The 57,302-nt window shown below is 66.2% G+C and carries 44 protein-coding genes and 4 tRNA genes (1 of these 48 cut by a window edge); 30 read left to right on the plus strand and 18 right to left on the minus strand.

All coding sequences use genetic code 11. The features are described 5' to 3' along the window. The first annotated feature begins 29 nt into the window (after nt 1–29). The 4 genes from ARTSIC4J27_RS07870 to ARTSIC4J27_RS07885 all read left to right on the plus strand — a co-directional run bounded on the left by ARTSIC4J27_RS07870 (nt 30) and on the right by ARTSIC4J27_RS07885 (nt 6,818). The gene (locus ARTSIC4J27_RS07870) at nt 30–962 is read left to right on the plus strand and encodes an aquaporin (RefSeq protein WP_050054658.1); all 933 of its coding nucleotides are present in this window, start codon (nt 30–32) and stop codon (nt 960–962) included. Nucleotides 963–1,029: 67 nt separating this feature from the next. Beyond that, complete coding sequence (locus ARTSIC4J27_RS07875; RefSeq protein ID WP_050054659.1) at nt 1,030–2,226, plus strand: exonuclease SbcCD subunit D; 1,197 nt, start codon at nt 1,030–1,032, stop codon at nt 2,224–2,226. Next, complete coding sequence (locus tag ARTSIC4J27_RS07880) at nt 2,223–5,324, plus strand: AAA family ATPase (protein WP_050054660.1); 3,102 nt, start codon at nt 2,223–2,225, stop codon at nt 5,322–5,324. The genes ARTSIC4J27_RS07875 and ARTSIC4J27_RS07880 overlap by 4 nt, the downstream gene beginning before the upstream one ends. A 126-nt stretch (nt 5,325–5,450) precedes the next feature. Next, entirely contained in the window at nt 5,451–6,818 is a 1,368-nt protein-coding gene (locus ARTSIC4J27_RS07885; protein ID WP_050054661.1) for an MFS transporter, read from the plus strand. A 44-nt stretch (nt 6,819–6,862) separates the two neighbouring features. Here ARTSIC4J27_RS07885 and ARTSIC4J27_RS07890 read toward each other — a convergent pair whose 3' ends face one another. After that, entirely contained in the window at nt 6,863–7,585 is a 723-nt protein-coding gene (locus tag ARTSIC4J27_RS07890; RefSeq protein ID WP_050054662.1) for an IclR family transcriptional regulator, read from the minus strand. A 246-nt stretch (nt 7,586–7,831) separates the two neighbouring features. On the opposite strand from ARTSIC4J27_RS07890, the gene ARTSIC4J27_RS07895 reads away from it, so the two are divergent. Next, complete coding sequence (locus ARTSIC4J27_RS07895) at nt 7,832–9,166, plus strand: MFS transporter (protein ID WP_050054663.1); 1,335 nt, start codon at nt 7,832–7,834, stop codon at nt 9,164–9,166. A 64-nt stretch (nt 9,167–9,230) separates the two neighbouring features. Here ARTSIC4J27_RS07895 and ARTSIC4J27_RS07900 read toward each other — a convergent pair whose 3' ends face one another. The 3 genes from ARTSIC4J27_RS07900 to ARTSIC4J27_RS07910 all read right to left on the minus strand — a co-directional run bounded on the left by ARTSIC4J27_RS07900 (nt 9,231) and on the right by ARTSIC4J27_RS07910 (nt 12,287). Further along, nucleotides 9,231–9,878 carry a phosphoribosyltransferase gene (locus ARTSIC4J27_RS07900; RefSeq protein WP_050054664.1) on the minus strand — a complete coding sequence of 216 codons (648 nt, stop codon included), beginning with the start codon at nt 9,876–9,878 and terminating at the stop codon, nt 9,231–9,233. A 114-nt stretch (nt 9,879–9,992) separates the two neighbouring features. Then, complete coding sequence (locus ARTSIC4J27_RS07905; RefSeq protein ID WP_050054665.1) at nt 9,993–10,820, minus strand: alpha/beta fold hydrolase; 828 nt, start codon at nt 10,818–10,820, stop codon at nt 9,993–9,995. A gap of 63 nt (nt 10,821–10,883) precedes the next feature. Next, nucleotides 10,884–12,287 (minus strand): amino acid permease, encoded by a 1,404-nt coding sequence (locus ARTSIC4J27_RS07910; protein ID WP_050054666.1) that lies wholly within the window; start codon nt 12,285–12,287, stop codon nt 10,884–10,886. Between the two features lie 254 nt (nt 12,288–12,541). Here ARTSIC4J27_RS07910 and ARTSIC4J27_RS07915 point away from each other — a divergent pair, with 254 nt between their 5' ends. From ARTSIC4J27_RS07915 to ARTSIC4J27_RS07935, 5 genes are read left to right on the plus strand one after another with little or no spacing between them, the layout of a single operon-like run. After that, nucleotides 12,542–13,252 carry an NUDIX hydrolase gene (locus tag ARTSIC4J27_RS07915; RefSeq protein ID WP_050054667.1) on the plus strand — a complete coding sequence of 237 codons (711 nt, stop codon included), beginning with the start codon at nt 12,542–12,544 and terminating at the stop codon, nt 13,250–13,252. Next, complete coding sequence (nadA, locus tag ARTSIC4J27_RS07920; protein ID WP_050054668.1) at nt 13,249–14,553, plus strand: quinolinate synthase NadA; 1,305 nt, start codon at nt 13,249–13,251, stop codon at nt 14,551–14,553. Before ARTSIC4J27_RS07915 ends, nadA begins: the two co-directional genes overlap by 4 nt. A gap of 17 nt (nt 14,554–14,570) precedes the next feature. Beyond that, a complete protein-coding gene (locus tag ARTSIC4J27_RS07925; protein WP_050054729.1) occupies nt 14,571–16,427 on the plus strand; it encodes an L-aspartate oxidase in 1,857 nt (618 codons plus the stop codon). Beyond that, nucleotides 16,420–17,340, plus strand: coding sequence for a carboxylating nicotinate-nucleotide diphosphorylase (nadC, locus tag ARTSIC4J27_RS07930; protein ID WP_050054669.1), 921 nt, complete (start codon nt 16,420–16,422; stop codon nt 17,338–17,340). The genes ARTSIC4J27_RS07925 and nadC overlap by 8 nt, the downstream gene beginning before the upstream one ends. 4 nt (nt 17,341–17,344) lie before the next feature. After that, nucleotides 17,345–18,499, plus strand: coding sequence for a cysteine desulfurase family protein (locus ARTSIC4J27_RS07935; protein ID WP_050054670.1), 1,155 nt, complete (start codon nt 17,345–17,347; stop codon nt 18,497–18,499). Between the two features lie 49 nt (nt 18,500–18,548). Here the strand turns inward: ARTSIC4J27_RS07935 and ARTSIC4J27_RS07940 are convergent, their stop codons facing one another. Both ARTSIC4J27_RS07940 and ARTSIC4J27_RS07945 read right to left on the minus strand, forming a co-directional pair. Further along, a complete protein-coding gene (locus tag ARTSIC4J27_RS07940; protein WP_050054671.1) occupies nt 18,549–19,394 on the minus strand; it encodes a fumarylacetoacetate hydrolase family protein in 846 nt (281 codons plus the stop codon). Nucleotides 19,395–19,438: 44 nt separating this feature from the next. Beyond that, on the minus strand, nt 19,439–20,125 hold the full coding sequence (locus ARTSIC4J27_RS07945; RefSeq protein ID WP_050054672.1) for a DUF1684 domain-containing protein: 687 nt from the start codon (nt 20,123–20,125) through the stop codon (nt 19,439–19,441). Nucleotides 20,126–20,261: 136 nt separating this feature from the next. On the opposite strand from ARTSIC4J27_RS07945, the gene ARTSIC4J27_RS07950 reads away from it, so the two are divergent. Further along, a complete protein-coding gene (locus tag ARTSIC4J27_RS07950) occupies nt 20,262–21,080 on the plus strand; it encodes a hypothetical protein (RefSeq protein ID WP_050054673.1) in 819 nt (272 codons plus the stop codon). Between the two features lie 74 nt (nt 21,081–21,154). Further along, entirely contained in the window at nt 21,155–21,961 is an 807-nt protein-coding gene (locus tag ARTSIC4J27_RS07955) for a transglutaminase-like domain-containing protein (protein ID WP_050054674.1), read from the plus strand. 59 nt (nt 21,962–22,020) lie between these two features. On the opposite strand, the gene ARTSIC4J27_RS07960 is transcribed toward ARTSIC4J27_RS07955, so the two are convergent. The 8 genes from ARTSIC4J27_RS07960 to bcp all read right to left on the minus strand — a co-directional run bounded on the left by ARTSIC4J27_RS07960 (nt 22,021) and on the right by bcp (nt 32,059). Then, a complete protein-coding gene (locus ARTSIC4J27_RS07960; RefSeq protein WP_050054675.1) occupies nt 22,021–22,491 on the minus strand; it encodes a MarR family winged helix-turn-helix transcriptional regulator in 471 nt (156 codons plus the stop codon). Further along, a complete protein-coding gene (locus ARTSIC4J27_RS07965; RefSeq protein WP_050054676.1) occupies nt 22,491–23,615 on the minus strand; it encodes an LLM class flavin-dependent oxidoreductase in 1,125 nt (374 codons plus the stop codon). The genes ARTSIC4J27_RS07960 and ARTSIC4J27_RS07965 overlap by 1 nt, the downstream gene beginning before the upstream one ends. Nucleotides 23,616–23,730: 115 nt before the next feature. Next, on the minus strand, nt 23,731–26,949 hold the full coding sequence (locus ARTSIC4J27_RS07970; protein WP_050054677.1) for an efflux RND transporter permease subunit: 3,219 nt from the start codon (nt 26,947–26,949) through the stop codon (nt 23,731–23,733). Nucleotides 26,950–27,021: 72 nt separating this feature from the next. Beyond that, a complete protein-coding gene (locus tag ARTSIC4J27_RS07975; protein WP_050054678.1) occupies nt 27,022–28,524 on the minus strand; it encodes a malate:quinone oxidoreductase in 1,503 nt (500 codons plus the stop codon). 79 nt (nt 28,525–28,603) lie between these two features. Continuing rightward, the gene (locus ARTSIC4J27_RS07980) at nt 28,604–30,274 is read right to left on the minus strand and encodes an ABC transporter substrate-binding protein (protein WP_083435368.1); all 1,671 of its coding nucleotides are present in this window, start codon (nt 30,272–30,274) and stop codon (nt 28,604–28,606) included. Between the two features lie 191 nt (nt 30,275–30,465). After that, the gene (locus ARTSIC4J27_RS07985; protein ID WP_050054679.1) at nt 30,466–31,140 is read right to left on the minus strand and encodes a fasciclin domain-containing protein; all 675 of its coding nucleotides are present in this window, start codon (nt 31,138–31,140) and stop codon (nt 30,466–30,468) included. Between the two features lie 247 nt (nt 31,141–31,387). Next, nucleotides 31,388–31,469, minus strand: a tRNA-Leu gene (locus ARTSIC4J27_RS07990). A gap of 116 nt (nt 31,470–31,585) precedes the next feature. Then, nucleotides 31,586–32,059: a thioredoxin-dependent thiol peroxidase gene (bcp, locus tag ARTSIC4J27_RS07995; RefSeq protein WP_050054680.1), complete on the minus strand. Its 474-nt coding sequence runs from the start codon at nt 32,057–32,059 to the stop codon at nt 31,586–31,588. Nucleotides 32,060–32,155: 96 nt separating this feature from the next. On the opposite strand from bcp, the gene ARTSIC4J27_RS08000 reads away from it, so the two are divergent. Then, on the plus strand, nt 32,156–32,614 hold the full coding sequence (locus ARTSIC4J27_RS08000) for a MarR family winged helix-turn-helix transcriptional regulator (protein ID WP_050054731.1): 459 nt from the start codon (nt 32,156–32,158) through the stop codon (nt 32,612–32,614). A gap of 247 nt (nt 32,615–32,861) precedes the next feature. Here ARTSIC4J27_RS08000 and ARTSIC4J27_RS08005 read toward each other — a convergent pair. The 3 genes from ARTSIC4J27_RS08005 to ARTSIC4J27_RS08015 form a co-directional block, all read right to left on the minus strand. Next, nucleotides 32,862–32,937 (minus strand) — tRNA-Lys (locus ARTSIC4J27_RS08005). Nucleotides 32,938–33,052: 115 nt separating this feature from the next. Further along, entirely contained in the window at nt 33,053–34,045 is a 993-nt protein-coding gene (locus ARTSIC4J27_RS08010; protein ID WP_152683810.1) for a PQQ-dependent sugar dehydrogenase, read from the minus strand. A gap of 130 nt (nt 34,046–34,175) precedes the next feature. Next, complete coding sequence (locus tag ARTSIC4J27_RS08015) at nt 34,176–35,354, minus strand: sunset domain-containing protein (protein WP_050054682.1); 1,179 nt, start codon at nt 35,352–35,354, stop codon at nt 34,176–34,178. A 323-nt stretch (nt 35,355–35,677) separates the two neighbouring features. Between ARTSIC4J27_RS08015 and ilvD the strand changes: the two genes are divergently transcribed. From ilvD to ARTSIC4J27_RS08065, 10 genes are all read left to right on the plus strand, one after another. Next, nucleotides 35,678–37,399: a dihydroxy-acid dehydratase gene (gene ilvD / locus ARTSIC4J27_RS08020; RefSeq protein ID WP_050054683.1), complete on the plus strand. Its 1,722-nt coding sequence runs from the start codon at nt 35,678–35,680 to the stop codon at nt 37,397–37,399. Between the two features lie 388 nt (nt 37,400–37,787). Next, nucleotides 37,788–39,695, plus strand: coding sequence for an acetolactate synthase large subunit (locus ARTSIC4J27_RS08025; RefSeq protein WP_050054684.1), 1,908 nt, complete (start codon nt 37,788–37,790; stop codon nt 39,693–39,695). Nucleotides 39,696–39,697: 2 nt separating this feature from the next. Continuing rightward, nucleotides 39,698–40,210, plus strand: a complete 513-nt coding sequence (gene ilvN, locus ARTSIC4J27_RS08030) for an acetolactate synthase small subunit (protein ID WP_050054685.1) — start codon at nt 39,698–39,700, stop codon at nt 40,208–40,210. Nucleotides 40,211–40,301: 91 nt separating this feature from the next. Then, nucleotides 40,302–41,327, plus strand: coding sequence for a ketol-acid reductoisomerase (gene ilvC / locus ARTSIC4J27_RS08035; RefSeq protein ID WP_050054686.1), 1,026 nt, complete (start codon nt 40,302–40,304; stop codon nt 41,325–41,327). A 120-nt stretch (nt 41,328–41,447) separates the two neighbouring features. Beyond that, nucleotides 41,448–43,037, plus strand: coding sequence for a phosphoglycerate dehydrogenase (gene serA / locus ARTSIC4J27_RS08040; protein WP_050054687.1), 1,590 nt, complete (start codon nt 41,448–41,450; stop codon nt 43,035–43,037). A 206-nt stretch (nt 43,038–43,243) separates the two neighbouring features. Next, nucleotides 43,244–46,042, plus strand: a complete 2,799-nt coding sequence (locus tag ARTSIC4J27_RS08045) for an ABC transporter permease (RefSeq protein ID WP_050054688.1) — start codon at nt 43,244–43,246, stop codon at nt 46,040–46,042. After that, the gene (locus ARTSIC4J27_RS08050) at nt 46,039–46,794 is read left to right on the plus strand and encodes an ABC transporter ATP-binding protein (protein ID WP_050054689.1); all 756 of its coding nucleotides are present in this window, start codon (nt 46,039–46,041) and stop codon (nt 46,792–46,794) included. Before ARTSIC4J27_RS08045 ends, ARTSIC4J27_RS08050 begins: the two co-directional genes overlap by 4 nt. A gap of 33 nt (nt 46,795–46,827) precedes the next feature. Continuing rightward, on the plus strand, nt 46,828–48,387 hold the full coding sequence (gene metG, locus ARTSIC4J27_RS08055) for a methionine--tRNA ligase (protein WP_050054690.1): 1,560 nt from the start codon (nt 46,828–46,830) through the stop codon (nt 48,385–48,387). A gap of 157 nt (nt 48,388–48,544) precedes the next feature. Then, a complete protein-coding gene (locus tag ARTSIC4J27_RS08060) occupies nt 48,545–49,597 on the plus strand; it encodes a 3-isopropylmalate dehydrogenase (RefSeq protein WP_050054691.1) in 1,053 nt (350 codons plus the stop codon). 101 nt (nt 49,598–49,698) lie between these two features. After that, nucleotides 49,699–50,811, plus strand: a complete 1,113-nt coding sequence (locus ARTSIC4J27_RS08065) for a branched-chain amino acid aminotransferase (RefSeq protein WP_050054692.1) — start codon at nt 49,699–49,701, stop codon at nt 50,809–50,811. A gap of 85 nt (nt 50,812–50,896) precedes the next feature. Here the strand turns inward: ARTSIC4J27_RS08065 and ARTSIC4J27_RS08070 are convergent, their stop codons facing one another. Continuing rightward, a complete protein-coding gene (locus ARTSIC4J27_RS08070) occupies nt 50,897–51,505 on the minus strand; it encodes a hypothetical protein (RefSeq protein ID WP_050054732.1) in 609 nt (202 codons plus the stop codon). 88 nt (nt 51,506–51,593) lie between these two features. Between ARTSIC4J27_RS08070 and ARTSIC4J27_RS08075 the strand changes: the two genes are divergently transcribed. The 7 genes from ARTSIC4J27_RS08075 to ARTSIC4J27_RS08105 all read left to right on the plus strand — a co-directional run. Beyond that, the gene (locus ARTSIC4J27_RS08075; protein WP_050054693.1) at nt 51,594–52,397 is read left to right on the plus strand and encodes an MBL fold metallo-hydrolase; all 804 of its coding nucleotides are present in this window, start codon (nt 51,594–51,596) and stop codon (nt 52,395–52,397) included. Nucleotides 52,398–52,439: 42 nt separating this feature from the next. Next, complete coding sequence (locus ARTSIC4J27_RS08080; protein WP_050054694.1) at nt 52,440–53,216, plus strand: fumarylacetoacetate hydrolase family protein; 777 nt, start codon at nt 52,440–52,442, stop codon at nt 53,214–53,216. A gap of 49 nt (nt 53,217–53,265) precedes the next feature. Next, on the plus strand, nt 53,266–54,780 hold the full coding sequence (gltX, locus tag ARTSIC4J27_RS08085) for a glutamate--tRNA ligase (RefSeq protein ID WP_050054695.1): 1,515 nt from the start codon (nt 53,266–53,268) through the stop codon (nt 54,778–54,780). Then, nucleotides 54,780–55,517, plus strand: a complete 738-nt coding sequence (locus tag ARTSIC4J27_RS08090) for an HAD family hydrolase (RefSeq protein WP_050054696.1) — start codon at nt 54,780–54,782, stop codon at nt 55,515–55,517. The genes gltX and ARTSIC4J27_RS08090 overlap by 1 nt, the downstream gene beginning before the upstream one ends. 159 nt (nt 55,518–55,676) lie before the next feature. Further along, nucleotides 55,677–55,748, plus strand: a tRNA-Gln gene (locus ARTSIC4J27_RS08095). Between the two features lie 138 nt (nt 55,749–55,886). Next, nucleotides 55,887–55,962 (plus strand) — tRNA-Glu (locus ARTSIC4J27_RS08100). A 452-nt stretch (nt 55,963–56,414) separates the two neighbouring features. Next, on the plus strand, nt 56,415–57,302 hold the 5' portion of the coding sequence (locus ARTSIC4J27_RS08105) for a dynamin family protein (RefSeq protein ID WP_050054733.1). Its footprint extends 837 nt past the window's final position; only the first 888 of its 1,725 coding nucleotides appear in the window; its start codon is at nt 56,415–56,417; the stop codon falls past the right edge of the window.

Raw genomic sequence — 57,302 nt, forward strand, 5'->3', positions numbered from 1 at the left:
CACGCCCGCCTACCTCAAAGGTCACCACCATGAGCACGCCCGTCCCGGCCCGCCACGATCCAGTTCAACCAGCCGGAAGTGAAGTCCCGCCGCGGCTTCTGCCGCGCCTGGCCGCGGAGGCATTTGGCAGCTTTTTCCTCGCACTCGCCGGGCTGGGCGTTCCGCTGTTCACCATCCCGCAGTCCAGCCCGATGCCCGCCGCCCTTGCTGCAGGGCTCGCCGTGACGGCGGCCATGCTTGCCTTCGGCCACGTTTCCGGCGGTCATTTCAACCCCGCCATCACGGCCGGCCACCTTATGGCCGGCCGGATCCGCGTGGGGGCAGCCGGCGCCTATGCCGCAGCCCAGCTGGCCGGGGGGCTGCTGGCCGCCCTGGCCCTCTTCGGAATCCTGCGCACGTTGCCTGGGATCGCGGACAGCCGGACCGCTTTCGACACCGTCACGGCCGGTTTCGGCGAACACTCCATCATCCAGGCGCCGCTGGCGGCCGTCCTGCTGCTCGAGATGATCGGGGCCGCAATCATCACCGCGGTTTTCCTGGCAACAGCCCGCCGGGACAGCAGCAGCCCTTCCGCCGCGCCGGTTGCCGTTGGCTTGTCCTTCGCTGTCCTCCTGCAGCTGGGCCTGTCTGTGGGCAACCTGCCCTTCAACCCGGCCAGGGCGGCTGCGTCCGCAGTGTTCAGCTCAGGCTGGGCTCTTGAACAGCTCTGGGTTTTTGTTGCGGCCCCCTTGATCGGCGCCGTTATCGCCGGGCTCGCGTTCCGTAGCTTCAATGCCGCTGCTTCCACGACCGGCGAAGCCCTGGCGGGCCGTGACAGCAGTGAAGCAGCGGCAGTTGAAAGGGCCGACGAGGACCCGATTGACGAGTCCGTCGCAACCGGTGAGACCGCCCCAAAACCGGCCGGCAAGGATTCACAGACCGCAGCCAGCGAAGCGCAGGAGTTCTTTGAGGGCAAGCGCTGATCCTGGCAGGAGGCCGGCGGCTGCGGCGGTTACCGGAACTGTCAGTGGCAGCCGATAGCGTAGAAACATGAGGTTACTTCACACATCTGACTGGCATCTGGGCCGGTCCTTCCACGGCGTCGGCATGCTGGATGCGCAGCGGGCCTTTGTGGACCAGCTGGTGGATGCCGTTGCCCGGCATGCGGTGGATGTTGTGCTCATCGCCGGCGACGTCTACGACCGTGCACTCCCTGGTGTGGATGTGGTCCACCTCCTCGATGACGCCCTGGTCCGGCTGACGTCGGCAGGAGCGCAGGTGATGCTGACCAGCGGCAACCACGATTCCGCCATCCGCCTGGGCTTTGCCTCGCGCCTCCTGGAGCGCGGCGGGGTGCACCTGCGGACCAGGCTGGACAGCCTGGACCAGCCCTTGCTGCTCCCTGTCGGAGGAGCATCCGGCGGCGCAGCTGAGGGTGCCGTTGACGGTGCCGTGGTGGCGATTTACGGCATTCCCTGGCTGGAACCCCGGCTTGTGGCGGATCAACTTGGTGTCGAGACCGCCAGCCACTTCGAGGTGACCCGGGCGGCAACGGACTTGATCCGGCAGGACGTCGAACGGCGCTCGGCAACAGCTGCAGTCCATTCAGTGGTGCTGGCGCATACCTTTGCCAGCGGCGGGATCAGCTCGGACAGCGAACGCGACCTCAGCATTGGCGGCGTTGGGGCAGTTCCGCTGGACCTCTTTGACGGCTTCAGCTACACGGCTTTGGGCCACCTGCACGGGCGGCAATCCCTGTCGCCCCAGGTCCGGTACTCTGGATCGCCGTTAGCGTATTCCTTCTCTGAAGCGTCGCACCAGAAGGGAGCGTGGCTCATCGACATCGATGCCGGCGGCGTGACCGCGGTCCAGGAAGTCCTGTGGGACGCCCCGCGCACCTTGGCAGTGCTCCGGGGTCCCTTGGCCGAACTGCTTGAGTCCTCCGAATACTCGTGGGCCGAAACCGCCTACTGCCAGGTGACCCTCACCGACGCCCAGCGCCCCGCCCGGGCCATGGACCAGCTCCGCTCCCGTTTCCCGGACACGCTGGTCCTCAGCTTCGAACCCGAGGGCGGTCCGGCCGGCACCGCGTCCACCTACAGCAGCAGGCTGGCTGAAGCCCCCGATGACCTCGCTGTTTGCTGCGGCTTCCTCGAGCACGTACGCGGCCGCGTTCCGGATGACGCCGAGAAAGCCGCGCTCGCCGCCGCCCTGGAAAACGTCCGGCTGCAGGAGGCCTCGCTGTGAGGATCCACCGCCTCCGCATCTCCGGTTTTGGTCCCTTTGCAGGCACCGAGGAGATTGACTTTGACGCCTTGAGCGCGCATGGCCTGTTCCTGCTCAACGGGCCCACCGGCGCGGGTAAAACCAGCGTGCTCGACGCCATCTGCTTTGCGCTGTACGGCTCGGTGCCCGGAGCACGCCAGGACGGCAAACGGCTCCGCAGCGACCATGCGGAACCCGGCCAGGAACCAGCGGTAAGCTGTGAATTCTCCGCGCAGGGGCGGCGTTTTGACGTCACCCGGTCGCCCGCCTGGGACAAGCCCAGCGCCAGGGGCAAGAACGGATTCACTACCCAGCAGGCCAAAACCCTCCTGCGTGAACGCGTTGACGGAACGTGGGTGGAGAAGTCCACGCGCAACGATGAGGCCGGGGCGGAGATACTCGCCCTGCTGGGAATGGACCGGGAGCAGTTCACCCGGGTGGTGATGCTGCCGCAGGGTGATTTTGCCGCCTTCCTGCGCTCCAAGGCCACGGACCGGCTGGAGCTGCTGCAGAAACTTTTCGGCACGGAGCGGTTTGAAGCCGTGGAGCAGGAACTCTCACAGCAGGCGCAGGCAGCAAAGGAGGGAGTGGCCGTCCTCAACGGCCAACTTGAACTCCTGGCGGCGCGGGCGGAATCCGAAGCAGGAACGCTGCAGCTCCACGACACTGACGGGCTGCCGGAGGACAGTCCGGCGGCAAATGTTTCGGCGGACATCCGGGCTGCGCGGCTCGACTGGTTGAAAGAGCGGGCGGCGGAACGAAAATGCCAACTCTCGGAGCTGGCGCTGGCTGCTGAGTCGGAACACCAGGAGCGGAAAAGGGCCGTTGCGGCGGAGACTGCACTGCGTGAACGCCATCGCAGGCTGGAGGAGGCAACAACCAGGCAGGCTGCCGTGGAGGAAGCCCTCCCGCGGCTGGAGGACCTGAACCGCCGGCTGGGCCGCCACCGCAAGGCAGAGGTTCTTGCCGGGCAGCTGCGCGGAGTTGATGCTGCTGCTGCCAAGGTGCGGCGGGCGGCAGACGCCATGGAATCGGCGTTCACACTGCTCCGGCTGGCCGCGGACGAAGACCCTGAACTCGGCCAGCTGGACCTGGGCTCCGCCTACCGTGTCCAGCAGGACATCGGGGAACCGGCAATGTTTTCCGGCGCCGCGGATGAATTGAACCGGCTCCGGTCCCTCCTGGCTGTTGTGGAGGCAAGGCTTCCGGATGAAGAGCGCCTGAAGATGCTCCGGTCAAAGCACCAGCAGTTGCTGGGAAGGCAGCAGGAACTCACCGCATCCAATGCCGCCCTGGACCGCCGCGTGGAGGAACTGCTCGCCGAGCGGGCGCGCCTCATGTCAGGCCTGGAATCACTCGAAGGACGGGCAGGGGCGGCAGCACTCCGGGCGAAGGAAGCGACCGCCGCCGGAGAACTGCTGGATGTGGTGCGGCGGTACGGCGCTGCCGTTAGGGCGCGGAATGCGGCCAAGCTGGAGCATGACCAGTCACGCGGGCATCAGCTGGAAACCAAACGCCGCTGGCTCGATGTACGCGAGCAGCGGCTCGCCAACGCCGCCGCCGAGCTGGCCGCCAAACTGGTGGCGGGGGAAAACTGCCCGGTGTGCGGCAGCGCAGAGCATCCCTCTCCTGCGGCCGGAGACGGGGCCGGTCCCGGACTTGAACAGGAAGAGGAAGCAGCCCATCAGCTGTCTGAGGCAGCTGAAGCAGGATTCGCCCGTGCCGGCCAGCGGCTGGCCGACGCAGATCAACTGGTGGCAGTTCTGGCTGGCCAAGGCGGCGGGACCGCTATGGAAGAGGCCGTCGCCGGGGCTGAGGAAGCGCGCCTGGCCGCGGCCGACGCCGAACAGGCCGTAAGCGAACTCGCGTCCGCACGGTCTCGGCTGGAAGCGCTCGAAGCGGGTGTCACCGCAGCCCGGGCGTCCCGGGCTGCGGCGGAGGCTGAGCTCGCAACAGTTGTATCCTCCCTGGCCGACCTGGCAGAACAGTCATCGATCCTTGACCAGGCACTGGGGGAGTTGCGGGCAGGACACCGGAGCCTTTCGCAGCGGTTGCGTGCCCTGGAAAACGCGGCCGCCATGCTGTCCAAAGCCGTGGAAGCCCAGGCTGCGCTTGCCACCGCCAACGCCCAGGTGGCGGAAGCCCGGGAGCACCTGGAACTGGCCTTGCCGGAAGCCGGGTTTGCTACTGCCGAGGAAGCCCGGGCACACCTGCTGTCCGCCAATGAGGCTGCTGGCCTCGAAACTGAAATACGGTCGGTCCAGGACGAGGCTGCCAGGGTTGCCGAGCTGTTCGCCTCCGACGAGGTGGTGCTGGCCCTGAAGGAAACGGCCGACGGGATCGAGATGGACCAGCAGCGGCTGCCGGCCCTGGAGGCTGATGCGGCGGCGGCCCTGCAGGCGGCACGCGATGCTGACGTGGCGGTGGGCCTGGCAGCACGCTGCCTTGAGTCCTTGACAACCATCGCTGCCAGTTACAACGAGCTTGCCGGCTCCGCCCGCGGCCCCGCCGAGCATGCCCGGATGCTTTCCCGCCTGGCGGACGCGGCGGCAGGCCGGGGGGACAACACCTACCGGATGAGCCTGAACAGCTATGTCCTGGCAGCACGGCTGGAACAGGTGGCCCTCGCCGCCTCGGAACGGCTGGTGGCCATGAGCGACGGGCGATACCTCCTGCAGCACACCGACGCCAAAGCAGCGCGCGGCGCCAAATCCGGGCTCGGCCTGGAAGTGGTGGACCAATGGACCGGACACCGGCGCGACACGTCCACGCTCTCAGGCGGCGAATCGTTTATGGCCTCGCTGTCCCTGGCACTCGGCCTGGCCGACGTTGTCCAGCAGGAGTCCGGAGGCGTGGAAATCGAAACCCTCTTTGTGGATGAGGGCTTCGGCAGTCTTGACGAGCAGTCCCTGGAACAGGTGATGGATGCCCTCGAAGGCCTGCGGGATGGTGGCCGGGTGGTGGGCCTGGTGAGTCACGTCGCCGAGATGAAGCAGCGGATCGGGATGCAGCTCCAGGTGCTCAAAGGCCGTAACGGTTCCACCCTGCGGATATCGGAGGCCGTCGAGGCCACAGTGTAACCAGCCCCGGACAGGACTGGAAGCAGGCTCCCGGTTCAACAGCGAAGGCCGGATATACTTGGACAGTTACCGGGTTGGGCGCATCGGGAGGAGGGACGATGCGCACTTACTGAACGAGCCCGGAAATTGACTTCTTCGACCTCCCTTTCCCCTGACCAGCCTTCGTCTTCACTTCGCGCTCCTGCCACGCCGGATTCGCCTGCCCCGGCCGACGGTTCTTCCGGCCGCCCGGAAAGCGCGTCCGGCAGCAGGTTCGCCAGGCTTCCGCGGCTCGCCGGCCGCAGCTTTATCCCCCTCGGTATTTTCGCCCGCCTCCCCCTGGCCATGCTCACGGTGGGAACCCTGACCCTGGTCACGTCCAACAGCGGTTCCTATGCTCTCGGCGGCACGGCCGCAGGGGCAGTCGGCATCGGGTCTGCCCTGGGTGCACCCATCCTGGGCGCCCTGGCGGACAAACGCGGCCAGCGTCCGGTACTGCTCTTCGCGGCTGCCCTCAACACCGCCGCGGTCTTGGCATTGATCTTCGCGGCTGCCCTCCTGGGGACATCCGGAAGTTTTACCCCCGGGGTGCTGGCTGCCGCGTTCCTCTCCGGCGCAAGCTGCCCCCAGGTGGGACCGTTGGCCCGGGTGAGGTGGATGGCACTCACATCGCAGGGGAGCGCACCGGACAACAGGCGGGACCTGGATACAGCGCTGTCCTACGAGAGCACCGCCGATGAAATCACCTTCGTGCTGGGCCCTGCCCTCGTCGGAATCCTGGCCAGCCTCATGGCCCCATGGCTGCCCCTTGCGCTGGCAGCGGCAATGACCATCACGCTGGTGCCCGCGTTCGCAACGCACCGCACGCACCGTGCTGTTCCGGTCACCCGGCGCCGGGTTGTCCCGGCAGCACAAGCCCAGGCCCGGTCAGCAGCGCAACCGCGGGCCAGGCGCAGTCTTCCCGTTGCCGTTGTGGTCCCGGTGGTGGCCATGGTTTGCATGGGTACTTTCTTCGGCTCCGCGCAGGCGGCCTTAAGCTCCTTTTCCGCGCACTACGCCACCTCCGAAATCGCCGGACTGCTTTATGCGGTGATGGGGCTCAGTTCCGCCGCGGCCGCCCTGTCGGTCGCTTACTGGCCGCACCGTTTCGCCCTGTCCTGGCGCTGGATAGTGTCTGCTGTGCTGATGGCAGCGCTGGCCCTGCTCCTGCTGGTGCCTGGATCGTTGGGATCGATGGTGTTGGTTTTGCTGATCCTGGGGGTTCCGGTGGGACCGGTGATGGTGACCGTCTTCGCCGTAGGCGGGGTGGTCGCCCCCGCAGGGCGGCTGGGAACCGTGATGACCGCGCTGGCCAGCGGCATCGTGGCTGGAACAGCAATTGGTTCGGCAGTGGGCGGCCGGCTGGCCCAGGATCACGGCTACGAAGCCGCATTCCTCGTCCCCGCATGTGCGGCAGCCGCCCTGGCGCTCCTTGGTGCCGCGGCCGCCGTCGTACTCCAACGCCGGCGCGCCTGAACCCTTCCCGGGCCCACGCAGTAAGCCGCTGCTGCCCGTGCTGCCTAGGCCAGCTGCCGTTCGATTCTGGCCGCACTTTCCGCCAGTGCCGCGCCCACCGTTGAGGGCTGGTGGGCTGACCGGATATATACGACGGCAAGCGCTGCCGGCCGGCCGCCCGGAACCCTGACTGGTGCCGCCAGGGATGAGACGCCGGCGATGACCTCGTCATGGCTGGCGGAGTACCCGGTGCGGCGGGCTTCGGCGGCCTCCGGCCGGTACGGGATGCCTGTCTCGAGGCGGTCCCACTCGGCTTCGGTGAGGGCCGACTGGATGGCGATGCCCGGTGCTCCGGCGTTGATGGGGTGCCGCGTGCCGGGATGCTGTGCCACGGTGGCCCCGGAGTGCCGCGGCTCCACGGTGACCAGGGTGATGCAGTCGTGGTGGTCCCACAGCGCCACGAATGCAGTCATATCCCAGGTGTTGGCGAGGTGTGTCAGTTCGGGAAGGGCGGCGCTCTGCAGGTTCCTTGACACGCCGCGTGCCAGGACGGCCAGGCCGGGGCCCGGCTGGACCCGCCCGGCGTCGTCGCGGACCAGCAGCGAGTGGTCCTCCAGCGTGCGGAGGATCCGGTAGGCCACCGAGCGGTGCACGCCCATGGCGTCGGCAAGTTCGGCAATAGTCAGTGGGCCTGGCGCTGCAGCTAGAATCTCCAAAGCGCGGATGCCCCGCGACAGCGTCTGGGAGGGCGAGGCCTGTGCCGGCGCGGCTGCAGCGGTGGAAGTCATGGTGTCCATCCTAGGTCGGAGCGTCCGGATAGCGAAGCGCCAGTTCTCATATAGAACCTTCCGGAGACCTTGCCGGCCAGCGTCGGCACGCCCTTTTTTATCCAGACCGCGCCACGGAGGGAGCAAATTCGCAAAAAGCGTGTCCCGCCTCACACTTTCGTAGTACCCTGCTAACTAACTGACCGTTCTGTCGGTAATCCTGAAGGCGTCCTGGCAGCCCCGCTGCCAACAAACAATGGAGTTTCAATGACCACACCTTCCAAGGTGGATTCACTCTCCGGTCCCAGCACCCGGCGGGAGGAGCGCAAAGTCCTGGCCGGTACCCTGGTCGGCACCACAATCGAGTGGTATGACTTCTTTATCTTTGCCCAGCTGACGGCAACGCTGCTGTCGCCGCTGTTCCTGGCACCGCTGAACCAGTCCAACCCGGGCCTGGCGCAGATCCTCTCGTTCGCCCTGATCGGCATCAGCTTCCTGTTCCGGCCGCTGGGTGCCGTGGTGGCAGGCCACCTTGGCGACCGGCTGGGACGCAAGGCGATGCTGGTCTTCACCCTCGTGATGATGGGCGCGGCCACGGCCCTCATCGGCATGCTGCCCACCTATGCCCAGATCGGCGCCTGGGCTCCCGTCCTGCTGATCCTCCTCCGCATAGTCCAGGGCTTCTCGGCAGGCGGCGAGTGGGGCGGCGCGGCGCTGATGGCCGTGGAACACGCGCCCCTGAACAAGCGCGGCCTCTTCGGCGCGTACCCGCAGATCGGCGTGCCGGTGGGCATGATCCTGGCCACCGGCCTGCTCTTCTTCCTCAACAGCAGCATGTCCAAGGAAGACTTCGCCGCCTGGGGCTGGCGGATGCCGTTCCTGCTCTCCATCGTCCTCATCGTGGTGGGCTACCTGATCCGGCGTGCCGTCGCCGAGAGTCCGGTCTTCCAGGAGATGGCCATGCGGAAGCAGGAAAGCAAAGCGCCCCTGGGTGAACTGGTCCGCAGCCACAAAAAGCCGGTCCTCTACTCCACCATGATCTTCATCGGCAACAACGCTGCCGGGTACCTGCTGATTGCCTTCTTCATCGCGTACGCCACCCGGACGCTGCAGATGCCCACACCCCAGGTCCTGCTGGCCACCACGCTGGCGTCCTTTGGCTGGCTGATCTTCACGCTGGTGGGCGGCTGGCTCTCTGACCGCATTGGCCGGGTCAAGACCTTCCTCACCGGCTACGCGATTGTCTTCGTCTGGATGATTCCCATGTTTGCCCTGATCGATACCAGGAACATCTGGCTCTACGGCCTGGCATTGTTCGTCCTGACCATCGGCCTTGGTCTCTCCTACGGCCCCATGTCCGCAATGTACGCCGAGATGTTCCCGGCCAACGTCAGGTATTCGGGCATTTCGATCGGCTACGCCTTCGGTGCCATCCTGGGCGGGGCCTTCGCCGCCACCATCGCCGAAACGCTGCTGCAAACCACCAAGTGGGCCGGGTCCATCGGCATCTACATCATGGTGCTGTGCGTCATCTCGGCCATCGGTGTGATCCTGGCCAAGGAAACCAAGGGCAGGCCGCTCGGCGTCAGCCACCACCAGTAATTCCAACGACAGCCAAAAGCGGGCCCGGACCTTATTGGTCCGGGCCCGCCGTCGTTTACGGCTGCTACTGCTTCAGGAAGCTGATGGCGTCTTCGTCCGTCAGTTGTTCGAAGTGCCGGTAGAAACTGCCCACCGCGCGGAATTTGCCCGGCAGGTGCAGGCACAGCACGGCGTCGCAGACCCGCTCCACGGACGCCTCCGCTTCAATGGAGCCAACAGGAGCGGCGGCCACCACGGCCTTAGCCCCACCTTCGCGGACGGCCTCGACGGCGGCCCTCATGGTCGCTCCCGTTGCCAGGCCGTCGTCGATCAGCAGGACGGTCTTGCCGGAAATTTCCGGGTCTGACTGGGGGTAGAGATCCACGCGGCGGAGCAGTTCGGCGCGTTCCCGCTGCTCCACCTGGTGCAGGAGCTCCTCGCGGACTCCATGTTCCAAGACCCGGTCCAGCAGCGGCTTGTTGAGCAGGCGCACGGTCCGCCCGCGGGCCCATGCCAGGGCCCCGTACGCCGTTTCCTCATGCCCGGGAATGCCGAGCTTGCGGACCAGGACGGCACCGAGTGGAAGGTACAGGGCCTTGGCTGCTGCCGCCGCCACGGGGATTCCGCCGCGCGCAAGTCCCAGGACAACGGTGCCTGGCCGCTCGCGGAACTGCGTCAGGACGGCAGCCAGCCGCTCGCCGGCCTCGGTGCGGTCTTCGAAACGCATATCCATGTGGCCCTCCCGGCTGTGCCAGCCCTTCCGCCTCCCTTTCAGCCTACCGCCGCCGAACGGGCGGCAGGAGAGGTTCGGACAGGCGGCAGGAAATTAGTTCAACCGGAAGGGATATCAGACCGCGAGGAAGGAGATGGCGGCCTGCTTGAAGGCCCGGCTCGTAACGGCGTTGGTGTGGTTGCGGCCCGGCAGCGTCAGCTGTTCGGCCAGGCCGCCGGCGCCCTTAGCCAGTTCGGCGAGCTGCGGCAGGCTGCCGGCGCGCTCGTCCTGGTCCCCGGCCACCAGGAGCATCGGCACGTGCGGGACCGCCTCGGAGGGGTCGTAGGGTTCTGCCTTGATGGCTTCCACCAAGGAGAGCAGCGCGAAGATGTTGTTGCTGGGCAGCAGCAAGGCCATCTTGAGCAGCCTTGCGGTTGACTCGTCTTCGATGGGAGTGCCGTCGGCCAGGTAGTCCTGCGCGGCGGCGAGGTCGAACTCAGCCAGCGGGTCCGCGGTGTTTGGCCCGCCCAGGACAATCCGGTGCACTATTTCGGGCTGCGTGGCGGCGAACTCCCAGGCGAGCCGGGACCCCAGGGAATAACCCACTACGTCCAGCCCGCTGGCAGGGTCGCCGGCCTGCACAGGACGCACACCGGCGTCGAACGCTACCTGCAGCAGGTCCGCGCGGATCCGGCTGGGGGAGTACGAGTCGCGGTCCTCAGGTGCGCCGCTGCGCCCGTGCCCGGGCAGGTCCACCAGGATAACGCGGCGGCCGGCGTCGAGCAGCGATGCCAGCCAGCCGGTGTCCTCCCAGTTGAGTTTGCTGGACGACGAGAAGCCGTGCAGGAGCAGGACGGGGCGGAGCCCGGCGTCCACGGCAGGATCATGCACCGCCACATACAGCTGGGGGTCGGTGCCCTCCACGGTGTGCGAATGCTGTTCGCCGGTGTGCCTGCCGCTCATGGTGTCAGTCCTCATCAACTACGGCGCCCAGGCGGACCCGGCGCGTCGGAACGTCTTCGGAAGTTACTCTACCTGCCTTGCCGCTGGCTGCTTGGGCTGGCTGGACCTGCCGCTCAACCGGGCAGCCACGGCACAGGCTGCCGCGATGGCCGCGATTAGGGCGAAGGTGCTGACGAGCTGGACGCGGCTGCCCTCGGCGCTGAATCCCACGGCGAAAATCAGGCCCAGCAGGGCGAGGCCCACAAAGGTCAGTACCGGGAAGCCCTTCATCCTCAGGGGCAGGGAAGTGCCATCCCGGTCCGCACGGCGCCGCAGGACCAGCTGCGAGACCAGGGCGCTGCCCCACACCACCAGGCAGGTGGATCCCACGAGCTGGAACAGGGCGGGCAGGATGCGCTCCGGGAACAGCAGCTCCAGGACTGTGGCCACAAATCCAAAGGCGACGGACACGCCGACGGCCAGCATGGGCACGCTGGCACCGCTCAGGCGGGCCAGGAAGCGCGGGGCTTCGCCGCGCCCGGCAAGGGAGTAGACCATCCGCGACGCGCCGTAGAGGTTGGCGTTCAGTGCGGAGAGAAGGGCGACGACGGCCACGAGGGTGATTGCCGTGGCGGCACCGGGGATGCGCGCGGCAGCCAGGACGCCGGCAAAGGGTGATGCAAGGCTCTCCGACCTGGCCGGCAGGACAGCAGCGATCACAAAAACGGAGCCGATGTAGAAAACCAGGATGCGCCACACCACGGTCCGGATGGCTCTGGCAACGCTGTGTTCCGGGTCCTCGGTTTCTGCCGCCGCCACGGAAACAATCTCGGTGCCGCCGAAGGCGAAGATCACCACAAAAAGGGCCGCAGCGATCCCGCCGAGTCCTGCGGGAGCGAAATCGGACGTCAGGTTGGCCAGGCCCGGGGACGCTACGTCCGGCAGGATGCCCACGAGCAGGGCGGCTCCAATCACGAGGAACAGGACGATGGCAGCGACCTTGAGGATGGCGAACCAGAACTCGAATTCACCGAAGTTCCGGACTCCGGCCAGGTTGATGGCGGTGAACACCACCATAAAGATCAGCGCGAGCGCCCAGACCGGGACCACCGGCCAGACGGTGAAGAGGAGTCCCGCAGCGCCGAGGGCCTCGGCGGCAATCACCACCACCAGCTGCAGCCACCACAGCCAGCCGATCGTTGCGCCGGCCGTTTTGCCCAGGGCCCGTTCGGCGTAGACGGAGAAGGCTCCGCTGTTCGGGTTCGCGGCGGCCATTTCACCCAGCGCCCACATGACCAGGATGATCAGCGTTCCGGCCACCAGGTAGGAGATGAGCACTGCAGGGCCGGCCGCCTGGATCCCGGCCCCGGAGCCGAGGAAGAGGCCCGCGCCAATGGCACTGCCCAGGCCCATCATGGTGAGCTGGCGGGGCTTCATGCTGTGGCCCAAGTGGCCTTGTGGACGCGTTTGGGTGGACTTCGTCGTCATCTGCTGCTGAACCTTCTTGGGGTTGGTGGTGGCTCCTTGTGGGACCACACGAATTTACCGCCTTGCGGCCCTGCTGCCCGCATCACAGCACTCCCAGGGCCGGGCCCCGGCCTGCAGAGTTAACCGGCGCGGCCGGCGGGAAGCAGAAACATTTGGCAATTGAGGGCCGGTTGCCCGTAGAATTAGTTATGGTCAAGTTGACCATAACTAGGGCGGCTTCAACGGGGAGCCGGCAGGGCCGGAAGGTGGTGGACATGTACTCGAGCTCAGCGAACGTCTCGGAGCGCCAGGCCGCACCTCCGTCACTGGCCATCTCCACCGTCATCTTCGCGCTCCGGCCCAGTGAAAGCTCCGGGCGGCCCACGCTCTGGCTTCCGCTGGTGCGGCGTATCCGGGAGCCGTTCAAAGGCCTGTGGGCGCTGCCGGGCGGGCCCCTTAGCCATTCGGAGTCCCTGCAGGACGCGGCGTCACGGAACCTGCGCGAGACCACCGGCCTGGCGCCGAGTTACCTCGAGCAGCTCTACGCCTTCGGCGGCCTCCACCGCTCACCCACCCAACGGGTGGTTTCCATCGTTTACTGGGCCCTGGTCCAGCCGACGGAAGCCGCCCTGGCGGACGAGTCCGAAAACGTCCGCTGGTTCCGTGCGGACCGGCTCGGCGAACTGGCCTTTGACCACAACACGATTGTGGACTACGCACTCTGGCGGCTGCGGAACAAGCTTGCCTACGGATCCGTGGCTTACCACCTGCTGGGGGAGTACTTCACCCTGGCACAGGTCCGGGAAGTCTACGAGGCTGTGCTGGACCGCCAACTGGATCCGGCGAACTTCCGGCGCCAGCTCAAATCCACGCCGGAGATCGAGGAAACCGGCGAATACCTCCAGGGCGGTAAACACCGCCCGCCCCGCCTCTACCGCTTTACCGGCCGGCCCGGCCTTGACCCAGATAACAGGAGCACACTATGAGCAGCGTCAACACAGCAATCCAGCTGATCACGCGCGAACAGGCCGAGAATGGCGCGGCGGCAAAGGGCAGCACCTGCAGCCCGGCCCTCGCCAAGGGCCCGTGGGACTACGACGTTGCCGAGGCGCTCGCCGGCGTTCCCGCCTACGGCCCCGGCGCCTCGAGCGCGGACGTAGCCCCCGCCGCAACGCCGCGCCAGGGGCAGCTGCCCGAAGAGTACAAGCTCGCCAGCGACGCCGAGCTGGGCGAAAGGATCCTCGCTGCCAAGGCTGCGCTGGGGGACCGGGCGGTCATCCTGGGGCACTTCTACCAGCGCGATGAAGTCATCCAGTACGCGGACTTCGTGGGCGACTCCTTCCAGCTGGCCAACGCCGCGCTCACACGCCCGGACGCCGAGGCCATCGTGTTCTGCGGCGTCCACTTCATGGCCGAAACCGCCGACATCCTTTCCGCACCCGAACAGGCCGTCATCCTGCCTAACCTCGCGGCCGGCTGCTCCATGGCGGACATGGCCGACGCCGACTCCGTGGCGGAGTGCTGGGAACAGCTTGAGGAAATCTTCGGCACAGAGCCCGACGCCGAGGGCCGGGTTCCGGTCATTCCCGTCACTTATATGAATTCCTCCGCAGCCCTGAAGGCTTTCTGCGGCGAGCACGGCGGGATCGTCTGCACGTCCTCCAACGCCAAAACCGTCCTCGAATGGGCGTTCCAGCGTGCGCGGCGGGTGCTGTTCTTCCCGGACCAGCACCTGGGCCGCAACACCGCCAAAGCGCTGGGCGTGCCGCTGGAGCAGATGCCCATGTGGAATCCGCGCCAGGACCTCGGCGGCAACGACGAGCAGGCACTCCTGGATTCCCGGGTCATCCTGTGGCACGGCTTCTGCTCCGTGCACAAGCGCTTCAACGTGGCGCAGATCGAGAAGGCCAGGGCCGAGTTTCCCGGCGTCCAGGTCATCGTTCACCCGGAATGCCCCATGGAAGTAGTGGACGCGGCAGACTCGGCCGGCTCCACAGACTTCATCAAAAAAGCCATCGCTGCGGCCACCGAACCCACCACCTTCGCGATCGGCACGGAAATCAACATGGTGAACCGGCTCGCAGCCGAGTACCCGCAGCACACCATCTTCTGCCTGGATCCCGTAATCTGCCCCTGCTCCACCATGTACCGGATCCACCCGGGTTACCTGGCATGGGTCCTCGAGGAACTGGTTGCCGGCCGGATCGTCAACCGGATCACCGTGGCGGACTCCGTCCAGGACAACGCCCGCACCGCGCTCGAGCGCATGCTCGCCGCCAGGCCGTAATGAACCGGCAGGCGGACATGCCCACCCGGGGGAGGGCAACCACGCCGCCGGGTCACGGCGGCGACGGTACGCGCCGGCGGCTGATCGTCGTCGGCAGCGGTATTGCCGGACTCTACGCGGCGCTGCTGGCGGCCGATGCCGGCGCGGACGTGGTGCTGCTCAGCAAAGGCCAACTGCGCGAAAGCAACACCTGGTATGCGCAGGGCGGTATTTCCGCCGTCCTGGGCGAGCCTGCTCCCGGGGATACGGTGGCGGCACACATCGCCGACACACTCCAGGCCGGCGCGGGACACTGCAACGAAGCGGCCGTCCGGCTGATGTGCACCGAGGCCCGCCGCGACATCGCCGGACTGGAGCGGTTCGGCGTACGTTTTGATCCCGGAACCGACGGCGGTCCGGCCCTGGGGTTGGAGGCCGCACATTCCGCCCCGCGCATCCTGCACGCAGGCGGCGACGCCACGGGTGCGAAGGTCGCCGCGGCACTGATCGATGCCGTGCTGGCCCGGCAGTCAGCCGGAACGCTGACGATCCGCACCGGCGCTCACGCCACGGCGCTCCGCCAAAAGGACGGCTACGTCAACGGCGTGGACTTCGGCCAGGACGGCCGGACCTTCACACTGCACGGGGATGCAGTCCTGCTGGCTACCGGCGGGGCGGGGCAACTTTTTGCCCAGACCACCAATCCCGGCGTGGCCACCGCCGACGGCCTCGCCCTCGCTGTCCGCGCCGGGGCGGCCGTGGCTGACCTGGAATTTTTCCAGTTCCACCCCACCTGCCTGGTTCCCGGGGCCAGCGGCGCAAACCCGGGCACCGTGACCGGGCTGGACCAGGACCCGCTCCTCATCTCCGAAGCCGTCCGCGGCGAAGGGGCCATCCTCGTTGACGGCAACGGCAGGCGGTTCATGCGGGCCTACCACCCGGACGCCGAACTCGCCCCGCGCGATGTCGTCTCCCGCAGCATCGCCCTGCACCTGGCCAAGCTCGGCGACCCCAACGGCCACGTCTACCTCGACGCACGCCTTATCGAACAGGTCAAGGGCCCGGGCTTCCTGGCCGGGCGCTTCCCCACCCTCACGCAAAGGACGCTCGACGCCGGCATCGACTGGACCAGGGAACTGGTCCCGGTTGCCCCGGCAGCCCACTACTGGATGGGCGGCGTAGCCACCGACCTGCACGGCCGGACCACAGTTTCCGGGCTGTACGCCGCCGGTGAGGTTGCGTGCACCGGTGTCCAAGGTGCAAACCGGCTGGCCAGCAACTCCCTCCTTGAGGGACTCGTCTTCGGCCGCCGCGCTGTTGAAGATTTCCTGGTTGGTGACGACGGCGGTGGGCCCTCTCGGGGCACCGATGCTCCGCGTGCTGTCTCGGCCGCGGGCGGCCTCCCCTTGACGCACGCTTCCGCACCGCTGCCCCGAGAAGCTGCGGGCGACGTCACCTTCCCTGCTGCTTTAGAAGGCGGGGCGGCCGCATCGGGTGCTCCGCGTGGGAGTCGGCTGGCCGACTTCGGCGAGGAAGGGGGTGAGGGTGATGGCACTGACGGCACATTCTCGCGGGGGGCGCTTCGTCGGTTGATGACTGCTCAGGCCGGGGTGCTGCGTTCCGGGGAACTGTTGGCTCAGGCGGGGGACGCGCTTGGCCGGTGGGCCGGCGTCGTCCGTCCTGGGACTGTTGCCCCGGGGGAACTGGACCCGACGGCCCACGAGGACCGCAACCTGTTGCTGGCCGCGCAGCTGCTCGTGGCTGCCGCCCGGCAGCGCACAGAATCCCTGGGCGCCCACTACCGCAGTGACGATCCGGCCGATGCCGCCGGTATCGCTGCCGACTTTGAAGAATCTTCCCGAACCCGCGCGAAAGCGAGCCTTCTCCATGACTGACACCACCTCCTTGACAGCGCCGGTAGGGGCCGGTACCCGCAGGCTGGACCTGACGATGCCGTCGGCGCCGGTGCGGGAGATCCTGGAACGGGCGTTCGCTGAGGACGCTCCCGCCGGGGACATCACCTCCCAGCTGCTGATTCCCGCCGCTGCCCGCGCCACCGCGGTACTGAACGCCCGGGTCCCCGGAGTCTTCAGCGGCGCCACGGTATTCCGGGACGCCATGCTGCTGGTGGACCCGGAAACACACGTCGAGCTGCTGCTCGCCGACGGGGAAAAGTTCGACGCCGGCACCCACCTTGCCCGGGTCAGCGGACGCGCCCGGTCGGTGCTGCTGGCTGAACGGGTGGCCCTGAACCTCGTGCAGCGGATGTCCGCTATCGCCACCAGGACCGCCGAATTCGTCCAGCTGACGGAGGGCACTTCCGCGCGGATCACCGATACCCGCAAGACCACGCCCGGGCTCCGTATCCTGGAACGGTTCGCGGTGCGCTGCGGCGGCGGCGCCAACCACCGGTACAGCCTCTCCGACGCCGTCCTCGCCAAGGACAACCACCTTGCCGTGATGACGGGCGGGGACCCGGCCAAACTGACAGAGCTGCTCGCCGCGGCCAAAGCACAGCTCGGGCACACCACCCACTTCGAAGTTGAGGTGGACCGGATGGACCAGATCGAACCCGTGCTCGCGGCCGGCGTGGACACCATCATGCTGGACAACTTCACCCTGGAGGAGCTGAGGGCCGGTGTGGCGCTGGTGGCCGGACGCGCACGGGTTGAGGCCAGCGGGAACGTAAACCTCGCCACCGTGGCCGGAATCGCCGCCACGGGAGTGGACGTTATCTCCATTGGCGCCCTGACGCACACGGTGGCCGCCCTGGACCTCGGGCTGGATGTCGAACTGACGGTGGAGTGAACCCATGATCTTCCTCGACGCGGCCGCCACAACACCCGTCCGCCGTGAAGTGCTGGACGCCATGTGGCCCTACCTGACCGGAGAGTTCGGGAACCCCTCCAGCCACCACACCCTCGGCGAGGCTGCAGCCACTGCGCTCGCGGATGCGCGGCGGACGGTGGCAGCGGTGCTGGGCTGCCGGGCGGGCGAGGTAACCTTCACCGCGGGCGGAACCGAAGCAGACAACCTGGCGGTGAAGGGCATCGCCCTGGCCCGGCAGGCTGCCAACCCGCAGCTGAACCGGGTGGTGATCAGCGCCGTCGAACATCCCGCCGTCGAGGAATCGGCCCGGTACCTGGAGCGCTTCCACGGCTTCACCGTTGATGTGGTTCCGGTAGACGGGACCGGGCAGGTGACCCCGGAGGCGTTCCAAAAAGTCCTGACGCCGGAAACAGCCGTGGCCAGCGTGATGTACGCCAACAATGAAGTGGGAACAGTCCAGCCCATTGCCCGGTTGGCAGCCCTGGCCCACGAACTCGGTATCCCGTTCCACACGGACGCCGTCCAGGCGGCCGGGTGGCTGCCGCTGGACACCAAGGCGCTGGGCGTGGATGCGATGAGCATTTCGGGGCACAAGCTGGGGGCGCCCAAGGGCTGCGGTGTGCTGTTCGTCCGTGGCCGGACCAAACTTGAGCCGCTGATCCACGGGGGCGGGCAGGAACGCGGCCGCCGCTCGGGAACGGAGAATGTGGCCGGAGCCGTGGGCCTGGCAACCGCCCTGACACTGGCGCACGCAGGCCAGGAGGAACAACGACGCCGGGTCGCCGCTCTGCGGGACGCGTTCATCAACGCTGTGCTCACCGGCGTTCCCGGCGCCGTCCTCACCGGGCATCCGGTTGAACGGCTGCCCTCCGTGGCGTCGTTCTGCTTCCCCGGAACCAGCGGCGAGTCGGTACTCCTTGAACTGGAACGCCAAGGCGTGGTGTGCTCCAGCGGTTCAGCCTGCGCTGCGGGCTCGGACGCACCCTCGCCGGTGCTCACAGCACTGGGCTTTGCACCCGAGGTAGCCCAGACGGCCGTCCGGTTCAGTTTCGACGCAACGGTTGCCGAAGCGGACCTTGCAGCCGCGGCAACCGCGGTGGAAGCCGCCGTCGGACGGGTCAGGGCACTCGGCGCCTGAGTTCCTTAACACCTGAGTTTCCTGAAGCCCGGGACGCTGCCGCCTCAACTCAGCCCGTGGGTCCTGGCCACGATGAGGCAATGACCGGGTTCGGGAGTTCGCCGATGCCTTCCACGCGGCACACCACTGTGTCACCCGGGGCCAGGGGCACGCACTCTGCCGGGAAGCCCGTCAGCACCAGGTCGCCCGGGTGGAGGGTCATAAACGAGGTCAGATACACGAGGATCTCATCAACGTTCCAGCCGAGGTCAGCGGTGCTGGCGGCCCGCAGGGGAGTGCCATTGTGCACCACGTCCACGGCCAGGCGGGACTCCTCGAGGCCGGTCACAATCCATGGTCCTGCCGGCGTGAACGTGTCCTGGCTCTTGGCGCTGATCCAGAGTTCATCGGATTTCTGCTGGTCCCGGCAGGTGACGTCGTTGCCGATGGTGAAGCCCAGGACCGCGCTTCGGGCGTTCTCTGCAGTCAGGCCGCGAGCCTTGGTGCCGATCACAATGGCCAGCTCCGCTTCCGGGTCCACCCGCCGCATTCCGGGCGCGAGTTCTATCGCGTCGCCGGGCCCTATGACGCTGGTGGCCGCCTTGTGGAACGCCTGCGGCGGCAGCTCCCGGCCGGACTGGCCGGTGTTGTGCGCCATTCCCAGGACGTTGGCGGGCACGCTCGGAGCGAGGAACATCAAGGACTCCTCCCGCACCTGGTCCCCGGGTTGCCACCCGTCCCGGGAGAGGCTGGAGGCATTAGCCGGGGAGCCCGGGAAGGGACTGTCCACGACCGTCCACGTGCTGCCTTCCGCGCCGCCAAAGTCCGTCGCATCGCTGGCTACAAAGAACTGTTCCGTGGGATGGGCCGGGGACAGCGGACGGACGCGGGCAATGCGGCGGGGAAAGGCAGTCATGAGGGAATCCTACGGGGCCCCTGGCGGCTGACGGCCGCGCTCCGTCAGTAGAGCTCGCCCACCGGTATTTCCACGGCCAGACGGTTGGATGGCCCCGGCAGCGGGCAGGCCCAGGCCTCGTTGTAGGCGCAGGAGGGGTTGTAGGCGAAGTTGAAGTCCAGCACAAAGGCAGCATCCGGACCGGTGCCGTCCACGCCATGGAACGCACCCTTGATGGTGTCCAGCAAGTACCGTCCCCCGCCGTAACTGCCGCCCGGCTGGCCGGCCGTGGCGTCGCGGAACGGGACAAAAATGCCGCCGCCGTAACCGTGCAGCTTCCACACTCCGAGCTGGCCCATCTCGGGCAGGTCGAACGTTCCCAGCCGGATAAAGGGGACCACGCCGTCCGTTGCGGTCTCCACACTCATCTCACGGCCGGCACCCTCCTTGGTCAGCGGAACGTGGAAACGGTAGATGGGATCGTAATCCGCGGTTTTGAGCCCGGAGAACCGGGCCTTGTCCTGGGCGGTCAGGGCCGAGGCAGGGTGCGTGGCGAACATCAGGTCGCGCTGGTGGCGCCAATAGGAATGCGCCTCCGCCGGATTCTCGAGCGCCAACTTCCGGACGTTGGCGTACAAGGCGAAGGTCCGCAGCCGCCAGTCGGCAATGTCCACGGCGGAGATGCCCGCCAGGTTGTCGTCGGCTCCGCCAAGGGTTTCTTCGGCTCTGCCGTGCTGCTGATCTTGCGCCATAGCCACCAGCCTAGTCCCCGCGCGGTACCGGACCCGCCCGACGGCGACACGGACCAGGGTGCCTTCGCTTGCGGGAGGAGAGGAAACGCCCTCCGGCACGGCCCGGCTGCTGCGCAGGTCCGGTTAGGCTGGCTGCATGAGAGGCAAGGCGACTACGGGGCTGTCCGGTGTATCACTGCTGCTGGCCGGTGCCCTCCTGTCCGGCTGCTCCGGCGCAGGACCGGGCCAGCCCGGCTGGACCGCGCAGCCGGGTCCTGCCGGCAGTGCAGGCCCAGGCGCCAGCGCGCCCGCATCCCCGGACGCCTCCTCCTCAACGATGCCTTCCGCTGGCGCCGCTCCCGGCGCCAGCTCATCCGGCCCGCCGCTGGCAGTGGCCACGGCTGCGGCCTGGAAGACTTTTTCGGACCCCGGCAAGACCGTCAGCTTCGACCTGCCGGAGGACTGGATCGTCCAGTCCGTCACGCCGGAGGAAGGCACCTTGCCCGGTGCCCTGAAAATCGAAGTGAAGAAGCCCGACGGCACCTTTATCGCAGCGCTGCGGACCGGACTGCCGCCGTCGTCCGCGGAATGCCCGGAAACAACCCGGCGGCCGTACACGGTGGTCAGCAGCGTGCCGGTGGAAATGCCCGCGACGGGCGGGGAGGGAACCATCCCGCCCAGGGTGGTGTTCCGCGTGATCCAGGGCTACAAATACTTCGGTTCCTACGGGATCACCAACGTGGTGGGCGGCGCGGACGGCCTGGCCTGCGAGCTCCGGAACATCCTGCGGGGCCCGGCCGGAAAGGGTGACTACTCATTCGGCGACGTCGTCTCCGTCAGGGCCTTCGCACCCGACGAAAAGGTGGCCCCGGCCAAGGCCTTCGACACCCTTGACCAGGCCGCCCGGTACGTCAACGAGGGCACAGAATTCGCCAACGTCCAACGGATGCTAATGTCTCTGGAGATCAAAAACTAGTCCCGTTCCCGGCCCCACGTTTGTGCCGGGCAGAGCGGGGACTTTTCTTCACCGCACTCGAACCCGAAAGAGCCATGGAACGCAGCGTTTCCGCACGACTGGTCTTCAAAACCACAGCCAACACCAAGGTGGCCATGGCCATCGCCGTCGCGAGGAACAGGGGCTATTCCTCCTTTGACGAGTCGCTCGCCGTGACAGCGGGCAGCGGGCAGGTTCCACTCACCGAGGTATCCGACCACCACGGCGGGCGGTTCCACTACATGGAGTTCGCCGAACCCGCGGTGGTGACAGTGGACTACTCCGCAACCGTGGCCGGAAAGGCGGAGCCGGAGGAGGCGGAGCTCGCAGACCGGATCCGGTACGTCCGGCCCAGCCGCTACGCAGAATCAGACCGGCTCCTGCCTACCGCCTACGCCGAATTCGAGGGGGTCCAGGGAGCCGGCCTGCTGAACGCCGTCAGGAACTGGGTGAACGGGGAACTGCGCTACCTCAGCGGATCGTCGCGGGGCACGGACGGTGCAGTGGAAACGCTCCTCAGCCGGCGCGGGGTGTGCCGGGACTTCGCGCACCTTGCCATCGCACTGCTGCGCTCCAAGGACATTCCGGCCAGGCTCGCTGCCGTCTATGCGCCCGGCCTGGCGCCGATGGACTTCCACGCCGTGGCCGAAGCCTATGTTGAAGGGGCCTGGCACGTCATCGATCCCACGGGGCTGGCCCCGCGGGAATCGATGCTGCGCATTACTGCCGGCCGGGACTCGGCGGATACTGCCTTCCTCTCCACGGTGGGCGGCAGCCTGGTCCTCAACCAGCTCCAGGTCGCCGCCGTGGTCAACGGCTCCCTCCCGGTGGAGGATCCGGCCCGGCTGGTGGAGCTGGGCTGATCCCGGCCGGCGGGCTGATCCCGTCCAGCGGGGCCGGCCTTCCTATCGGGCTGGCCTTCCTACCGGGCCGTGCGGGGACCCAGTGAACTGCGCAACTTCTCGGTGAGGCGCCGCAGTTCTTTCTGTTCCTCCGGTGTCAGGGCCGGCCCCATCAGGGTGGAGATGTCCCGGACATGCTCGCGGCCGATCTCTTTTTGCAGTTCCCGGCCTGCGTCGGTGAGCTGGAGCAGCACGCCGCGGCCGTCATCAGGAGCCGGCATCCGTGCCACCAGCCCGCGTTTTTCCAGCCGCTCCACCAGCCGGCTGAGGCTGGACTGGCTCAGGAGGACGTTGTCGTTGAGCTCGTTGAGCCGCAGCCACCCGGTGGGACAGCGCGAGAGCGTGAACAGGACGTCATACTCATTCACCGCAAGTTTCCGGAAGGCCGGACCCGCCTGCAGTTTGCGCATCACGGCTACCTGCGCGCGGAACAGCGATTCCCAGGTTTCGGCCGCGAGGCGGACCGGTGATTCTGAACTGTTGCCGGCCATCATGCCTGCACAGCGGACTTCTCCGCGTCCTTGGCCGGCTGTTCCTGGGCGGCCAGGGCTGCGGCAACCCGGTTGGCGTGGGTGGGCGGTTCGGGAACGTGCGCCGGCTTGAGGGCGGCGTATTCCTTGCGCAGGACGGGCAGGACTTCCTCACCGAAAAGGTCCAGCTGTTCCAGCACGGTCTTCAGCGGCAGTCCGGCGTGGTCGATCAGGAACAGTTGCCGCTGGTAGTCGCCAAAGTACTCCCGGAATGTCAGGGTCTTTTCAATAACCTCCTGCGGGCTGCCTACCGTCAGGGGTGTCTGGGACGTGAAGTCCTCCAGTGACGGGCCGTGGCCGTAGACCGGGGCGTTGTCGAAGTAGGGACGGAATTCCTTGACGGCGTCCTGCGAGTTTTTCCGCATAAAGAACTGGCCGCCCAGGCCCACAATCGCCTGGTCCGCCTTGCCGTGGCCGTAGTGCTCGTAGCGCTCACGGTAGAGGCTGATCAGCTGCTGGTAGTGCTCCTTGGGCCAGAAGATGTTGTTGGCGAAGAAGCCGTCGCCGAAGTACGCGGCCACTTCGGCGATCTGCGGCGTGCGGATGGAGCCGTGCCACACAAAGGGGGCTACGCCGTCGAGCGGGCGCGGGGTGGAGGTGAAGTTCTGCAGCGGCGTGCGGAACTTACCGGACCAGTTCACGGTGTCCTCGTCCCACAGCTTGCGCAGCAGGCTGTAGTTCTCGATGGCGAGCTCCACACCGTCCTGGATGTTCTTGCCGAACCAGGGGTAGACGGGCGCCGTGTTGCCGCGGCCCAGGACCAGGTCCACGCGGCCATCGGCGAGGTGCTGGAGCATGGCGAAGTCTTCGGCGATCTTGACCGGATCATTCGTGGTGATCAGCGTCGTGGCCGTGGACAGGATGATCCGCTCGGTCTGCGCCGCGATGTAGGCGAGGGTGGTGGTGGGGGAGGAGGAGAAGAAGGGCCGGTTGTGGTGCTCGCCGATGGCGTACACATCCATGCCGATTTCCTCGACCTTCTTGGCGATGGCGACGGAAGCCTTGATGCGTTCGTTCTCGGTGGGGGTCCGGCCCGTGGTGGGGTCCGTGGTGATGTCGCTGACGCTGAAAACACCGATCTGCATGATGTGCCTTTCCGTTGCTTGGACTTGCTGGCCTTGGTTCCACTATAGGCCAATTTAGATGCATGTGCATCTATCGCAAGATACAACGCTGCCGCGCGGAAAATATTCCGCTGTTTTACTCGGGGCTTCCCGGTGCTGCCCGGCGGCCGCTGACCTTGGGCACCATGCCGGTGGTCCAGTCGCGGAACTCCTCGTCAACGTCGGCGCCGGGGCCGAATTCCGGGCGCTCGTGCAGTTCCCGCAGGAGCGCCTTCTTCTCCCGGCGCCCCTCCACCAGCCGGTAGAGGACCGGAACCAGGACCAGGGTCAGGGCAGTGGACGAGACGAGGCCGCCGATCACCACCACAGCCAGTGGCTGCGAAATGAAGCCGCCGCCGCCGGTAAGCCCGAGCGCCATCGGCGTCAGGGCGAAGACCGTGGCCAGGGCGGTCATCAGAATGGGGCGGAGCCGCTGGCGCGCGCCGTGGGTGATGGCATCGGCCACGTTCATTCCCGGCCGGCCGTCGCGCGGCTGCCGGTACTGGTTGATGAGGTCGATCAGCACAATGGCGTTGGTGACCACGATGCCCACCAGCATCAGCATGCCGATCAATGACGGCAGGCCCAGCGGGACCCCGGTCACCAGCAGCAGTGCCACTGCGCCGGTGGCCGCGAACGGCACCGACACCAGCAGGATCAGGGGCTGGATGAGGGATTTGAACGTGGCCACCATAATCACGTAGACAATGGCGATTGCCGCGAGCAGGGCGAGCCCGAGCTGCTGGAACGATTCCTGCTGCTGGGTGGTGGCACCGCCGATTTCGGCTGTGACGCCGGCCGGCAGCTGGACCCCGGCGAGGCGTTCCTGGACCTCCGTGTTCACGGCGCCGAGGTTGGATCCCGACGGCGTTACGGACACGCGTGCGGTGCGCTGGCCGTTGCTGGCGGTGATGGATACCGGGACGTCCACCTGTTCCACTGCGGCGATGCTGCCGAGCGTAACGGGACCGCCGGCTGCCGGCAGCGGAATGTTGCGGACGGCGTCGATGCTCGTAAAGCGGGTGCCCTTGCCGATCTGGACGGGGAAGTCATTGGTTTCGATCCGCACGGTGCCGGCAGGAATGGGGCTGATGGTTGAGGCGAGGACGCCCGCCACCTGCTCTTCGTTGAGCCCTGCCGCTACGGCTTTGGCGCGGTCCACTTTTACCTGCACCACGGGCTGGCTGGCGGCGAGGTTGGTGGCTACTTCACTGGTGCCCGGGACCCCGGTCATGGCTTGGACAATGGCGTCGCTGGCAGCCTGCAGGTCCGCCGTAGTTGCAGCTTTGATGGTGATGTCCACGGTGGAGGACGTGCCGAAGCCGCCCTGCTGGGTGCCCACGGAAACCTTCCCGGAATCAGGAACCTTTGCCAGTTTGTTGCGCACCGTTTCCTGCAACTGGTCCTGGTCCGCCTTCTCGTCGGTCACCACCGTGAACGTGGAGTTCGAGGATCCAGTGGAGGTGATGGCGGCAAACCCGGCCTGCGCGTTCCCGGAGGTGACCTGCACGTCCCGGATACCGTCGATCCCCCGCAGGACCTCCTCGAGGCGGATGGCGGCGGCGCTGGTATCCGCCAGGCTGGTGCCGGCGGGCAGCACCTGCCGGACGGTCAGGCTGTTCTGGCCGGAATTGCCCAGCAGGTTGGTGGCCAGCAGCGGTGCCATCGCCCCCGTCGCGCCTAAGACAAGGGCCGCGGCCACCAGCGTGATCACGGGATGCTTCTGGGTTTTTGTGAGAATGGGAAGGTAGCCGCGCTGGAGCCTGCTGCGCTGTTCCGCCTCCAGCGCCTTCGCCCTCGCCTCTGACGCATCCCTGCGGGCTGCCCCGCTGCCTGGCGTAAGGCCGGGATTCCGGAGGAACCAGTAGGCAAGGACGGGAACTATGGTCAGCGAAACCAGCAGGGACGCCAGCAGCGCCATGGTGACCGTGAGGGCAAACGGCCGGAACAGTTCACCCGCGAGTTCGCCGACGAAGGCAATGGGCAGGAAAACTGCCACGGTGGTCAGCGTGGAAGCGGTGATGGCGCCGGCTACTTCGCGGATGGCGGTCAGGATGGCGGTGACCTTGTCCTCGCCGTAGCTGAGGTGCCGCTTGATATTTTCGATGACCACGATCGAGTCGTCCACCACGCGCCCGATGGCGATGGTCAGCGCGCCGAGGGTGAGGATGTTCAGGGAGTAGCCGGTGGCGGACAGGCCGATAAAGGTAATCAGGAGCGAGAGCGGGATGGACACCGCCGTCACCAGCGTGGACCGCGCGGACATCAGGAACACCAGGATGACTGCCACGGCGAAGCCCAGGCCCAGCAGGCCCTCCGTGGTGAGGTCCTTGATGGACTTTTCGATGAAGGGGGCCTGGTCGAAGACCGGCGTGAACTTGGCATTGGAGCCCAGCTCGGCCTCGAGCCCGGCCAGGGTGTCACGCACCGCATGCGAGATGGCCACCGTGTCGCCTTCAGGCTTCTTGGTGACGGAGACGGCCAGGGTTTCCGCGCCGTTGGTCCGCGTGATGGAGGTCCGTTCGTCGTCCTTGACGGTGACATCAGCCACGGAGCCGATAGTGGCGGCGTTTTTTGCCCCGGCGAGCGGCAGTGCCTTGACGGCGTCCAGGGAATCGACGGGGCTCCCGATCTGCAGGGAGAGGGTCTTCCCCTGCTCCTCGAGGGTGCCCGCCGGGACCAGCGCCCCGTTGTTCCCCAGGGCGTCGCGTATGGACGTGATGCTGGCTCCAGATGCAGCCATGGCATCGGGGCGGGGGAGGATCTCGATGTGCTGGGTGGCGCCGCCGGTCACATCGGCGCCGCGGACGCCGTCGATCTTCTGCAGCCTGGGCACGCTGAGGCGCTGCAGGTCCGAATTGAGCTCGCTGAGGGACTTATCCGAGGACACGGCCAGGAAAACGATGGGAAAGTCGCTGATGCTGCCGGCAATGGCCTGCGGCTGGACGTCGTCCGGGAGGTTCCGTTTGGCGTTGGAGATGGCCCGGTCGATCTGGTTCCGGGCACGGTCAAGGTTGGAACCGTACGTGAAGACCATGGTGATCTGGGAGACGCCGTTGCGCGACGTGGAGGAGGTGGATTCCAGCCCCTCCACGCCGTTCAACGCAGTCTCCAGCGGCCCGCTCACCTGCTTGTCCACCACCTCCGGGGAGGCCCCGGGCATGGCGGTCAGCACCGTGATCTGGGGAAACTCGATCGACGGGATGAGCTCCTGCTTCAGCGACGACATGGTGATCACGCCGAACACGGAGGCGAAGACGGTGATCAGTGCGATCAGTGCCCGGTTTGCCAGTGAAAGTTGTGCCAACCGGAACATCGCATGAACTCCTGTGGGGTTGTGACTGACTGTTGCGGACCAGGACAGCCGGCCATCGGCCCCCCGGCAGGGTCAGTGGCTGGCGGTAACGCTCTCCAGCTGCAGGGACCTCGCCGTGGCCTTTTCGAGCTCCGCGGCAAGCTCCGGATTGTCATCGAGCTTGACGCCGTAGCCGGGCATCATGTCCTTCAGCCTGGACTGCCAGCCCTTGAAGTTCTTCGGGAAGGCCTTCCGGAGCAACTCGATCATGATGGGCACCGCAGTGGAGGCTCCGGGGGACGCACCCAGGAGCGCGCCGATGGAACCGTCACGGCCGGCAATGACTTCAGTGCCGAACTGAAGCACGCCGCCCTTCTGCGGGTCCTTCTTGATGATCTGTACACGCTGGCCGGCCGTGATCAGTTCCCAGTCGCCTGCCTTGGCTTCCGGGTAGTACTCCCGCAGGGCTTCGACCTTGTCGCCGTGCTTCTTGGCCACTTCCTTGACCAGGTACGCGGTGAGGTCCATGTTGTCCTTGGCTACGGCCAGCATGGGGATGATGTTGCTTGGCCGGATGGACAGCGGCAGGTCCAGGTAGGAGCCGTTCTTCAGGAAGTTGGTGGAGAAACCCGCATACGGGCCGAACAGCAACGAACGCTTGCCGTTGACGTACCGGGTGTCCAGGTGCGGCACGGACATGGGCGGGGCACCCACCGACGCCTGGCCGTACACTTTGGCGCTGTGCTGCGCGGCGAGGGTTTCGTCAGTGCAGCGGAAGAACTGCCCGGACACGGGGAAGCCGCCGTAGCCCTTGCTTTCCGGAATGCCGGAGGCCTGGAGCAGGTGCAGCGCGCCGCCGCCGGCGCCCACAAACACAAACTTGGCGCGGATCTTGCCGTGTTCGCCGGACCTGGGGTGCTTCAGCGAAAGGTTCCAGCCGCCGTCGGACGCCCTGGAGATGCCGGTGACGTCATGGCCGTAATTGATTTCGACGCCGTTGTTCCCGAGATACGTGGTCAGCTCACGGGTGAGCGCCCCGAAGTCAACGTCGGTGCCCTCGGCCGCGCGGGTGGCGGCGATCCGCTGCTTCGGATCGCGGCCCTTCACGATCAGGGGCGCCCACTTGCCAATCTGGCCGTGGTCCTCGGAGTACTCCATGCTGCGGAACAGCGGGTGCGGCTTGAGGGCCTCGTAGCGGGTCTTCAGGAAGCGGGTGTTTTCCTCGCCGATCACAAAGCTCATGTGCGGCACGGTGTTGATGAAGCGCTTGGGCGAACCGATCAGGGACTGGTCCACAAGGTGGGACCAGAACTGGCGGGAAAGCTGGAACTGCTCGTTGATGAGCAGGGCCTTGGTGGGGTCCACCGAGCCGTCTTTGGCAGCGGGGGAGTAGTTGAGTTCGCAGAGGGCGGCGTGGCCGGTTCCGGCGTTGTTCCACGGGCCGGAGCTTTCCAGCCCGGGCTCGTCCAGCCGCTCGAACATGGAGATGGTCCAGTCCGGCTCCAACTGCTTGATGAATGCCCCCAGCGTGGCGCTCATGATGCCGCCGCCAATCAGGACGACGTCGGCATGTGGGGTCTTGGAAATGAAGGTCACGATCAGTCTCCGATTGCAGCGGCTCTGGCTGTCACAGAATATCCCCGCGCAGGCCTACTACTGAAATTGGGCTGGCCCGTCAAGGCTTCAGTTGCACTTTGGTGAAAACTTCATTTAAGACAGGTGACGCCGGATAGTTCAGCACCCGGTCCGAGAGGGCAAGCGCGGAGATCGGGAAGGCGATGGGGACCGCGGGAACCGTGGCCGCGATCTGGGCATTAATGGTGTGATATTGCTCATCCCGCTCCTCTCCCTCCGGCATCCCGCGGGCCCTGTTGATCTTGGAAAAGACCTGCGGATCCTGGTAGCCGAACTCGCCGTTTTTTTCGCCGAAGAGCGGGCCCACAAAATTGTCGGCATCAGAGTAGGAGCCGTTCCAGCCCAGCAGGTGGAGTGCATGGTCCCCGGGGGACTGGACCTTTTGCAGGTACCCCTCGGACCAGTCCACGGGAACCGGCTTGACGTTGAAGCCCACGGCGGTGAGCTGGCGGCTGATTTCGGCATAGACCTTCTCCGGAGTGGGGAGGTAGGGCCGGGTGACGTTCAGCGGGTAGTAGAACCTCAGTTCCTCACCGGCGTAGGCGGCGTCCTTGAGGTACTCCTTGGCCTTGGCGGGGTCATGCCCCAGGGCAGGGGCGTCGTTGTTGAAGCCGCTGATCTTCGGCGGCACGAACTGTGTGGCCACGGCAGTGTTGTCGATGAAGAACTTGCGGATCAAGGTCTCTTTGTCGATCGCCAGCTCGATGGCCTGGCGGACTTTCTGGTTCTGCAGGACCGGAATCTCCTGGTTGATGCCCAGATACATCACCGAGAACGGATCCCGTTGCACAATCTGCTTGCCGCGCTTCACCAGCTGGTCAAAGTTGCCCACAGTCACGGCGTCGTAGCCGTCGATTTTTCCGTCCAGCAGCGCCTGGAGGCGGGCCTGCGGGTGGTTGTAGGCCACGAAGTTGATGGTGGCGATCTGGCCGCGGTCTCCCCAGTAGGACGCATTGCTGGCCAGGGTGACGCTGCCTTCGTCCCAGGACTTCAGGGTGAAGGGGCCGGTGCCCACCGGATTGGTGCCGAAAACGGACATCGCCTGGCCGCCGCGGCTTTGGTCCAGGACGTCGGCCTTACCAGCGGCAAGCGCTGCAGGGGAGGCCATGGCGAAGGCGGGCAGGGTGAGCGCCTGCAGGAATGCGGTAAAGCGCTGGGTAAGGTCGATCCGCACGGAATCGGCGGACAGCGCCGTGCAGCTCTTAAAGATGGACAGCTCCGGCTGGTCCGAGTGCGCCTTGAACACGCCTTTGAAGGAACTGCCCGGAGCCTGCCGGCGCAGGTCTTCGGAGAAGGCGAACCACCGGTTGAAGTTGGCGCAGACAGCATCGGCATTAAAGGGGGTGCCATCGTGGAACGCCACACCGCTGCGCAGCTTAAAGGTGTAGGAGCGGCCCTCGTTGGATTCTTCCCACTCAGTGGCAAGCAGCGGGGTGGGTTTCCCGGTGGTCTGGTCCACCCCCACCAGTCCCTCCAGGATCTGGCGGGTGATCCGCTGGGACTCCACGTCGCTGGACAGCGCAGGGTCCAGGCCCAGCGGCTGTACCGCCGTGCCGAAGTTGAAGGTTGCTGTGGGCGCCGCCGTCGGGCTGGGGGCAGCGGAAGAAGACGACGGCGAGGGGGCCGGAACAGCAGTGCACGAGGTGACGCTCAAGGCCAGGAGGGCGGCGCCGGTCGTCAGGACCGTCCGCCGGGATGGACTGCTGGGCACTCGATGATCACCTCGGGATTTTGCCGGCGCCGCCGCTTGCGGGCCGGGACCCAGTCTAGTTGACCTCCCCGGGTGTTTTCCGGGAGGCCCGCAGGGGCCGCCGTATGCTTGCAACCGCCGTTAAAAGGCCCGGGGCCCGTCTTTGTGAACGGACCCCGGGCCTTTTCGATGTGCGTTACCGCCTGCCCGGACTATTTGGGCATAAGGACCGAATCGATGAGGTAGACCGTGGCGTTCTTGGTCTTGACTCCGCCGCAGATCACGCTGGCGTCGTCCACCTTGAGGGCATCATCGCTGCCCGTGACCGTGACGGAGCCGCCCTGGACCGTGGCGTGGGTGCCCACGATCTTGTCGGGGGTGATCTGGCCGGGAACCACGTGGTAGGTCAGGATCTTGCTCAGCAGGGCATCATCGGTCTTCAAGGTTTCGATGGTGGCTGGGTCGATCTTTGCAAAGGCGTCGTCCACCGGCGCGAAGACAGTGAATTCACCGCCGTTGAGCGTGTCCACGAGGTCCACCTTCGGGTTCAGCTTGCCGGAAACCGCAGCCGTGAGGGTGGTCAGGATGGGGTTGTTGGATGCTGCCACGGCGACGGGGTCCAGCGCCATGCCTTCCACGGAACCGGCGCCCGTGGGGACCTGCTCGGCGTAGGCGGCGCAGCCGGGGCCAACGAGGTTTGCCGCCGGATCCATGGCAGCGGCCGAGGCGCTGGCCGAGGGGCTGGGGGCCATGGTGGAGGCCGAGGGCTCTGCGGCCGGCGCGGAGGAGGTTGAGGTGCCGGCCGAGCCGCCGCATGCGGTCAGGCTGAGCAGGGCTGCAGCTGCAACGCCTGCGACGCTGAAAGTGGTGCGCTTAAGAGTCTGCATTTCGGTTCTCCTTGGTTGAACATTTCGCCTGGCCGTGGACGGGTGTCCGCGGCGCCTGGTGTTTCTGGCTGGTGGGCACCTGCCCTTGGCTGGTGTCTCATGGGGTATTCGGCTGCTGCAGAAACATGGATGGGTCAACGTCAAGGACTTTTTCAAAACGCTGCTGATTTTTTGTCGGCGGCAGGGAAACAAAAAGATCCCCCGGCCGGTGAACTGGTCACTGGCCGGGGGATCTTTTGTTGTTGAGTGCGCAAGGGGGGACTTGAACCCCCACGCCCGAAGGCACAGGAACCTAAATCCTGCGTGTCTGCCAATTTCACCACTCGCGCTTGGCTGCCGTTGCCGGGTGTTCAGCTGCCTGGGTCAGGGCTGGAAACGTACGACGGCGGATGCCAGTCTTTATTGTAGCGTCGCGCAGGCGTGGCCTGCGTCAGCCGTGGCAGGGTCAGGCGTCCAGCTTCAGGTCCCGGCGCAGCTTGGCCACATGGCCGGTGGCGCGGACGTTGTACTGGGCCAATGCCACCTTGCCGTCCGGGTCCACCACAACAGTGGACCGGATCAGGCCCTCATACGTCTTGCCGTAGTTCTTCTTTTCTCCCCATGCCCCGTAGGCCTCCGCCACTGCGTGGTCCTCGTCCGAGAGTAACGGAAAAGTGAGGGTCTCCTGCGCAGCGAACTTGGCGAGCTTTGCCACCGGATCGGGGGAGATGCCCAGCACGTCATAGCCTGCCGACTGCAGGGAGGACAGGCTGTCCCGGAAGTCGCAGGCTTCCTTGGTGCAGCCGGGGGTCGCCGCGGCGGGGTAGAAGTACACGATCGTGTGCCGGCCCGGGCGCGGTGCCAGGCTGACGTCCTTGCCGGAGGAATCCTTCAAGGTGAAGGGCGGTGCTTCGTCACCTGTTACGAGTCTGTCAGCCATTGTTTTTCTCCTTGTTGCAGGCGGGACACACCAGCCTAGTAAGCGGCCCGGAGCAGTGCCAATCGACACTTGGCTATACTTGCTGCTATGCCTGATATGGATCAATGGCCCACAGGGCGCCTCTTGTCCACTGCTGCGCGCCTCGTTGAACACTCCTGGAACGAAAAACTCGGCGCAATAGGTCTCACCCACGCCGGTGTTATTGCCATAGAGGTTCTCCATGCGCAGGGCCCCATGACTCAGGCGCAGCTAGCCCAATTCGTGCGTGTGCAGGCCCAGACCATGGGTAAAACCCTCAGCCGGCTGGAGGCCCACGGCCACATCGCCCGGGTCCGCAGCACCTCGGACCGCCGCAGCCACGTAGTGTCCCTCACGGAACGGGGCAGGGAAGCCGTCGCCGCCGCCGTCGAGATGGAACGTACGGTCCTGGCAGCGGCCACCATCGATCCCGACGCCCTCCGGCAGGAACTCAAGGCAGTTGTCCGGGAGCTCGCAAGCCAGTTTGGTACCACCGCCACCGCCGCGCTGGTAGAGAATCCGTCCATGACGCCGTAGGGCAACCAACCGCTTCCGCACAAGCGTGATCCCAGCTGTAGCAGGCTGTGGTCACGCTTTATTTTTTGCTCGGCATTTCATTTCTTGCCGGGCACTTCCCCGACACCGGCAAAACCCCATCACCTTTCGCAGCAGGAGGTGATGGGGTGTTTTGTGCCTGACGCGGTCCAGGCCCACGGGTCGGAGGCCGCGAACAACAAAACAGCCCCCGGCTTGCGTTTCCGCAAGCCGGAGGCTGTTTTCCCAGTGGTGCACCCCCCGGGACTTGAACCCGGAACCCATTGATTAAGAGTCAATTGCTCTGCCAATTGAGCTAGAGGTGCATCTTTTGTTTCGATCGTTTGGGGCTTTTTCTTTCCCCGTTGATCTCCGCAACGACATGAAACTCTACACGAACTTTTGGTGCATGTGAAATCGAGGGACGCAGGCGGGCCCCGGTCAGCCCGAAGGGGGCAAAACCAGCACAAAGTCGGGATTTTCATTGTTGGTCAGCAGCCAAAAACCACCGTCCGGGGTGTGCACCACGTCCCTGATCCGGCCGTATTCGCGTGTGAAATGGGCCACAGGCGTGCCGGCCTCCTCTCCCGCCAGGGGGACGGTCCACATCCGCTGGCCGCGCAACGCGCCCAAGTAGGCTGTTGAGCCCACGATTTCCAGTCCGCTGGGCGAGGATTCGCTCGTTGCCGGCCAGACGACTTTTGCGTCCCGGAACTCAGCGCGGCGGGGCGCGCCGGTTACTGCAGGCCACCCGTAGTTGCCGCCCGCCACAATCAGGTTCAGTTCATCGTCCACATCGGGCCCGAACTCGCTGGCCCACAGCCGGCCGTCAGCGTCCCAGGCCAAGCCCTGGACGTTCCTGTGGCCGAGGCTGTAGACGGCGTTGCCGAACGGATTGCCGGGGGCGGGGTCGCCGTCGGCCGTCAGGCGAAGGATCTTCCCGCCCAGCGCTTCCGGGTCCTGCGGCTGGTCCCGGCGCTGGGAGTCGCCGGTCCCCACGTACAGGAAGCCGTCCGGTCCGAAGCGGATCCTTCCGCCGTTATGGGTGGAGGCTTTCGGAATCCCAGTAAAGATCACCTCGGGTTCTTCCAGGGAGAGTGTGCCGTCACCGGCTGCCGGCAACCGAAGGCGGGCAATTCTGTTATCCGACCCGGACGTGAAGTAGGCATACAGGTAGCGGTCGGTTGCGAAGTTGGGGGACAGGGCAAGCCCCAGCAAGCCCCCTTCTCCTCCCGGAACCACGCCCGGGACTTCACCCAGCTCGCTGGCGGCGCCGGAGCGGACTGTTTTGAGCAGGGCACTGTCGCGCTCGGAAACCACAGCTGTTCCGTCCGGAAGGAACACTGCGGCCCAGGGGATTTCCAGCTGCAGGTCCAGGCGCTGCGGTGTTCCCGGCGTCGGCACCGCAGGGCTGCTGAGGGCGGGGGAGCTCATGGAAGGGGCGCTGCTGCCGGTGGGTGTTCCATCCGGTGCGCCTGTGCAGGAAGACAGCAGGAAGGCCAGGCAGGCGGCAGCCGCAGCCAAACCGGGTGCCGCACGGCGCGCCCGCCGGGAAAGGGCGGTACTAGATGCGCCTGCGCCGCGGTGCCCTGAACCCGGCAGCCTCGGCGTGCGCCGGTGATTCGAACCAAACGTCGGCCCTGGTCTGCTCATACTCGGGGTGTCCCTCCTCGTAGTACACCATTGCGCCGGCGTCACCTTTGACGGTGTAATCCGCCGGCCCGCTTCCGTCAGCCGCGGCCGACGCCGAGCCCGCACCGTAGGGCTCTTCCGCGGCCAGGTGCCCGGCCGACTCCGTCCCTGCCGGCGGGGTGGCTGCGGGTGCCGTCCCGGCCGAAGGCATGGCTGCCGGCTGGTCCTGGGTATGGTCGGCGCCGGTTTCCACGAGGGCGGAAGACTGCGCCCGGTCCTGCGTTTCCACCGCTGCGGCGTCGCTGGGGAGGCCGACGCCGGCGCCGGCACCTCCCGGGGAAGGCGCGGTGTTGCCGGTTTCGGGGCTGCCGGCGCGGGCCGCCGAAGGCTGAGGGGCTGCGGCTGCGGTCCGGGCGTCCTCCGGTTCCTCAACTGCTGCCGTCTCAGCTCCGGGAAGGGTAGGTGCCTGCGGCGCGGTGTATTCGGCGTGGTGAACCGGGTGCTGGTTGACGGTTCCCTTATCGGTGGTTCCGGAAAGCTCAGTTCCGGAGGTCTCGGAGGCCGGGGCATGCGCCGCCGTCGTTGCGCTTTCCCGGTGGCCCGCGCCTTCGTGGGCCGGCGCCGGTCCTGATGCCTCGGACCACTGCGTTTCCCACTCAGCCTCGTCTTTGATCCGGCGTTCTTCCCGGGCTTCACCGCTGTTGGCACCTGCGGCGGTTCGAGCTTCCCCGTCGCTCACATGTGAGGCGCCAACAGCGGAAGATCCCGCACCGCCGTGCTGTGCTGCCGCGGCCGGCACATCACGGGCCGTCGCCGACGCGGTCTCGGCCGGCTCATCGGCAGTGACGGGCGCGGCGGGTTCTGCCGGGCGGCCGAACCCCGCAGCGCTGGGGATACCGGTGGTGCCGGCAGCTTCGGCGGACGCGGCGGCGCTGCCGCCCGAGAGCGCACCGTCAGTGCGCAGACCCCCTTCAGGGCGGGGCCTTTCCGGCTGCCCGACGGCCGAGCCGGTAGAGGTCTCCCGGGCAGCAGCCGACTTCTTAGCATTGATCCGCCACCACACAACACCCGCCAGTACAACGAGCAGAATGATCAAGAAGACAGCTTCCATGGCAATCCCTTCAGTCGGTTCGGCAAGCTCCTTTGCCCGACGCTACGTCGGGTCCACAGCGCTGTCCAGCACTTTGACCTGCCGGGACATCCTTTTCCCCTGGCCGGACGGCGCCCGGGGCAGGAGGTGGAAGCACGTCCAGGCTGATACCCGGGTTTGGTGTCCGGATGCGTGAGGGAGGCCACAGGAACCCCGTCTTGCTGGCCGTGGATCTCAGCATTCGGGATGACAGTCCACTATCTGAGCCGAAATATTCCGGGTTTTGTACTTAACCGCGCCCGGTCTGTCGTTGAGCCGTTCCGCAGAGCCATAGACTTTCCCCTATGAGTGAGGACACCCTGACGGGAACCGACAACAAGCCTGACATCAAGCCGCGCAGCCGGGTAGTCACTGACGGCATCCACGCCGCCCCCGCCCGGGGCATGTTCCGCGCTGTCGGCATGGGCGATGACGACTTCGCCAAGCCCCAGGTGGGTGTCGCCAGCTCCTGGAACGAAATCACCCCATGCAACCTTTCGCTGAACCGGTTGGCCCAGGGCGCCAAGGAAGGCGTTCACGCCGGCGGCGGCTTCCCCATGCAGTTCGGCACCATCTCCGTTTCGGACGGCATCTCCATGGGCCACGAAGGCATGCACTTCTCACTGGTTTCCCGCGAAGTCATCGCCGACTCCGTGGAGACCGTGATGCAGGCCGAACGGATTGACGGCTCGGTCCTTTTGGCCGGCTGCGACAAGTCCCTCCCGGGCATGCTGATGGCGGCAGCCCGCCTGGACCTGTCCAGCGTCTTCCTTTACGCCGGCTCCATCATGCCCGGCTGGGTCAAGCTCGAGGACGGCTCGGAAAAGGAAGTCACCCTCATTGACGCCTTCGAAGCTGTTGGCGCATGCGCCGCCGGCAAGATGAGCATGGAAGACCTGACCCGCATCGAAAAAGCCATCTGCCCGGGCGAAGGCGCGTGCGGCGGCATGTACACGGCCAACACCATGGCCTGCATCGGCGAGGCCCTCGGCATGTCCCTGCCCGGCTCGGCCGCCCCGCCCTCGGCAGACCGCCGTCGTGACGAATTCGCCCGCAAGTCCGGTGAAGCGGTAGTCAACCTGCTCCGCCAGGGCATCACCGCCCGCGACATTATGACCAAGAAGGCCTTCGAGAACGCCATCGCCGTCACCATGGCCTTCGGCGGTTCCACCAACGCCGTCCTGCACCTCCTGGCCATTGCCCGCGAGGCCGAGGTTGAGCTCACTCTCGATGACTTCAACCGCATCGGCGACAAGATCCCGCACCTGGGAGACCTCAAGCCTTTCGGCCGCTATGTAATGACCGACGTCGACAAAATCGGCGGCGTGCCGGTGATCATGAAGGCACTGCTCGACGCCGGCCTGCTGCACGGCGACTGCCTCACCGTCACGGGCAAGACGGTCGCGGAAAACCTCGCATCCATCAACCCGCCTGACCTTGACGGCAAGATCCTGCGCGCGCTGGACAACCCGATCCACAAGACCGGCGGCATCACCATCCTGCACGGCACCATGGCCCCTGAGGGCGCAGTGGTGAAGAGTGCAGGCTTTGACGCCGACGTCTTTGAAGGCACCGCCCGCGTGTTCGAACGTGAACAGGGCGCCCTCGATGCGCTGGACAAAGGCCAGATCCATGCGGGCGACGTCGTCGTCATCCGCTACGAAGGCCCCAAGGGCGGCCCCGGCATGCGCGAAATGCTTGCCATCACAGGCGCCATCAAGGGCGCGGGCCTGGGCAAAGACGTCCTGCTCCTCACCGACGGACGGTTCTCCGGCGGCACCACGGGCCTGTGCATCGGGCACGTCGCACCGGAAGCCGTCGACGGCGGCCCCATCGCCTTCGTCAAAGACGGCGACCGCATCCGCGTGGACATCGCAGCCCGCAGCTTCGACCTGCTGGTGGACGAGGCAGAGCTCGAAACCCGCAAGGCCGGTTGGGAGCCGCTGCCCGCCAGGTACACCAAGGGCGTCCTCGCCAAGTACGCCAAACTGGTGCACAGTGCCAGTACAGGCGCATACTGCGGGTGATGCCTTCCCCTTGCGTGGGGCGCTGAGCGCCCCACGCAAGGGGCCCCTCGGCATCACCCTTATTAAGCCCTTCCGGGCTTTGGTGACTCGCTGAAGGTTGGATCCCTTCGCCAGGAGGGATCAGTTCGTGGACAATGATGTCCATATGGTGAGATCGGGTGGTGCCTCGTTGACACCCGTCACACCAGAGGGAAAACTGAACGCATGACTTTCGTTACCAGCTGCGCCGCTGCAGAAGCAGTCGTCGTCCTTACCAAGCGCGTGGCACATTAGCCTCCACTGGTAACGAACCGTCACGCGCAAACCCCTCGAAGAGCCGCCAGGCTGAGGGGTTTTTTTATTTCCCGCAGTTTCCATGTAACACAGATGATCCACAAGGAAGAGTCCGATGAGCAAAGGATCGCCGATCAGCCCCTCGCTGATGGCTACTAAGTCCGCTGGAGCCCCCAAGGCTCCGGAACGCGCCGACCGAACGGCTGACCACGCCGTCGTCGTCGCCGACCTTGCTGCCGTCTCTCCTGTCCTTGGGCCGAACAACGTTGTACCCCCAACGGTGATGACCGGCTCGCAAGCTATTGTCCGCTCGCTCGAAGAACTCGGCGTCGACGATATTTTCGGTTTGCCCGGTGGCGCGATCCTGCCCACCTATGACCCCTTGATGGCCTCCAGCATGAACCACGTCCTGGTCCGTCACGAACAGGGAGCCGGCCACGCCGCGCAAGGCTACGCCATGGTCACCGGGCGGGTAGGCGTCTGCATCGCCACCTCTGGCCCCGGCGCCACCAACCTCGTTACCGCCATCATGGATGCCCATATGGACTCCGTGCCGCTGGTGGCCATCACCGGCCAGGTGTCCAGCGGTGTGATCGGCACCGACGCCTTCCAGGAAGCGGACATTGTGGGCATCACCATGCCCATCACCAAGCACTCCTTCCTGGTGACCGACCCCAACGACATCCCGCACGTGATGGCAGAGGCGTTCCACCTGGCCTCCACCGGCCGCCCCGGTCCGGTCCTGGTGGACGTGGCCAAGGATGCCCAGGTGGGCCAGATGACCTTCTCCTGGCCGCCCCGGGTGGACCTGCCCGGATACCGGCCCGTCACCCGCGGGCACAACAAGCAGGTCCGCGAAGCCGCCAAGCTGATCGCCGCGGCCAGCAAGCCCGTCCTGTACGTGGGCGGCGGCGTGGTCAAGGCCCACGCCTCCGCTGAACTGCTGGCCCTCGCCGAGGCCACCGGGGCACCCGTTGTCACCACGCTGATGGCCAAGGGCGCGTTCCCCGACTCCCACCCGCAGCACGTGGGCATGCCCGGCATGCACGGCACGGTCTCTGCCGTCACCGCCCTGCAGCAGTCCGACCTCCTCATCACGCTCGGCGCGCGCTTTGATGACCGCGTCACCGGCGTGCTGAAGACCTTTGCACCCAATGCCAAGGTCATCCACGCGGACATCGACCCGGCCGAAATCTCCAAGAACCGCACGGCCGATGTACCGATCGTGGGCTCGGTCAAGGAGATCATCCCTGAGCTGACCGACGCTGTCCGTACCCAGTTCGAGGTCTCCGGCGCACCGGACCTCACCACCTGGTGGGCTTTCCTGAACAACCTGAAGGAGACCTACCCGCTGGGCTGGACCGAGCCGGACGACGGACTCACCGCCCCGCAGCGGGTGATCGAGCGGATCGGTGCACTGACCGGGCCGGAAGGCATCTACGTGGCGGGCGTCGGCCAGCACCAGATGTGGGCCGCGCAGTTCATCAAATACGAGCGTCCGCATGCCTGGCTGAACTCGGGCGGGGCCGGCACCATGGGCTACGCCGTCCCGGCTGCCATGGGCGCCAAGGTGGGGGAGCCGGACCGCGTGGTCTGGGCCATCGACGGCGACGGCTGCTTCCAGATGACCAACCAGGAACTGGCCACCTGCGCCATCAACAAGATTCCTATCAAGGTTGCCGTCATCAACAACTCCTCGCTGGGAATGGTGCGCCAGTGGCAGACCCTCTTCTACGAGGGCCGCTACTCGAACACCGACCTCAACACCGGCCACGACACCGTCCGCATCCCGGACTTCGTCAAGCTGGGGGAGGCCTACGGCTGCGCCTCGTTCCGCTGCGAACGCGACGAGGACATCGACGCCACCATCCAGAAGGCCCTCGAAATCAATGACCGCCCCGTGGTGATCGACTTCGTGGTGAGCCCCAACTCCATGGTGTGGCCGATGGTGCCCGCCGGCGTGAGCAACGACCAGATCCAGGTTGCCCGCAACATGACCCCGGAATGGGAAGAAGAGGACTGACCATGAGCCGCCACACACTCTCCGTCCTGGTTGAAGATAAGCCGGGCGTGCTGACCCGCGTCGCAAGCCTCTTCGCCCGCCGGGCCTTCAACATCAATTCCCTGGCCGTTGGCCCCACCGAGGTTCCGGGCATCTCCCGGATGACGGTGGTGGTCGACGCCGATGGCGACCTCATCGAACAGGTCACCAAGCAGCTCAATAAACTGATCAACGTCATCAAGATCGTTGAGCTGACCTCCGAATCTTCCGTACAGCGTGACCACATCCTGGTCAAAGTACGTGCGGATGCCGCAACTCGTCTGCAGGTGACCCAGGCCGCAGACCTGTTCCGCGCCTCAGTGGTCGACGTCTCCACCGATTCGGTCGTCATTGAAGCAACCGGCCATCCCGAAAAGCTCACCGCACTGCTCTCAGTGCTGGAGCCCTTCGGCATCCGCGAAATCGTGCAGTCCGGCACCCTGGCCGTTGGACGGGGATCCCGCTCCATGAGTGACAGGGCGTTGCGCTCCGCGTAGGAATCTGACCGGGCCCCGCCCGGCAGAGCGCGACGCCCTTAACCGCACCACCGAACACCTATCTACAATCCACTCAAGAGGAGTTACGCAAGTGACTGAAATGTTTTACGACGACGACGCCGACCTGTCGATCATCCAGGGCCGCAAGGTTGCCATTGTGGGCTACGGCTCCCAGGGCCACGCCCACGCGCTGAACCTGCGCGATTCCGGCGTCGAGGTTGTTATCGCGCTGAAGGACGGCTCCAAGTCCGCCCCCAAGGCCGAGGACGCAGGCTTCACCGTCAAGAACGTCGCCGACGCCGCCGAATGGGCAGACGTCATCATGATCCTGGCGCCGGACCAGCACCAGCGCTCGATCTACAACGACTCCATCAAGGACAAGCTGAAGCCGGGCAAGGCCCTTGCTTTCGCCCACGGCTTCAACATCCGCTTCGGCTACATCCAGGCACCGGAGGGCGTTGACGTCATCCTCGTTGCCCCGAAGGCACCCGGCCACACCGTCCGCCGCGAATTCGAAGCCGGCCGTGGCATCCCGGACATCATCGCCGTCGAGCAGGACGCTTCCGGCGCCGCCTGGGAACTGGCGAAGTCCTACGCCAAGGCCATCGGCGGCACCCGCGCCGGCGTTATCAAGACCACCTTCACCGAAGAGACTGAAACCGACCTCTTCGGCGAGCAGGCTGTCCTCTGCGGCGGTGTGTCCCAGCTGGTCCAGTACGGCTTCGAAACCCTGACCGAAGCCGGCTACCAGCCGCAGATCGCCTACTTCGAGGTGCTCCACGAGCTCAAGCTCATCGTTGACCTCATGTGGGAAGGCGGCATCGCCAAGCAGCGCTGGAGCGTTTCCGACACCGCCGAGTACGGCGACTACGTCTCCGGCCCGCGCGTCATCACCCCCGCGGTGAAGGAAAACATGCAGGCTGTCCTCGCCGACATCCAGTCCGGTGCCTTCGCCAAGCGCTTCATCGAAGACCAGGACAACGGCGGCGTGGAGTTCAAGGAACTGCGTGCCAAGGCCGAGCAGCACCCCATCGAGGCTGTCGGGCGCGAACTGCGCTCCCTGTTCTCCTGGCAGCAGCAGGACGTGGACTACGTTGAAGGCTCTGCCGCCCGCTAAAGGTTCCTAACCTATCCAATGGGCAACGTGAGGCCGGGTTCACACTTAACAATGTGAGCCCGGCCTTTCCGTCGGCCTAGACTTGTTCCATCCCCAGGACTGCAACGCAGAGGATCAGCCGTGTCAAAACCCGTAGTACTGCTCGCCGAAGAACTTTCCCCCGCCACCATTGAGGCCCTCGGCCCGGACTTCGAAATCCGCCAAACCGACGGCGCTGACCGCTCCCAGCTGCTCTCTGCCATCGGTGACGTTGACGCGATACTGGTCCGGTCTGCCACCCAGGTGGACGCCGAGGCCATCGCCGCGGCGAAGAACCTGAAGGTCATCGCCCGCGCCGGCGTGGGCCTGGACAATGTGGATATCAAGGCCGCCACCCAGGCCGGCGTGATGGTGGTCAACGCCCCCACGTCCAATATCGTCTCCGCAGCCGAGCTCACCGTAGGCCACATCCTCAGCCTCGCGCGTCATATTCCGCAGGCCAGCGCCGCGCTTAAGGACGGCGAATGGAAGCGCTCGAAGTACACCGGCATCGAACTGTTCGAAAAGAAGATCGGCATCATCGGCCTGGGCCGCATCGGCGCCCTGGTGGCAGCCCGCCTGAAGGGCTTCGACACCAAGATCCTCGCCTACGATCCCTACATCACCTCCGCCCGCGCAGCGCAGCTCGGCGTACAGCTGGTCACCCTGGACGAGCTCCTGGCCCAGTCCGACTTCATCACTATCCACATGCCCAAGACCCCCGAGACGGTGGGCATGCTGGGCGCTGACGCGTTCAAGAAGATGAAGAACACCGCCTATGTGGTGAACGTTGCCCGCGGCGGCCTGGTGGATGAGGAAGCCCTCTTCACCGCCCTGCAGGACGGTGAAATCGCCGGCGCCGGCGTGGACGTCTTCGCCAAGGAGCCCAGCACGGACCTGCCGTTCTTCAAGCTGGACAACGTTGTGGTCACCCCGCACCTCGGCGCATCCACGGACGAAGCCCAGGAGAAGGCGGGCGTCTCCGTAGCCAAGTCGGTCCGCCTCGCCCTGGCAGGCGAGCTGGTTCCGGACGCGGTCAACGTCGCCGGCGGCGTCATCGCCCCGGACGTCCGCCCGGGCATCCCGCTGATCGAGAAGCTGGGCCGCATCTTCACCGCCCTCACCCACGACTCCCTGACGCAGTTCGACGTGGAGGTGGCCGGCGAGATCTCCTCCCTCGACGTCAAGGTCCTCGAGCTGGCAGCACTGAAGGGCATCTTCGCCGACATCGTGACCGAACAGGTCTCCTACGTCAACGCCCCGGTCATCGCCGAGCAGCGCGGCATCAACGTCCGCCTGATCACCACCCCGGAGACCGAGTCCTACCGCAACGTCCTGACCCTGCGCGGGGCGCTCAGCGACGGCAGCCAGATCTCCGTGGCCGGAACCCTGACCGGACCCAAGCAGATCGAAAAGCTGGTGGGCATCAACGGTTTCGAGGTTGAAATCCCCATCAGCGAGCACCTTGTGGTGGTGGCGTACACCGACCGTCCCGGCGTGATCGGCACCATCGGCCACATCCTGGGCATGAACAACATCAACATCGCCGGCATGCAGGTGGCACGCCACGACCAGGGCGGCCAGGTCCTCGCGCTGCTGACCATCGACAGCTCCGTGCCCCAGCAGGTCCTGGACGCCATCAAGGCGGGCATCGGCGCCGAGATGGTCCGGGAAGTGGACCTGGAGGACTGATTCCAGGGGAAACGCCGTAGCGTCGGCTTCCGCTCGGCGCGTCCGGGCGGGGCCACGTATGATTGGCCGGTCTGCTTACAATGGCTGGGTCCTCTTGGGACCATGCCGGCAGGCCGGCCAATACCTTTTGCACATCCGTCCGTAATCGTCCACGTCCGCCGCGCGGACACGAATGTGCGCACGCAATCCAGGTTTCAGGGAGTTCAATGAACGCCGTCCAGAGGTTCATCAGAAGCAGGGTGCTGCTGTTGACCGCGGCCATCTTGATCGCAGCCATGTGCTTGTCGGTCATCGTCCAAAGTCAATCGCAGGCGGCGCTCAGCCGGACCGTGAATGAAAATTCCCGGGGCCTTTACGATGTCCTGGTCCAGGCCAAGGCGCCCTCCGGTGCGATGCTGCAGCCGGAAATCGCTAACGGAACCGGCGGCATCAGCTTCGAACAGCTGGAGGCCATCCGGAAGTTGTCCGGTACCTCCGTGGCAGCGCCCATCAGCCTGGTGTCCCGCGTGACACAGAACCTTGAGGCCCCGCGGCTGGATGCCATGGATTACCTGGGCTACAACGCCGGGCTGGCAGGGACCGCGACGGCGGACCAGGCCGCAGGTGCCACCGCTCCCGCCCAGTGGCCGGCAGCGGAGTCCGTGCTCAGCGACCAGGCGAAGAAGTACCGCCTCACCGCCAGCGCCGTAAGCTCCGACGGTGTTTCCGAGCAGACCCTGTTCAAGTCCAGCGCCGAAGGCACCCTGGGCAAAGCCAGGCTCGTTGAGGAACAGGCCGCCGGGGGAAGCAGCATCCGGATCGCCGCCCCCGAAGGCGAAACGGGAATCAAGTTCGCCGCGCCCGCCGGCGGTTCCGAACACAACCTGTTCAACCTGTCCGTGTCACTCCCACTTGCCCCGGAAGTGACGGAGTCAGTGGTCGCCGTCGACCCTGCCGCCGAGCGCGCCCTGCTCGGATCCGCCGGGGACTTCCTTTCCCCGCTGGAAAAGGCCCCGCCCGCCGACGCCCGCAACGCCGGCGCTGTCGGCCGGTACCTGGAAGGCCTTTTCACCAACGGCATCGGGCTGGACCAGCTGGAGGAAGGTCCTGACTTCCTGGGCGTGAAGCTCAAATACTGGGCACCGCTGATGACCCAGTACCAGCAGGCCAAGCGCACCGGCCAGCTCACCGCCGACTCCCAGGCCATACCCCTGGTGGTCCGCTCGGGTACGTCCCTGGACCTGAAGTACAACGTCAAGATCGAGGAAATCGACGACGCCGGCAAGGTGGTCAAGGACGTCGGGACAGTTTCCAGGTCCCTCGGACAGGACTACCTGCCTTTCGTCTCGAAGGACCCGTTCGTCCTTTCCTGGCCCGGATCCACAGACCACACCTCCCTCCTGGGTGCCACCGGCAACTTCAACCAGGGCCTCTACACGCCCGCCCAGTGGAGCACCGACTTTGCCGCGGCCCCGCAGTACACCGACGGTAAAACCGCGGCAAATGGCGCCGTGGACAAGGCCGCGGTACCCGGCGAATGGGTCACTGTGAACCGGCTGCCCGAAAAGAGCGCCAACGGCACCCCGGTGGACCAGACCCAGCGCGAACCCGTGGATGAGCGGTCCTACCGCGAAAACCTGGAGACCGGCGAGAAGAAGGTCTCAGCCCCGCTGGCCATGGTGTACGGCACCTTCGACCCGTCCGCTGTGGCGAAGGCGGCCGGTGACGTCAACAGGCTTCCGCTGGGCGGCTATGACCCCACTCCGTTCAGCCTGGTCAAGGACGCCGAGGGCAAGGATGTTGCGGCCGCAGAACTGAAGCCGTCCCTGAGCGCCACCGGGCTCGCCAGCCAGTCCGCCGGCGCCATCACCGACTACTACGGACTCGCTGCTGCCCGCGGCTACACACAGAACGCAGCCGTGATCGATGCCGTTCGTGTCCGCGCCGACGCCCCCGGAAGCTGGAAGGAGGCCCAGCCCGAGGTTGAAAAACTCGCCGCCGAGATCCGCAGCATGGGCCTGGAAGCCACCATCGTGGCCGGCTCCGCCCGTGAAGACGCAAGCATTTTCGTTCCCGGCTACTCCAAGGACGGCGCCGGCAAGGAATCGGCCCTGGGCACGGTCCAGCAGTCCTGGGTCCGGCAGAACGCAGCCGACGCCGTGACGGGGTCCCTGTCCGGAACGAACGTCACGCTGCTCTTCCTCACGCTGTGCGGAGCCGCGCTCCTGACCGGCGCCTCCACCGTGAGCTACATCCGCAAACGCCGGTCCGAGGCCGGTACCCTCCGTGCGATGGGCTGGACCCAACGCCGGATCCGCAGCTGGGTCCTTGAGGAATTCGGAGTGGGCGCTGTCCTGCTCGCCGTGGCCGGCCTGGTCCTGAGCCTGGTCAGCTGGAGCCTGGCCACCGCCCTGGTCTCCGTCTCCGTCCTGGTGCTGTACGCCGCCGCGGCATTCTTCGCCGCCCAGCAGCTGCGCCACAGGGACGTCATCGACCAGGAGCCGCAGCACGACGAACGGCTCATCCCGGTGGACTCGCCGCTGACCTTCGCGAACCGGCAGCTCGGCACCAACAAGTTCAACACGCTGTCCCTCGCTGTTGCTGTTGGCGTCTTCGGCGCCGCAGTGGGCGGGCTCATCGCGCTGCTGATCGACATTCCCCGGGCGGCCGGCGCCAGCGCCCTGAGCGGCCTCGCAGCTGCCAGCGTGGCCCTGCCGAGCATCCTCCTGGCGCTCTCCGGCGTGGTGGTGGGACTGGTGCTCACCCTGGTCACCGGACGTTTTGAACTCAACGCCAAGCGCCAGTACCTGGGCATCCTCGAAGCCATGGGCTGGAACCCGGACATGCTCCGCCAGGTCCGGTTGTTCGAGAATGCGCTGGTGGGAACCGTGGCCCTGCCGCTGGGCGTGCTGGGCGCCCTCGGCATCGGCCTGCTGCTCGCCCCCTACGCCGCCCTGTGGGCAGGCGTGGCCGGGCTGGTAGCTGTACTTTGCTGGATACCGATTGCAACGAAAGTGGTCCAATGACAAACCAGACGAATGTCCAGCGGAGCCGCCGGTCCGGCTCCGGCGACGTCCCCCTGCAGACGCGCGCCAACACCATCGTCAAGGCCGCTGACCATGAGACGCCGCTGGAACTGAGCGACATCACCATCCGCTACGGCGGCGGGAAAGGCGGAGCCGAAGCCGTCAGCGTGGTGGAAGGTTTCGACCTGACGCTGCACGCCGGCGAGATGCACTGCGTCGCCGGCCGAAGCGGCTCGGGCAAGACCAGCATCCTGACCGTCAGCGCCGGACTGACCCTGCCGACGTCGGGCCGCGTTTTCTGGGAAGGCGACTCCCTCGAAACCATGGGCGACGACGAAATCGCCGACCGCCGTCGTGCCCTCATCGGGTACGTGGACCAGGGCGGTGCCCTGATCGACGGCATGAGCGCCCTGGAGAACGTGCTGCTGCCCGCGGTTCCCGACGGCGAAGTGGACCAGCGCCGGGACATGGCCAAGGACCTGCTGGACCTGGTGGGCCTGGGCCGCCGCATGCGGCACCGCCCCGCCCAGCTGTCCGGCGGCGAACGCCAGCGTGTTGCGATCGCCCGGGCCCTGATCCTCGGCACCCGGGTCCTTGTTGTGGACGAACCCACGGCGAGCCTTGACCGCGCCTCTGCCAACCGCATCATCAGCATCCTGAAGGACACCACGTCCGATGGCATCGCAGTACTCGTTGCCTCGCACGACCACGAACTCGTCCGGCTCAGCGATACCCTGACTGAACTGATCTAGCCTGTCCCTCCGCACCGAAGGTAACGTCCTCCCGTGACTGCTTCAGAGAAAACGCCGTTCTATATCACCACGGCCATCACCTACCCCAACGGCGTGCCCCACATCGGCCACGCCTACGAGTACATAGCCACCGATGCCATGGCACGCTTCAAGCGGCTGGACGGCTACGACGTGATGTTCCTGACCGGTACCGACGAGCACGGGATGAAGATCGCCCAGACCGCGGAAAAGGAAGGCATCACGCCCAAGGAACTGGTGGACCGGAATGCCGAGGTCTACAAAGGCGCGCATTCAGCCCTCGGCATCACCTACGACCGCTTCATCCGCACCACGGACCAGGACCACTACGCCGCTTCGCAGGCCATCTGGAAGAAGATGGAAGCCAACGGGGACATCTACCTCTCCAAATACGAGGGCTGGTACTCCGTCCGGGACGAAGCGTTCTACGGCGAAGACGACACCGTGGTCAAGGACGATGGCGTGCGCTACTCCAAGGAAACGGACACCGAGGTGACCTGGACGGCTGAGGAGAGCTACTTCTTCCGCCTTTCGGCCTACCAGGACAAGCTCCTTGCGCTCTATGAGGCACAGCCGGAGTTCGGCGCCCCGCAATACCGCTTCAACGAGGTCATCAGCTTCGTCAAGCGCGGCCTGGAGGACCTGTCCATCAGCCGCACCACATTTGACTGGGGCGTCCCGGTCCCGGGCAACGACAAGCACGTGATGTACGTCTGGGTGGACGCCCTGACCAACTACCTCACCGGTGTGGGCTACCCGGACGTGGATTCGGAGAAGTTCCGGAAGTTCTGGCCGGCCGACGTCCACGTCATCGGCAAGGACATCTCGCGCTTCCACGCCATCTACTGGCCCGCCTTCCTGATGAGTGCGGGGCTGGAGCTGCCCAAACGGGTGATGATCCACGGGTTCCTGCAGAACAACGGCGTCAAGATGTCCAAGTCGCTGGGCAACGTGGTGGCCCCCGCCGACTTCGTGGCACAGTACGGGCTTGACCAGGTGCGGTTCTTCTTCCTGCGCGAGGTTCCGTTCGGGGCTGACGGCAGCTACAACCATGAGGCGATCGTCGGCCGGATGAACGCCGACCTGGCCAACAACTTCGGCAACCTGGCCCAGCGTTCGCTGTCCATGGTGGCGAAGAACTGCGGGGCCCAGGTGCCCGTACCCGGTGCGTTCACTGCCGCGGACGAAGCGATCCTTGCCCAGGCCGGGGGCCTGCTCCAAGCGGCCCGGGCCGCTTTTGACAAGCAGGAATTCAGCCGCGCCCTTGAAGCCATTTGGGGCGTGCTGGGTGACACCAACGCCTACTTCGCCGAGCAGGCTCCCTGGGTGCTGCGGAAGACCGACGTCGAACGCATGAACACCGTCCTGTACGTGACGCTGGAAGTCCTGCGTATCGTGGCCATCCTGGCCCAGCCGGTGATGCCGAACGCCACGTCCAAACTCCTGGACGCACTGGGCCAGCCGGAAGGGCAGGCCCGGCAGTTCGCCGCCATTGGTACGCCCATCGCGGCCGGGATCGATTTGCCGGCACCAGCACCGGTGTTCCCCAAGTATGAGGAGCCCGCCGGGGCCTGACGCTCTCTCACTTTCTGCAGGTTTTCCGGCAACGCTCTCTCACCTTTCGCAGCGAAGGTGTGGGAGCGTTGCCGTTCCTTCCCGAGGAGTACCGCCCATCTGTTCGAATAATGAGACGGCTTGACCAGCATCTGGATGACTTGGCTACCCTGAAACTATGAGCGCATCCTCCATCGATCTTGCAGTTATCCCCGGCGACGGCATTGGCCCTGAGGTCATTGCGGAGGCACTGAAGGTGCTGGAGAAGGCCGTGGCCGCAGAGGGCGTTGAGCTCAAGCAGACCCACTACAAGCTCGGCGCTGAGCACTGGCTGGCCACCGGCGAAACGCTGCCGGACCATGTCCTTGCGGACCTGCGCACCCGGGACGCCATCCTGTTCGGCGCCGTGGGGGCAGCCCCCGGCGATACGCGCATCCCGTCCGGCATCATCGAGCGCGAGATGCTGCTCAAGCTCCGCTTCAGCCTCGACCACTACGTCAACCTCCGCCCGTCACGGCTCTACGGAACGGTGGGGAGCCCGCTGGCCAACCCCGGCACCATCGACTTCATCGTGGTGCGCGAAGGAACCGAAGGCCCTTACGTCGGAAACGGCGGCACCCTTCGCGCCGGCACGCCTCACGAGGTGGCCACCGAAGTTTCGCTGAACACGGCGCACGGTGTGGAGCGCGTGGTCCGCGATGCCTTCCGCCGCGCCAGCGCCCGGGAACGCAAGCATGTGACCCTCGTCCACAAGCACAACGTCCTTGTCTACGCAGGACACCTCTGGAAGCGGACGGTCGAAGCAGTGGCCCAGGAGTTCCCGGAAGTCACCCACGACTACCTGCACGTGGACGCTGCCACCATCTTTATGGTTACCGACCCGTCCCGCTTCGACGTGATCGTCACCGACAACCTCTTTGGCGACATCCTCACCGACCTCGCCGCAGCGATCACCGGCGGCATCGGCCTGGCCGCTTCGGGGAACATCAACATGGACCGCACCGCGCCGTCCATGTTCGAACCGGTCCACGGTTCAGCTCCGGACATCGCCGGACAGGGCAAGGCCGACCCCACCGCCGCCATCCTGTCCGCAGCACTCCTGCTGGACCACCTCGGCTACACCGCAGCGGCCCGCCGGATCGAGGCAGCAGTAGTTGCCGACGTCGAAAAGCGCGACGGCGGTGCCCGCAGCACCAGTGCCATCGGCGACGCCATCGCCGCAGGCCTCTAGCCGCGCGGGGCGTGCCGGCAACGGGCGTAAGCTTGTCTCGAATCACCAAATGCCGCCTTGCCGTTCAACGCTGAGCCGAGGCGGCCGATCGTGGAGGAACCATGACTCAGACTGCCCACGGCGTCGACTTTAGCCAGCAACCCTCGGCCACCCCGAAGTCTGCTGAAGAGCGTGCAGCCATCCTGGCAAACCCGGGATTCGGCAACTACTTCACCGACCACACCGCCATCGTCGACTACAGCGTTGACGAGAACGGCAGCGGCGGCTGGCACAACGCCCGGATTGAAGCGTACGGGCCGATCGTCCTCGATCCGTCGGCCGCTGTTTTCCACTACGGCCAGGAGATCTTCGAGGGGCTCAAGGCCTACCGCCACGCCGACGGTTCCATCTGGACCTTCCGGCCCGAGGCCAACGCCGCGCGCCTGAACAAGTCCGCCCGCAGGCTTGCCCTGCCCGAACTGCCTGCCGAGTACTTCCTCGGCGCCATCCGCGAACTGGTGGCAGCCGACAAGGAATGGGTTCCCAGCGGCGACGGCGAAGCGCTGTACCTTCGGCCGTTTATGATCGCCACCGAAGCGTTCCTGGGCGTCCGTGCGGCCCGCGAGGTCTCCTTCCGGGTGATCGCTTCGCCGGCAGGCAACTACTTCGGCGGCGAACTGAAGCCCGTCTCCATCTGGATCTCGCGCGAGTACGCCCGCGCCGGCCGCGGCGGAACCGGCGATGCCAAATGTGGCGGGAACTACGCCGCGTCGCTCATCGCCCAGCAGGAAGCTGAAGCCAACGGCTGCAAGCAGGTCCTCTTCCTGGACCACTTCAACGACGACGCCGTTGAAGAACTGGGCGGCATGAACGTCTTCTTCGTCATGAAGGACGGCTCGCTGGTCACGCCCGCGCTGACCGGCACCATCCTGGAAGGCGTCACCCGGATGTCCGTCATCCAGGTGGCCAAGGACATGGGCCGCGAAGTCACCGAGCGGAAGATCACCCTCGATGAGTGGCGCGACGGCGTTGCCTCCGGCGACATCGCAGAAGTCTTCGCCTGCGGCACGGCGGCAGTCATCACGCCCATCGGTGTCCTGAAGGACGCCACCGAATTCATCGGCTCAGAAGATGCCAAGGCAGGGGAGACCACCATGGCCATCCGCGAGCAGCTGCTCGGCATCCAGACCGGTTCGGTGCCCGATACCCACGGCTGGCTTACCCGCCTCGCCTAGTCCGGCTTATTCCTGACTGCCAAATTACGACGGCGCCTGCCGGGCTCATCCCCGGCAGGCGCCGTTCGCTGCTCAACGGGGATGATCAGCGCCGGGCAGCCTTCCGTGCGGCATTCTTCAGTGCCTTGCGGGAAACGGGCTTCAGGGCCTTCCTGGCAGCTTCCTCCTCCAGCGCCCGCCGTCGTCGGGCATCAAGGAGGTCGTTCCACAGGGTGGTGGCGAAAACTGCGCCGTCCTGGGTATACAGCTCATAGGGATACGAGGCAAACCCGGCCGGGGGAGTGCCTTCAGGAAGTTGTTCGCCGGAGGTCCGGGCCACGGCCTCGGCTATCGCCCAGGTTTCGGTCAGGTGCGGCACCAGGTTGGCTTCCACAAACGCGTTCGGGTCGGCGGACACGGCAGCCCTCTCAAGCAGGATCCCGCGCTGCTGCTCCAGGTGTGCGGCGGCTGCCTCTGCAACTGACGTCCCCTCTTCGCTGGCCCTGGCCAGCACGGCTTCCTGTTCCGCCACCGCCACGGCCCAGTCTCCTGTACGGCGGAATGCCTGCCATGTGGGGAACCACACCACGGAGCCGGTGGCGTGGTTGTGGATGTGCCGGAGGCCGGTGCTCTTCTCGGTTCCTGCGTGGTCGTTTCCTGCGGCGGCAGCACCGGCGAGGAGGTCTGACAAGGCGGGAGTGGGTGCTGTGCTCATGATGGCGGTGCTCTCGGTAGGGAATGCTGATCTGTAGGCCACAACCCGCCGCAGGGTCCCGCTTATTCCGCCGGACTGCAAAGATGGGATGGTGACTTCAGCTTCCGGCCCCGTCCTTGCACGCAGCTCGGCCCTCACGCAGTTCTTCCTGGCCCCCAACCCCGGACCCATGAGCCTGGAGGGAACCAACTCGTACATCCTGCAGGCGCCCGGATCCGCCGGTGCCGTGGTGGTGGACCCGGGGCCGCTGGACGAGGCTCACCTCCGGGCGCTGGCCGGTGCAGCGCCAGTGGAACTCATCCTTATCACCCACCGCCACGCCGACCACACCGCCGGTTCGGCGCGGCTGCACCAGCTCACGGGGGCTCCTGTCCGTGCCGCCGATCCTGCCCACTGCCACGGAAGCGGCGCCGTGCTGCAGGACGGCGAGGTACTTTCCGCAGGCGGCCTCGAGGTCAGGGTTGTGGCCACGCCGGGCCACACCTCCGATTCCGTATGCTTCCATCTCCCCGGCGACGGCCAGGACGGGTCCGTCCTTTCCGGGGATACCATCCTCGGCCGCGGCACGACCGTGCTGGATTACCCTGACGGAACCCTCGCGGACTACCTCGCATCGTTGGACCGGCTGGAAACGCTGGGGCATGCCACCGTCCTTCCGGCTCACGGACCGGTCCTGCCGTCCCTGCAGGGCATCACGCAGGCATACCGCACCCATCGCCTCGAACGGCTGGCGCAGGTCCGTGCCGTCCTGGAGCGCCTGGGCGGGGACGCAGCCGTTGGCGACATCGCTGACGCCGTCTATTCCGACGTCGACCCTTCCGTCCGGCGGGCCGCTGAGACATCGGTTGCGGCTCAGCTTGAGTACCTCCGCGGTGAAGCCGCGCGGCAGTAGCGGCGCCCGGCCGGCGCCGGGCAAGACGGTAGGGTAGGAGCCATGCGTATTGCCAGGTTTGTCGTTGATTCTGATCCCCTCTACGGCGTTGTCGAAGGTGACCCCGGCAGTGAAGTCATCACTGTTATCCATGGAGACCCCTTCTTCAACGGGGTGGAGCGCACCTCTGTCCGTCACAAGCTGGACGACGTCCGGCTGCTCGCGCCCATCATTCCCCGCAGCAAGGTGGTGGGTGTAGGCCGCAACTTCGTGGAGCACGCGCACGAGCTCGGCAACGAAGTTCCCGCCCAGCCGCTCCTCTTCCTGAAGCCCAACACCGCCGTGGTGGGCCCCAACGATCCCGTGGTACTCCCGGAGTTCTCCGAGGAAGTCTCCTTCGAAGCGGAACTGTGCGTGGTAATCGGCCGGATCTGCAAGGATGTGCCCGAGGAGCGCGTTGACGATGTCATCTTCGGCTACACGTGCGGCAACGATCTCACCGCACGGGACGTCCAGAAAAGCGACCTCCAGTGGACGCGCGCCAAAGGCTTTGATACCTCCGCGCCGCTGGGACCGTGGATCGAGACGGAACTCGATCCCGAGGACGTGCAGATCCAGGCCCGGCTCAACGGTGAGCTGCGGCAGGACGGCAGCACCAGCCAGATGATCAGGGGCGTGCGGGAACTGGTGTCCGTTGTCTCCCAGGCGTTCACCCTCCTGCCCGGCGATGTCATCATGACCGGGACGCCGGCCGGGGTTGGCCTGGTCAGCGCCGGTGACCGCATTGAGGTGGAGATCGAGGGGATCGGCCGCTTGTCCAACCCCATCGTCCGCCGCTGACCCCAGCCACGGTGGCGGGCAGGCGGCAGACGGTAAAGTTGAAGCCACTATGACTACTGCTTCTGCGTCGAATGCTGCCTCCATCCCGCCCGTCACCGCCGAGACCCCCGTACGGGTGCGCTTCTGCCCTTCGCCCACCGGCACCCCGCACGTGGGGCTGATCCGTACCGCCCTCTTCAACTGGGCCTACGCCCGCCACACCAAAGGCACCATGGTGTTCCGGATCGAGGACACCGATGCAGCCCGTGACAGCGAGGAAAGCTACCACCAGCTGCTCGATGCCCTGAAGTGGCTGGGCATCGACTGGGACGAAGGCGTGGAGGTGGGCGGCCCGCACGAGCCCTACCGGCAGTCGCAGCGCAGCGGCATCTACCAGGACGTGATCGCCAAACTGCGCGAGGGCGGATTCATTTACGAGTCCTATTCCACCCCGGACGAGATCGAGGCCCGCCACCGTGCCGCGGGACGCGATCCAAAGCTGGGCTACGACGGCTTTGACCGCCACCTGACGGACGAGCAGCTCGCCCAGTACAAGGCCGAAGGCCGTGAGGCTGTCCTGCGCCTCCGCATGCCGGACGAGGACATCACCTTCACCGATCTGGTACGCGGCGACATCACTTTCCGCGCCGGATCCGTGCCCGACTTTGCAGTGGTCCGTGCCAATGGTGCTCCGCTGTACACCCTGGTCAACCCCGTGGACGATGCCCTCATGGGGATCACCCATGTGCTCCGCGGCGAGGACCTGCTCAGCTCCACCCCCCGGCAGATCGCTCTGTACCGCGCCCTCTACGCCGTGGGCGTGGCACAGTACATGCCCGAGTTCGGCCACCTGCCGTACGTCATGGGCCAGGGCAACAAGAAGCTCTCCAAGCGTGATCCCGAATCAAGCCTGTTCCTGCACCGGGAGCGCGGCTTCATCCCCGAAGGCCTGCTGAACTACCTCTCCCTGCTGGGCTGGTCCCTGAGCGCAGACGAGGACATCTTTACTGTTGAGCAGCTGGTGGAGCATTTCGATATCCACGACGTGCTGGGCAACCCGGCACGCTTCGACCTCAAGAAGGCCGAAGCCATCAACGGAACGCACGTCCGGATGCTGGCACCTGAGGTTTTCCGGGAGCGGCTGGCGCCGTACCTGCGCGCCGCCGATCTCGTGGGCGAAATCCTGACGGACCGCGAAGAGCAGATCCTCACCGAAGCGGCGCCCCTGATCCAGGAACGCATCACCCTGCTGGGCGAGGCGCCCGAGATGCTGGCCTTCCTCTTCAAGGCAGACGACGCCATCGACGTCGCCGCTGACGCCCTCAAGGGACTGCCGGAGAACCTGACGGAGGTCCTGGACGCCGCCATCGCTGCCCTTGAACCGGTTGAGGACTGGACTCCGGACAACATCCAGGCGGCGCTGAAGCAGGCCCTGGTCGAGGACCTGGGCATCAAGCCCCGCCTGGCCTTCGGGCCGGTGCGCACTGCCGTTTCCGGCCGCCGCATCTCGCCTCCGCTGTTTGAGTCCATGGTGATCCTCGGCAAGGAGTCCTCCCTCCGCCGGCTCAAGAGCTTCCGCGGCTGATGACTGCTCCCAGCCAGGCAGAGGGCGCCGTCCTGGTGACGCCCTTCGGCGCGGTCCGCGGGGTGCTTTTCGACATCGACGACACCCTGGTTGACCTCGAATATTCGATGACCACCGCCCTGCGGGAGGTCAGCGAACATCTCCTGCCCGGCCTTGACCAGGCCGGGTGGGAGCGGTTCGGGCGTATTTTCACCCACGAGACCACGCACTACTACGACCGGTACCTGGCCGGCGAGCTGACGTTCAACGAGCAGCGCCTGCTCCGCGGCCGCGCTGCGCTGGGACACTTCGGGGTTGAGCTGGGGGAAGGTGAGCAATCCCACCAGTGGCTCAATGCGTACATGGAGAAGCAGCCCGCCTACGTGAAGCCCTTTCCCGACGTGATGCCGCTGCTGGACAAGCTCGACCGGGTGGGCATCCCCTACGGCGCGGTCAGCAACAACGTCCACGATTACCAGCGCGCCAAGCTGGACGGGGCAGGACTTGAACGCGTCCGCCGCCTTGTGGGAACAGACACTTTGGGAGTGGCCAAACCGGACCCGGCCATCTACCTCGAAGGGGTCCGGCTGCTGGGCACGGACCCTGCCCACACGTTGTATGTGGGCGACAACCGCCTGCTCGATGCGGAAGGCTCGACGGCGGCCGGCCTGCTTGGCGTCTGGCTCAACCGGGCGGGGGAGCGCGTGCAGGAATTCGAGGGCAACTCGGTGGCTTCGCTCCAGGAATTGATCGCCTAGGAGTTGGTTGCGCGGGCCGCTGGAGACGGCGGCCCGCACACGTTCCACTGGCCGGGGCGAGCCGATTTGTGCGAGCCGGAAGCTTCGGGTAAAGTAATTTCTCGTGCTGAGGGGCACGGAGCAGGGTAAAAGCCCTGAAAACCGGCCCGAAAGTATCATTGGGATATGGTGTAATTGGCAACACTACGGTTTCTGGTACCGTCATTCTAGGTTCGAGTCCTGGTATCCCAGCTCTGTTGAGAGCCCGCTTTCGGGCGGTACAACAGCCGGTTTCAGACGGTCCGCCGATTTGAAACCACAGCGAAGTGTATGAAACAATCACTGAGCTTGACCAGCGGAAACGTTGGTTAGAAATATGGAAAAGTACACGGCCCCATCGTATAGCGGCCTAGTACGCCGCCCTCTCACGGCGGTAACGCGGGTTCGAATCCCGCTGGGGTCACCAATGAAACGGTCCCGGGCAAACGCCCGGGGCCGTTTTTCGTTTCGCACGACATCCGGTGCCGGCCCTCCTTTCACGGAATTTACTCCTACTGGCCCAACCCCGATCGCCCCATCACCTCCTGCCACGATTTTGGCAACGCGCGCTCACTTGGTGCCGGGTTCCGGGCAACCCTCGCTCACTTGATGCCGGGTTCCGGGGAACGCTCGCTCACCGCCCGCTGGCACATCTGGCTGGAGTGAGCGAGCGTCGACCCGATGGGGACCGCAAGTGAGCGCGCGTTCTTCCAATCAGGACCATAAGTGAGCGCGCGTCCGGAAGGAGGGGAGGCTGCAGGAGGTGATGGGGCGTTGAAACGGGACCAGGCTGCCCTGAACTGGCATGATGTTCCTGTGACCTCCCGGAACGAGCGGAACGAGCAGGAACTGCCGCGCGATGCACAGCCAGCGCAGGCGATGGCGGCTGTGGCCCTGCTGGAAGAGGTCCGGGATGACCTCGCCGCTGCCTCGCTGCCGCTGGCCTTGCCCGAGGCGGAACAAGCCAGGCGCGACGCCGCCAGCGCCGTAGCCCAGCTCGACGACTACATCCTCCCGCGGTACCGCAGCCTGGACGCCCCGCTGCTGGCCGTCGTCGGCGGGTCCACGGGTGCGGGCAAATCAACGCTTGTGAACGCTTTGGTGGGCCACCCGGTGACCCGGTCCGGAGCCATCCGCCCCACGACCCGCCAGCCCATCCTGCTGCACCATCCGCAGGAAGCAGCGTGGTTTGAGGGCCAGCGCGTCCTGCCCACCCTGAGCAGGATCCGCGGATATGTCGCCAGCAGCCCGGTGCCGGCCACCAGCGCCGGGCCGGCCCCGGACGCCGGAGCAATGTCCTCCCTGGTCCTCGTAGCGGACCCCGCCATGCCCCAAGGCATCGCACTCCTGGACGCCCCCGACGTCGACTCCATCTCCGACGACAACCGCAAGCTTGCCGGGCAGCTCCTCGCCGCTGCCGACCTGTGGATTTTCGTCACCACGGCCAACCGCTATGCCGACGCCGTTCCCTGGAAACTGCTCCTGGACGCGGCCGGCCGGGACATTATGGTGGCCGTGGTGCTGGACAGGGTGCCGCCGGGTGCCGAAGCGGAGGTCAGCGAGGACCTGCGGGGACTGCTGGACCGTGAAGGCCTGGGTGCTGCACAGCTGTTCGTCATTCCGGAAACAGCTCTCGACCCGCTTGGTATGCTGCCCGCCGGCACAGTCCTGCCGCTGCGCACCTGGCTGGGCGACCTTGCCGCGAATGCCGCCGGCCGTTCCGAGATCGCCCGCCGCACCCTCAACGGAACGGTCAGGGCCCTGGCC

Source organism: Pseudarthrobacter siccitolerans, from assembly GCF_001046895.1.
Classification (GTDB): Bacteria; Actinomycetota; Actinomycetes; order Actinomycetales; family Micrococcaceae; genus Arthrobacter; species Arthrobacter siccitolerans.

What these genes read in the sequence shown, in the direction of transcription:
- ARTSIC4J27_RS07910 (WP_050054666.1), bottom strand. Translation starts at nt 12,287, where the DNA reads ATGACGACGAAGTCCACCCAAACGCGTCCACAAGGCCACTTGGGCCAC.
- ARTSIC4J27_RS07985 (WP_050054679.1), bottom strand. Translation starts at nt 31,140, where the DNA reads ATGCAGACTCTTAAGCGCACCACTTTCAGCGTCGCAGGCGTTGCAGCT.
- gltX (WP_050054695.1), top strand. Translation starts at nt 53,266, where the DNA reads ATGACTACTGCTTCTGCGTCGAATGCTGCCTCCATCCCGCCCGTCACC.
- bcp (WP_050054680.1), bottom strand. Translation starts at nt 32,059, where the DNA reads ATGGCTGACAGACTCGTAACAGGTGACGAAGCACCGCCCTTCACCTTG.
- ARTSIC4J27_RS08015 (WP_050054682.1), bottom strand. Translation starts at nt 35,354, where the DNA reads ATGGAAGCTGTCTTCTTGATCATTCTGCTCGTTGTACTGGCGGGTGTT.
- ARTSIC4J27_RS07935 (WP_050054670.1), top strand. Translation starts at nt 17,345, where the DNA reads ATGATCTTCCTCGACGCGGCCGCCACAACACCCGTCCGCCGTGAAGTG.
- ARTSIC4J27_RS07900 (WP_050054664.1), bottom strand. Translation starts at nt 9,878, where the DNA reads ATGGATATGCGTTTCGAAGACCGCACCGAGGCCGGCGAGCGGCTGGCT.
- ARTSIC4J27_RS08060 (WP_050054691.1), top strand. Translation starts at nt 48,545, where the DNA reads ATGAGCGCATCCTCCATCGATCTTGCAGTTATCCCCGGCGACGGCATT.
- ARTSIC4J27_RS07875 (WP_050054659.1), top strand. Translation starts at nt 1,030, where the DNA reads ATGAGGTTACTTCACACATCTGACTGGCATCTGGGCCGGTCCTTCCAC.
- nadC (WP_050054669.1), top strand. Translation starts at nt 16,420, where the DNA reads ATGACTGACACCACCTCCTTGACAGCGCCGGTAGGGGCCGGTACCCGC.
- nadA (WP_050054668.1), top strand. Translation starts at nt 13,249, where the DNA reads ATGAGCAGCGTCAACACAGCAATCCAGCTGATCACGCGCGAACAGGCC.
- ARTSIC4J27_RS07915 (WP_050054667.1), top strand. Translation starts at nt 12,542, where the DNA reads ATGTACTCGAGCTCAGCGAACGTCTCGGAGCGCCAGGCCGCACCTCCG.
- ARTSIC4J27_RS08050 (WP_050054689.1), top strand. Translation starts at nt 46,039, where the DNA reads ATGACAAACCAGACGAATGTCCAGCGGAGCCGCCGGTCCGGCTCCGGC.
- ARTSIC4J27_RS07960 (WP_050054675.1), bottom strand. Translation starts at nt 22,491, where the DNA reads ATGGCCGGCAACAGTTCAGAATCACCGGTCCGCCTCGCGGCCGAAACC.
- ARTSIC4J27_RS08065 (WP_050054692.1), top strand. Translation starts at nt 49,699, where the DNA reads ATGACTCAGACTGCCCACGGCGTCGACTTTAGCCAGCAACCCTCGGCC.
- ARTSIC4J27_RS07965 (WP_050054676.1), bottom strand. Translation starts at nt 23,615, where the DNA reads ATGCAGATCGGTGTTTTCAGCGTCAGCGACATCACCACGGACCCCACC.
- ARTSIC4J27_RS07950 (WP_050054673.1), top strand. Translation starts at nt 20,262, where the DNA reads ATGAGAGGCAAGGCGACTACGGGGCTGTCCGGTGTATCACTGCTGCTG.
- ARTSIC4J27_RS07895 (WP_050054663.1), top strand. Translation starts at nt 7,832, where the DNA reads ATGACCACACCTTCCAAGGTGGATTCACTCTCCGGTCCCAGCACCCGG.
- ARTSIC4J27_RS07970 (WP_050054677.1), bottom strand. Translation starts at nt 26,949, where the DNA reads ATGTTCCGGTTGGCACAACTTTCACTGGCAAACCGGGCACTGATCGCA.
- ARTSIC4J27_RS08000 (WP_050054731.1), top strand. Translation starts at nt 32,156, where the DNA reads ATGGATCAATGGCCCACAGGGCGCCTCTTGTCCACTGCTGCGCGCCTC.
- ilvN (WP_050054685.1), top strand. Translation starts at nt 39,698, where the DNA reads ATGAGCCGCCACACACTCTCCGTCCTGGTTGAAGATAAGCCGGGCGTG.
- ARTSIC4J27_RS07890 (WP_050054662.1), bottom strand. Translation starts at nt 7,585, where the DNA reads ATGACTTCCACCGCTGCAGCCGCGCCGGCACAGGCCTCGCCCTCCCAG.
- ARTSIC4J27_RS08075 (WP_050054693.1), top strand. Translation starts at nt 51,594, where the DNA reads ATGGTGACTTCAGCTTCCGGCCCCGTCCTTGCACGCAGCTCGGCCCTC.
- ARTSIC4J27_RS08025 (WP_050054684.1), top strand. Translation starts at nt 37,788, where the DNA reads ATGAGCAAAGGATCGCCGATCAGCCCCTCGCTGATGGCTACTAAGTCC.
- ARTSIC4J27_RS07870 (WP_050054658.1), top strand. Translation starts at nt 30, where the DNA reads ATGAGCACGCCCGTCCCGGCCCGCCACGATCCAGTTCAACCAGCCGGA.
- ilvD (WP_050054683.1), top strand. Translation starts at nt 35,678, where the DNA reads ATGAGTGAGGACACCCTGACGGGAACCGACAACAAGCCTGACATCAAG.
- ARTSIC4J27_RS07925 (WP_050054729.1), top strand. Translation starts at nt 14,571, where the DNA reads ATGCCCACCCGGGGGAGGGCAACCACGCCGCCGGGTCACGGCGGCGAC.
- ARTSIC4J27_RS07945 (WP_050054672.1), bottom strand. Translation starts at nt 20,125, where the DNA reads ATGGCGCAAGATCAGCAGCACGGCAGAGCCGAAGAAACCCTTGGCGGA.
- ARTSIC4J27_RS08045 (WP_050054688.1), top strand. Translation starts at nt 43,244, where the DNA reads ATGAACGCCGTCCAGAGGTTCATCAGAAGCAGGGTGCTGCTGTTGACC.
- ARTSIC4J27_RS08080 (WP_050054694.1), top strand. Translation starts at nt 52,440, where the DNA reads ATGCGTATTGCCAGGTTTGTCGTTGATTCTGATCCCCTCTACGGCGTT.
- ARTSIC4J27_RS07940 (WP_050054671.1), bottom strand. Translation starts at nt 19,394, where the DNA reads ATGACTGCCTTTCCCCGCCGCATTGCCCGCGTCCGTCCGCTGTCCCCG.
- ARTSIC4J27_RS08010 (WP_152683810.1), bottom strand. Translation starts at nt 34,045, where the DNA reads ATGAGCTCCCCCGCCCTCAGCAGCCCTGCGGTGCCGACGCCGGGAACA.
- ARTSIC4J27_RS07955 (WP_050054674.1), top strand. Translation starts at nt 21,155, where the DNA reads ATGGAACGCAGCGTTTCCGCACGACTGGTCTTCAAAACCACAGCCAAC.
- ARTSIC4J27_RS07905 (WP_050054665.1), bottom strand. Translation starts at nt 10,820, where the DNA reads ATGAGCGGCAGGCACACCGGCGAACAGCATTCGCACACCGTGGAGGGC.
- ARTSIC4J27_RS08090 (WP_050054696.1), top strand. Translation starts at nt 54,780, where the DNA reads ATGACTGCTCCCAGCCAGGCAGAGGGCGCCGTCCTGGTGACGCCCTTC.
- ARTSIC4J27_RS08070 (WP_050054732.1), bottom strand. Translation starts at nt 51,505, where the DNA reads ATGAGCACAGCACCCACTCCCGCCTTGTCAGACCTCCTCGCCGGTGCT.